We start from the raw sequence: 55461 nt of genomic DNA on the forward strand, positions 1-55461 counted from the left end.
ACCAATCACCCATGTCGGTCAAAGCCGCTGCTCACCATCGCGCGAAACAGCTGCTCACGATCGCCTGAAATCGCCGCTCACCATCAGCGAAATGCGCAGGCTAAGGTCGCAATGGCAAAGCCCGCCGCCGGTCGACAGGCGATCGATCAGGGTGAGGATGTCAGTGGCGACGTGCTTCGGGACCTTGCCGTCGTCGTGCCGCAACTCGCTCTCCATATACGCGCGCATGGAGGGGAGCTCCGGCGGAGGCGACGTCTTGTGAAGAGACATGGCCAGAGCCGCGATGATCGCGCCCGCCTGTTCGAACGTCACCGCGCCGGTCCGCGAGAGATGCCGCAGGGTCGGTCCGTCGAGGCGCTCCAGCACGATGCCGAAGCGCCCGTCCAGCGTCACCTCTCCCAACACCGCCGGCACGGGGACGCCGGCGGCGTGCACGGCGCGGATCATGCGTACCTCGTGTCGGCCGAGCAGATGAGAGACGCCGGCCTTAAACAGCTTCACGACCTGACCGGGCGCCCAGGCGTAGGCCTCGGAGAAGGCGCCTTCACCGATCTTTTCCCCCAGCGATCCCTGCATGTCCGTTCTCCGCCGCGCAGATGAAACACCGGCGGCGAGAAAAAAGGAACCCTTCCCGTCGCGGGGGCAGCCGGACATTATCATCGCGTTTCAACCTGCAGAGACCTTCGATCGCAGTCGCAGCCTCGGGGCCGTGATCGGCCGCTTGTGACGTATAGCGGTCAGACGAAGTCGGGGATAAAACAGCGTTCAGGAAACTGGATCCAAAACCCATGGCTTTTTGGACAGCGGGCGCGGTTGGGTTGTTGATCGCCTATCTCCTTGGCTCGGTCCCCACGGGCTATCTGGCGGGGAAGCTGCTCAGGGGCATCGACATCCGAAGGCATGGCTCCAAGTCCACCGGGGCAACGAATGTCTTGCGCACTCTCGGCAAAGGGCCTGCCTTGTTCGTGCCCGTCGGCGATGTGCTGAATGGCGTGGGTGCCATCATCGTCGCGCGTTCGTTCTGCCCTTTGCTGTACGCGGAAATATCCCCGCCGCCGACAGCGTCTGATCTGCAGGTCTGGGTGCCATGGGCTGTTTGTCTGGCTGGACTTGCTGTGCTGTTGGGACATAGCCGATCGATCTGGCTGAACTTCACGGGCGGCAAGTCGGCTGCCGCGGGGCTCGGTGTGTTGCTGGCGATGTCTTGGCCCGTCGGATTGGGGGCTGCAGCCGTCTTTGGCCTCGTGCTGGCTATGACCAGGATCGTTTCCTTGAGCTCGATGCTCGCGGCTTTGACGTCAATCGTTCTTGTCTGCGCGGTCGAGCACCCATTGCCGTATCGGTTGCTGGTGATCGGAGGCGGCCTCTACGTGATCATCCGCCATCGTGCCAACATCCAAAGGCTTTTGGCGGGAACGGAGCCGCGTCTGGTTCGAAATGGCCAGGGTACGAAAGCGGAAGTGCAGGTTTAGCAGACGACTTATTTGCCGCGCTTATTGAGGTGCAGCAACGCTCAGTTGTCGAACGGCGCTGAGCGATATCAATTCACAATAGCGAACCCAACGGAGGGAACATGGCCTTCAGATCAGCGAGCTTTGTCCTCAACGCTGGAACATGGGAGGCCAAGGTAGGAGACCGTCCGTTTCACGGTTATTACTCATCCATGCTGACCAGCGAAAATGGACAACTGAGGATTATCGAAGAAACGGTTGCAGTCGCAGCGCCCTGATCGTCTCGCGTGATCAGCCGAAGCGGGAGCGCATAGCGGAGGCGACAGTTCCAGAAGCACGCTCCTCGCGCTCTCGTGCCCCGGACGCAGCGCAGCGCTTCTTCAGCGGTGCGCTGCAGAGCCGGGGCCCAGTCGCTGGTTGTATTGTGTGGCTTTCTGGGTCCCGGTTCTGCGCAGCAACGCTTGCGCGTTGCAGCGCGCCCGGGACACGCGAGCGCCCAAGACGGGCCAGAAAAAGCCCATTCAAGCTCCGTGACGTCCGCGAACTTACGACAGGAGAGCTAAGTTCAACTGCGCCAGAAAGCCGGCGGACGGGATGGACTAACGCGTGCGTCCTGACCGCTTGAGATCGGCGACCTTAAACCTGTTGCCGGCGGCCAGACTGCTGCACAACCAGTGAGCCTTGTTTCGGTTGTCGCCCAGGAACGTCCTGGTTTCGACGCAGTCCAGGTAGGATTTGTGGGTGATGGTGTCTCGGCAGGTCGGCGAGAAAGGTCCGTAGTCTATGTTGCCGCCCGACACGCTGCATCCAACCCAGGGATCTTTGCCGCTTGGGAAGCTTGATGCACAGCCACCGTTGCAGCTGCTGGCGACTTTCTCCAGGCTGGCAATCCTCCCCATCACAGAACCCGGCGCATACGAAGGCGTTCGCGCGACTGACGTTTGAGCTGTTGAGGCAGTCCGACGCGGCGCAATTGTGTTTGCTCCTCGCTCCGACACGTGCGGCCTTGCCACCTGTTTCGGCGCGTCGGCCGTGACGGGAGGAATCGTGGCGGCGGAGCCGGTTGGGATTTGCGACGCTGCCGGCGCGCACAGCAAGACGGTCGACAAGACAGCGATGGTTGAAGGCACGACAAGGCTTGATGAGAATCTCATGACCATGTCCTTCCAAATCCGGACGGAAATTTCCGCCCGGCAAGTGCACGGTAACATACATTCGGGAGCGAGCAACCGAGGGTTGAAAAAAATCTGGCCATGACTCGCTGTGCCGAGCTCAGCCCTCGTGCCCAGCTCGCAGCGTAGCGTCACGTCCACGGGGCGCTGCTGCGTATCCGGACACGAGAGAGGGGCCAAAATAAAACGGGACCCGAAAGGGCCCCGCAAAAGTCTTCTACGTTCCGCGATCTTACTTGATCTTGGCTTCGCGGAATTCGACGTGCTTGCGCGCCACGGGGTCGTACTTCTTCTTGACCAGCTTGTCGGTCATGGTGCGCGAATTCTTCTTGGCGACGTAGTAGAAGCCAGTGTCGGCCGAGGACACGAGCTTGACCTTGATGGTGACCGCTTTGGCCATGTTCAGAACCTCAGGAATGAAGGGAATCTGGAGCCGGCCAAATGGCCCGCGTTGGCCGGCAACCTAGCCAGAAACCGCCTGATGTCAAGATTTTAGGGCTCGAAAAGCACCCAAATCAGGCCGATTACGCCTCGAAGAACCGGTTTTTGGGCCGAGGCAGGCCCAGATTCTCTCTCAAAGTGGGCCCTTCGTACTCTTTCCGGAAAATCCCGCGGCGCTGCAGCTCCGGGACCACCTTGTCGACGAAATCGTCGAGGCCGGCAGGCAGGAACGGGAACATGATGTTGAAGCCGTCGGAGCCGCACCCGACCAGCCATTCCTCCATCTGGTCGGCGATGGTTTTGGCCGTGCCGACGAAGGATAGCCCGCCATAGCCGCCGACGCGTTGGGCGAGCTGGCGCACCGTGAGCTTGTCGCGGGCCGCGAGGTCGACCATGCGCTGGCGACCGCTCTTGCTGGCATTGGTCTCCGGGATTTCCGGCAATTGCCCATCCGGATCGAAGCCGGAGGCATCCGTGCCGAGGATGACCGAGAGCGAGGCGATGGCGCTGTCGTAATGCACGCGGCTGTCGAGCAGCGCGCGTTTCTCCTTGGCCTCGTCGACGCTGTCGCCGACCACGACGAAGGCGCCGGGCAGGATCTTGAGGTGTTCAGGATCGCGGCCGACCTTCTCCATGCGGCCCTTGATATCGGCATAGAGTTTCTGGCTGTCGGCAAGGCTGCCGCCGCCGGTGAAGACGGCTTCCGCGGTCTCGGCGGCAAGCTGCCTGCCGTCCTCGGAGGCGCCGGCCTGCACGATCACCGGCCAGCCCTGGACCGGGCGGGCAATGTTGAGGGGACCGCGCACCTTCAGATATTTGCCGTGATGGTCGAGCACATGCATCTTGGCGGGATCGACGAACACGCCGCTTTCGACGTCGCGCACGAAGGCGTCGTCGGCAAAGGAATCCCACAGGCCCGTGACGACGTCGTAGAACTCGCGGGCGCGCTTGTAGCGCTCGGCGTGCTCCATGTGGTCGTCGAGGCCGAAATTCAGCGCCGCATCCGGGTTCGAGGTGGTGACGATGTTCCAGCCCGCCCGCCCGCCGCTGAGATGGTCGAGCGAGGCGAAGCGCCGTGCGACGTGATAGGGCTCGTCGAACGTGGTCGAGCCCGTCGCGATCAGGCCGATCCGCTCGGTGACGGCCGAGAGCGCCGACAACAGCGTGAAGGGTTCGAACGAGGTGACCGTGTGGCTGCGCTTGAGCGCATTGACCGGCATGTTCAGCACGGCGAGGTGATCGGCCATGAAGAAGGCGTCGAACTTGCCGGCCTCGAGCTTCTGGATCAGCGTCTTGATGTGGCCGAAGTTGAAATTGGCGTCCGGCCAGGCCCCGGGATAGCGCCAGGCGCCGGTGTGGATGCTGATCGGGCGCATGAACGCGCCAAGCTTGAGTTGCCGTTGTGCCATCGCCCGGTGTCCGTTCTTGGTGTCGTTCCGGAAGACATAGGCACGCCGCGGAACTCCGCCATCGGGGGAGGCAGGAAGATTATTTTGTTTTTCGCGACGCCCTCAGCACATTCGCGTCATTCCGGGCCGCGCCCGGAATGACGGGGGAGTCCCATCGAACCGATCCACGGCTCACTCCGACCAAGCCATGACTTTCGCTCCCGAGGAGACCTTCGATGGCAGGTGCAATGACCGTGGACGGGCGCATCGTCCGCATCGACCGGCCCATGCCCTGGGTCGGGCGGCTGCTGTCATTGCCGCTGCTGGCGGCGAGCTTCTATCTGCTGTGGAATGTCGCGCTCGGCCTGCGGCAGGATTTCTCCGGTTTTGGGCGGCTCGCCGATGATCTCATGCCGGTGCTGGTGTTCACTGGACTCGGGCTGCTCGTCGGCATCCCCGGAATCATCCTGCTCACCTTTCGCACCTTCGTCGTGCTGAACGAGACGCTGCGCCAGATCGTCATCACCAGGCAGTTCGGCCCGCTGAATTTTCGCAAGCATCGCGATCTCGCCGATTATCATTTCATCAGCATTACCGACGACGACGATCCGGAGCTGACGACATACGATGTCAATCTCAGCGGCAACAAAGGGACCGAGCCGATCACGCTGATGAGCTTCACCAAGCACGAGGAAGCCAGTCGCTTCACCAGCGAGCTCGGGCGAGTGCTGAACCTTCCCGCGCGCGACTATGTCGGCACCGAGCCCGACGCGGACAATGCGGACGTCACGAACTGATCAGCTCAAAATATCCTTCTGCATCTTGCCGCCGTAGAAATGGAAGAACGGCACCGGCGCATCGTGGCGGAGCGGGCCGGTGGCGAGGCGCGCGTCGAGCTCGTTGAGCACATTGCGTGTCATCGGATGCAGATCGGCGAGCGGCTTCGAGCCGAGCTCGACCCAGACCAGTTCGACAAGCTCTGCATCGGCATGGATCACGCCGTCGACGCGATGGGTGATCGCGGAGGCGTCCGCCGTGAAGAAGCGCGTGTCGAACCGCTTGACGCGGCCGGGCGGGGTGATCGCGCGCGCGATCAGGAACAGGCTGGAGGGATCCGGCAACAGGCCCGCATCCGCGAACGGCTTCCAGGCGCCTTCGAGTTTTGCCTTGCCCTCGGCCTTGCGTCCCAAGCAGAGACCGGTCTCCTCGCAGGCTTCGCGGATCGCGGCGATGGCCAGCGATTTTGCGCGCGAGGCCGGCGTCTTCGGGCTGCCCTTGGCGAGATTGGCTTCCAGCTCGGCGGTGATCGGCGCCGCGCATGGTACGCGATAATCGTCCTTGTCGACGCGGCCGCCGGGAAAAACGAACTTTCCGGGCATGAACACCACCTTGTCGTGGCGCTTGCCGACCAGAACTTTTGGAATGGCTCCGCTGCGGTCGACCAGGATCAGTGTCGCGGCATCCCTAGGGCGGAAATAGGGATGATGATCGGCTTCCTTGCCCTGGTGGATCTTTGCCTTGTCGGCTGCCTGCGACGTATCCGTCATGTCCTCACCCAAACCAATTCTTGTTTATTTTGCTTACACCGGCGGAATACCATCCGTCGGGTTCTCGTCAAACCCGTGCATGCGCAGAGCCCATTGCAATCCGACCACGGCTCCCTTCACCGGCTGCAGCAGTGCCAGCGAGGCGACGAAGGTGAAGGGCAGATAGGCCGCGAAGCTGATCCAGACCGGCGTCGTATAGTTGGTCTCGATCCACAGAATAGTCGGCACCACGATGTGCCCGACAATGACGATGACGAGATAGGCTGGCAAATCGTCGGCCCGATGCGGCGTGACATCGAGGCCGCAGACGGAGCAGTTATCCGCGGTCTTCAGGAAGGCGCGGAACAGCTTTCCCTCGCCGCAGCGCGGGCAGCGGCCGCGAAAGCCGCGCCTCATCGCAGCAAAGACGTCGCGCTTCTCGACGAGGCCGGTGTCGCGGGTCCAGATCTTCGGCGCCGTGCTCGTCGTCACCATGCCTTGCCCTTCTGGCCCTTGCCCTTGCTTTTTCCCTTGGCCGTTTTCCCCTTGCCGGGCTTCTTCGGCTTGTCCGGCTTGCGCTTCTTGTCGGGACTGCGCCCGGGGTGCGCCTTGAACGAGGGGCGGCGTTGCGGACCGGAGGACCTGCGGCCCCGCGGTGCGGTCTCGCCGGACGAGGACAGCAGCTCGAAGCGCAATGCGCCTGCGATCGGAGCCGCCTCGATCAGGCGGACGTCGACGACATCACCGAGCTGATGCATGGTGCCGCTGCGCGTGCCGACCAGGGCGTGGCGGCCCTCGTCATAGTTGAAATATTCCGTGCCGAGGGATCGGATCGGGATCAGGCCGTCGGCGCCGGTCTCGGCGAGCTTGACGAACAGGCCGGCGCGCGTGACGCCGGAGACGCGGCCCTGGAAGCTCGAACCGATGCGGTCGGCGAGGTGATGGGCGATCAGGCGGTCGACGGTCTCGCGCTCCGCTTTCATCGCGCGCCGCTCGGTCACTGAGATATGAGCTGCGACCTCGCTCAACGTTTCCGGCGTCTCGGTGTCGGGCAGCGCGCCTTCGCCGAGGCCGAGCGCGCGAACCAGCGCACGGTGCACGACAAGGTCGGCGTAGCGGCGGATCGGCGAGGTGAAATGCGCATAGCGGCGCAAATTCAGGCCGAAATGACCGTAATTCTCCGAAGAGTATTCGGCCTGTGCCTGGGCGCGCAGCACGACCTCGCTGACCAGCGGAAAGTGGTCGTGGCCTTCGAGCTGCGCCAGCACGCGGTTGAACAGAGCGGGGCGCAGCGCGCCGCCTTTCGCGAACGGAACGTCCAGCGTCGCCAGGAATTCCGCGAGCGCGTGGACCTTTTCCAGGGTCGGCTCGTCATGCACCCGGTAGATCAGCGGCAGCGACTTCTTCTCGAGCATCTCGGCTGCCGCGACATTGGCGAGGATCATGAACTCCTCGATCAGCTTGTGCGCGTCGAGCCTGTCGGGCACGACGACGCGGTCGACCGTGCCGTCGGGCTTGAGCAAGATCTTGCGCTCGGGCAGATCGAGATTGAGCGGATCGCGCTCGTCGCGCGCGCGCTTGACGCAGGCATAGGCGGCATAAAGCGGCCTCAGGATCGGATCGAGCAGGGGGCCGGTGGTGTCGTCCGGCCTTCCGTCGATCGCGGCCTGCGCCTGCGCATAGTTCAGCTTGGCTGCGGAGCGCATCAGGATGCGGTGGAAGCTGTGCGACCGTTTCCGCCCGTCCGGCGCGATGATCATCCGCACCGCGAGCGCGCCGCGCGGCTCGCCCGGCACCAGCGAGCAGAGATCGTTGGAGATGCGCTCGGGCAGCATCGGCACGACGCGGTCGGGGAAATAGACCGAGTTGCCGCGATCGAGCGCATCGCGGTCGAGCGCGGTGCCCGGTCGCACGTAGAAGCTCACATCGGCGATGGCGACATCGACGATGAAGCCGCCCTTGTTGTTGAGATCAGGATCCGGCTGCGCGTGTACCGCGTCGTCGTGATCCTTGGCATCCGGCGGATCGATGGTGACCAGCGGCACATCGCGCCAGTCCTCGCGCCCCTTCAAATTGGCCGGCTCCGCCGCTTCGGCTTCGCGCTCTGCCGCGGGACGGAATTGTAGCGGGATGTCGTGCGCGTAGATCGCGATCAGGCTGATCGCCTTCTCCGACTTGACCGAGCCGAGCTTCTCCTTGACGCGGCCTGACGCCAGCCCAAAGCCGCGCGAGCGGATGATGTCGACGCTGACGAGATCGCCGTCCTGCGCGCCGTGCGTCTCGGTCGGGGCGATATTCAGCTCGCGGTCGGCGGACTTCTTGTCGACGGGGATGATCCGTCCGCCGCCTTCGGGCAGGCTGCGGAAGACGCCGAGGATGCGGCTCTTGGTCTTGTCGAAGACCTTGATGATGTGGCCGCGATAGGCCGGGCCTTCGGTCTCGTCGGAGCGCTCGACCCGCAGCAGCGCGCGATCGCCAACGCCTGCTGCGGTGCCGGGCTTGGGCCGGCGCGGCATCGTGATGAGGATCTTTGGCGGTTCGCCGCTTTCGACTTCGTCCCATTCAGTGGGGGAGGCGACCAGCTCGCCGTCGGCGTCGCGGCCGGTAATGTCGGCGACCAGCGTCGGCGGGAGGCTGTCCGGCTCTGAAATCGTATGGCGCTTTTTCTTGACGAGCCCGTCGTCGGCGAGCTCGCGCAGCATGCGCTTGAGCTCGATGCGGTCGGCGTTCTTCAGGCCGAACTCGCGTGCAATTTCGCGGGTTCCGACCTTTCCGGGATTTGCCTTGATGAAGGCGACGATGGCTGCCCTGTCGGGAAAGCCACGGTCATTCTTGCGTTTCACTTAGCCTCTATTTGGTGCCGGCACTTTTCTTGGCCGGAGCTTTGGCGCCAGCTGCCTTGGTCGGTGACGTTTTGGCCGTCGACGACACGGCTGCGCGCGCCTTGCTGGTGGATTCGGATTTGGGTTTGGCCGCCTTCTTCGCGGCCGGCTTTTTGGTTTTTGGTGCGGCGTCATCGCCGTCGGCGGCCTTCGCCGCAGCCTTCTTGGCCTTGGCCGGCTTCGCCGCCTTCTTCGGCTTCTTGCCGCCGCCCTTGGCCGCACGCTCGTCGATCAGCGCGATTGCCTGCGGCAGCGTGATGGCGTCTTTCTCGATGTCGCTCGGGATCGTGGCATTGACGCCACCCGCGGTGACATAGGCGCCGTAGCGGCCGCCCTTTACCGTGACGGTGCCGAGGGTGGGATGATCGCCGATCGCCCTGCCGGGATCAGCGCCGAAGCGGCGGCTCGGGCCCTTGGCGATCTTCTCCGCGATCAGCGTCACCGCGCGGTTGATGCCGATGTCGAACACCTCATCGCCGGCCTCGAGGCTGGCATAAGTCTTCTCGTGCTTCACGAACGGCCCGAAGCGGCCGAGACCCGCGGTGATCGGCTCACCGGTTTCCGGATGCTTGCCGATCTCGCGCGGCAGCGACAGCAGCTTGAGCGCAAGCTCGAGCTCGACATCTCCAGGGGACATCCCCTTCGGAATGCCTGCGCGCTTCGGCTTCTCGCCCTCCGCATAATCCTTCTGCTCGCCGAGCTGGATGTAGGGGCCGAACCGCCCGGCCTTGACCCAGACATCGCGGCCCGTATCCGGGTCCTGGCCGAGCGAACGATCGGCCGTTGCCTCGCCGTCGGCGGCGAGCTGACGGGTGTAGCGGCATTCCGGATAGTTCGAGCAACCGACGAAGGCGCCGAACTTGCCGGCCTTGAGATTGAGCCGTCCGTTGCCGCAACTCGGGCATTGCCTGATGTCGCCGCCATCGGTGCGGGGCGGGTAGATGTGCTGTCCGAGCATGTCGTCGAGCACGTCGAGCACCTGGGCGACGCGCAGATCCTTGATCTCGTCGACCGCGCCGATGAAACCGGTCCAGAAATCCTTGAGCACCTGCTGCCAGGAGATCTCGTTGTTGGAGATGCGGTCGAGCTGCTCTTCCAGATTGGCGGTGAAGTCGTATTCGACGTAGCGGGCAAAGAAGCTTTCGAGGAACGCGACTACGACGCGGCCCTTGTCCTCGCCGTGCAGGCGCTTCTTCTCGAGCTTGACGTAGCCGCGGTCCTTCAGCACCTGAAGGATCGAGGCATAGGTCGAGGGCCGGCCGATGCCGAGCTCTTCCATGCGCTTGACCAGCGAGGCCTCGGAGAAGCGCGGCGGCGGCTCGGTGAAGTGCTGGGTGACGGCGAGCGACTGCCGCTTCAGCGCATCGTTGGGGCTCATCGCGGGCAGGCGGCGGGAGTCCTCGTCCTCCTCGTCGTCGCGGCCTTCCTGGTAAAGTGCGAGGAAGCCGTCGAACTTGACGACCTGGCCGGTGGCGCGCAGGTCCAGCGTGCGGCCGCCGACCTTCGCCGTGATGTCGACCGTGGTGCGTTCCAGCTCGGCCGATTCCATCTGGCTCGCGATGGTGCGCTTCCAGATCAGTTCATAGAGTCTCGCCTGATCGGACTCGAGCTTGCGGCTCATGCTGTCGGGACGGCGCGACATGTCGGTCGGCCGGATCGCTTCGTGGGCTTCCTGGGCGTTCTTGGCCTTGGCCTGGTACTGACGCGGCGCGTCCGGCACATAGGCGTTGCCGTAATCCTCGCCGATCACCTTGCGGGCCTGGGTGATCGCGGACGGGTCGATCTGCACGCCGTCGGTACGCATATAAGTAATGAGTCCGGTGGTCTCGCCGCCGATGTCGATGCCTTCATAGAGCCGCTGCGCGATGCGCATGGTGTGCGCCGGCGCAAAGCCGTATTTGCGGCTGGCTTCCTGCTGCAGCGTCGAGGTGGTGAAGGGGGCCTGCGGATTGCGGCGGGCCGGCTTGGCATCGACCGCGGTCACCGCGTAGGCGGCTGCTTCCAGCGCCTTCTTGAAGTCTTCGGCTTCCGCGCCGGTGCCGATGTCGAGGCGCTGGATCTTCTTGCCGTCGGCGCCGACGAGACGGGCCTCGAAGGCGTCGCCGCGCGGCGTCAGCAGGGTCGCGATCAGCGACCAGTATTCGCGCGCAACGAACTTTTCGATCTCGAGCTCGCGGTCGCAGACCAGACGCAGCGCCACCGACTGCACGCGGCCCGCCGAGCGGGCGCCCGGCAGCTTGCGCCACAGCACGGGGGAGAGGGTGAAGCCGACCAGATAGTCCAGCGCGCGGCGCGCCATATAGGCGTCGACCAGCGCACCGTCGATCTGGCGCGGATTCTTCATCGCGTCCGTCACCGCCTGCTTGGTGATGGCGTTGAACACCACGCGCTCGATCTTGTGGTCCTTGATCGCGCGCTTCTCTTTCAGGACCTCCAGCACGTGCCAGGAGATGGCCTCGCCCTCGCGATCAGGGTCGGTGGCGAGAATCAGGCGATCGGCGTTCTTGAGGGACTTGGCAATGTCGTTGAGCCGGCCGGCCGCCTTGGGGTCGACCTCCCAGATCATCTTGAAATTGGCGTCGGGATCGACGGAGCCGTTCTTTGCCGGCAAGTCGCGGACATGGCCAAACGAGGCCAGAACCTTGTAGGACGAGCCCAAATACTTGTTGATCGTCTTGGCTTTCGCCGGCGACTCCACAATGACGATATTCATGTAGTTCCAGTAACTTATGGGGAAATTTGGGGCCGAATTCGATGAGATTCGGGTCGGCCCTTTCGTCCCGAACATGGGTGGTGAGGCCGTCGCTGTCAAATCGAGGGCTGTTGAGAGCCCTCCCGATGGGAAAAGTTTCATATCGAGAAAGTTGCAAAATACCACCTTTGAGTTGCGGTCGATGTCGGCGTAATGTTGCCGCGGGGCATGGATTCGGGTGGGGGCTGGTGACTAAGCCAGGAAAGAAACGGGCGGGCGCCGCATCGCGCGCGGGGGGAGGCTTGCGTCACGAGGAACCGGGGGAGGGCGGCGTCGAGGAGGCGGTCGCCTTCATCGCCGAGCAGGTCGGGGCCCTGCGCAAGCTTGCCGAACGGCACAGGCTCGACGTGCTGCATTATCTCCTGGGAATGACCAAGCTCGAGGCGGACGAGCATCTGCGGCTGCGGAGCAAGCGCAGGCTGTCGTGAAGGGGGCGATGTACTGCTCCAACGACGGTGCGGTTAGCCGTTGCGGCTTGCCATTTTGGCCAATCGCAGGCCGAGATATGCGGCCGTGCCGAGGTCGCTCTCCGGCAACGAGCCGTCAATCAAGTGCGTCGCCAGGCCAAGCTGGCTGCCCAAACGATTGCGGCCGCTCGGATCCTCGCCACCGGGAATATCCAGTCCGCACCAGAGCATGCCGTGCTGCGCGGCCAGAATGGAAAAGTAGGACAGTGTGTGGAGTTGATCGCCGCTTGCGCAGGCGCCCGTGGTGAACCCGGCTGCGATCTTGTTGGCCCAGCGCTGCTGGCTCCATCGATCACTTGAAGCATCGGCAAACGCTTTGAATTGAGCGGCTGGTCCGCCCATATAGATCGGGCTGCCAAACGCAACTGCGTCGGCGCCATCGATCGTCTCCAGTAAGCTCTCATTCTGAAAGCGGCCTGACACGATGTCGCCGCCGGTGATGCGACACAGCGTGACCTGCGCTCTGCCATCTGCTCCGCGCGCAACCGCATGCGCCAGCTTCTCGGTGGTGCCCGAGATGGAAAAATAGGCGATGGCGAGCAGGGGCATGGTGGTGCCAGCTTGGTGGGACCTCGCCATCTTTGACGCTGTCGATGTCTTGTACAAGTCCCGCCATCCCGTCATTGCGAGCGCAGCGAAGCAATCCAGGGTCTCCCCGCGGTCAGATTCTGGATTGCTTCGCTTCGCTCGCAATGACGGTTGGGGTGGCGGTGCGTCCTTATCCCGCCGACCGCCGCCGCGGCGCCGGCCGCGGCTTCAGCGTCGTGTCCGCGGGGGCGAGCAGTCGCCCGTCCTCCGCGCGCAGTTCGAGCTTCTTCACCGGTCGGCCTTTCTCGCGATCGACCAGGATGGTCGCGATCTCCGACGGGCGATCGTCGAATTCCTCGCTCCATTGGCGCAGCGCTACCAACACCGGAAAGACGCCGCGGCCCTTCGGCGTCAGCACATATTCCTCGTAAGGGCTGCCGTCGGAGGCGGGGGCCGTGGTCAGGATGCCGTGATCGACCAGCGCGCGCAGCCGCGTCGACAAGATGTTCTTGGCCATGCCGAGCTTGCTCTGAAACTCACCGAAGCGGCGCAGCCCAAACAGCGCCTCGCGGATGATCAGCAGGGACCACCGGTCGCCGATCGCCTCCAGCGATCGCGCGATCGGGCAGGCGTCCCCCTCGAAGCTCGTCCGTTTCACCATGATCTGGTCCTTTCGCCGATCGCACGGTCCTGTCACCGTTCACGCGCTCTTGTGGTTGCATCTTAAAACCAGGTGGGTTAGATGGCAATCGTAGTTTTATGATGAAACCACTGGAGGCGAACGTGAGACTGAAGAACAAGACGGCCCTGATCACCGGCGGCAATAGCGGCATTGGACTGGCAACGGCAAAGCTGTTCGTGGCCGAGGGCGCCAAGGTGGTGATCACCGGGCGCAACAAGGAGACGCTCGAGGCGGCCGCGAAGGAGCTCGGGCCGAACGCGCTCGCGCTCGCCGCCGACGCCACCGACATTGCCGCGACCGAATCTGCGATCAAGAAGGGCGCCGAAAAGTTCGGCAAGTTCGACATCCTGTTCGCCAATGCCGGCATCGCCGGCGGTACGCCGCTGGGGTCGGCCACGCTGGAGGTCTTCGAGAAGGTCATCAGCACCAATCTGACCGGCGTGTTCTTCACCGTTCAGTCCGCGCTGCCTTATCTCAACGACAATGCTTCCATCGTCCTCAACGGCTCGGTGATCTCCGTGCTCGGCATTCCCGGCTATTCGGCCTATGGCGCCGCCAAGGCCGGCGTGCGGGCGATGGCGCGGATCATGGCCTCGGAGCTCTCGCCGCGCGGCATTCGCGTCAACGTGGTCGCGCCCGGTGCGATCCGCACGCCGATCTGGGGACCCGCGACCGCGACGCCCGAAGCCGAGAAGGCGTTCGAGAAGCGGATCGCGCTGACGACGCCGCTGGGGCGCATTGGTGAAACAGATCACGTCGCCAAGACTGTGCTGTTCCTCGCCTCCGACGATTCCGCGCATGTGCAGGGCCAGGAAATCTTCGTCGATGGCGGCGCGGTTGCCTCTCCGAGCGGCGCGCCGATCTATCGCGGCTGATCAATCTTGGTGCAAATCGGTCGGCGCAGCGGCGAGCGGTTGCGCCGGCCGGTTCCCACGTCTCGCGAGCTGTATTTTCTGAACCTTGCGGGAGGCATTGAACCTTCGCTTGCGCTGCCAAGACACTTTTGCGGGCAGGGGGTCACGAAGACTCATTTCAAGGGAGCCCGATATGCCAAAGGCAGCTCGTATTATTTCCCCGATTTCAGCACCGCGTATTTACACCGAAAACTCCGCCGTTCCTGCCAAGCGTTCCGACACCTCCGAGTTCGTCGGGGTCGCTCTTTTCTCCGGCATCGGCCTGTTCGTTTCCCTCGTCGCCGTCATCCTGGGCATTCAGGGCGCCTGGTTTTAGCTTCGCCGATCGCGCACCGGTCGATCAGCCGCCTTGCGGCGGCTGATGATGTGCGCGTTGTCAGGCCGCGCGGAGGGCGGTCGCCGCCTCGAGCGCGCTTGCGAGCGACTTCTCGCGATGCTCCGGCCCGACCTGGATTCCGTCGGCGCTGATGAATTCGGGATGATGAATCCCCATGAAACCGAACACGCCACGCAGATAGCTTTCGAGGTGCTCCAGCGACGCGGCGGGCGAGCCCGCGCCGTAATAGCCCCCGCGCGAAACCGCGAAGATTACGCGCTTGCCGCCGGCAAGGCCCTGCGGGCCGTTGGCCCCATAGCTGAACGTCTTCCCCGCCACCAGGACCCGGTCGATCCAGGCCTTGAGCTGGCTCGGAATGGTGAAATTGTACATGGGCGCGCCGATCACGACGATGTCGGCGGCAAGAAACTCGTCCAGCGCGGCCTTGCTGGCGGCGAGATCGGGGCCGAGCTCCGCCGGCGCAGGCGCGCCTTGCGCGGCCGCCAGATGCGAGCCGGAGAGATGGGCGAGCGGGCTCTGCGTCAGGTCGCGATAGACGATGTCGAGCGATGGCGTCGCCTGCCTGAGACGGTCGACGATGGCGGCGGAGACTTGCCGGGAAACGGAGTGGGGGCCGAGCACGCTGGAGTCGATGTGGAGGAGTTTCATTCGGGATCACCCTGGTATAAGTTTGTAACCAGAGCTACATGAGTGACTATCGAAATCCCCGCAAGAACGCACCTTTTTGAGCCATGGGCACATCCCTGAAACCTGCGCACATCGATTTGCCCGCCTCACCAAGGCCGGATCCCAACCATGCGGACTGCCGCGGCGTCGCCTCGATCCTCGCGCGCGTCGGCGACAAATGGAGCGTGTTCGTCATCATGATGCTAAGTGACGGGCCCAAGCGCTTTAACGAGCTCAAGCGCATGATCAATGGCATTTCGCAGCGGATGCTGACCTTGACGCTGCGCGGGCTCGAGCGTGACGGCCTGGTCACACGCACGATCTTCCCGACCATTCCGCCGCGGGTGGATTACGAGCTGACCGATCTCGGCCGGGGACTGCAGCAGCCGGTAAAGGCACTCGGCGAATGGGCGATCACGCATCAGCAGCAGATCGCCGCGGCGCGTACGCGCTTCGACGAGCGGACCACTCCTTAAAGCAGCGAGACCAAGCCACCGCCGTGGCGTTCGAGCCCGCCGGCGAGCTCGAGTTCCAAGAGCACGGTACGCACGATGGCCGGCGAGGCGCCGGACATCCGCACGAGATCGTCAATCGTGACAGGGGCAGGGCCGAGCAGGCCGGTGATCTGGTCGCGGTCGTGCCCTTGAGGATCGCTCTCGAACGGCTCGCTGTCGGGCTCGCGCGCGGTACGCATCAGCGGCCGCTCCATGATCGGTGCGACCGCGTTGACGACGTCGGCGGCTTCGGTGACGAGCGTCGCGCCCTGCTTGATCAGATCGTTGGTGCCGGCGGCGCGCGGGTCGAGCGGCGAGCCCGGCACGGCGAACACTTCGCGACCCTGTTCGGCGGCCATGCGCGCGGTGATCAGCGAGCCCGAGCGGTGCGCCGCCTCCACCACGACCACGCCGAGCGCGGCGCCCGAGATCAGCCGGTTGCGGCGGGGGAAGTCGCGGGCGCGCGGCTCGTGGCCGAGCGGCATCTCGGAGATCGTGCTACCCTTGCGGTCGAGGATCGAGGCCAGCAAATCGCCATGCTCCGGCGGATAGATGCAGTCATGGCCGCCGGCGAGCACGGCGATGGTGCCGCTCTCGACGCTGGCGCGGTGTGCGGCCTGGTCGACCCCGCGGGCAAGGCCGGAGATGACGACGAAGCCGGCTTCGCCGAGTTCGCGGGCGAGCTGACCGGCGAATTTCAAGCCTGCACCGGAGGCATTGCGCGAACCGACGATCGCAATCATCGGCCGCATCAGCGTTGCATGGTCGCCGCGCACGGCGAGCAGCGGCGGCGCATCGTCGAGTGTTGCCAGGCGTGCCGGATAACCGTCCTCGCCGGGCGCGAGCCAGGTGATGCCGAACTTGCGGCTCGCGGCGAGCTCGGCTTTCGCCTCGTCGGCGCTACAGATGCGCGCCGATCGCTGCGCACCGCCGCGGCGTGCCAGATCCGGCAGCCGCTCCAGCGCCGCGCGCGCCGTGCCGAAATGCTCGACCAGCGACCGGAACGTGCGCGGCCCGACATTGTCGGACCGGATCAGCCGCAGGCGGTCGATCCTGTCGGCTTCGGTCAGCTCTACACTTGGATTGATGGCGTCCACGGCGGCTCCTTGCAGGGACAGCATGGAACAACCTGAAGGCGTGGGCAACAGCGACGTGCGCTTGCGCGACCTTGCCCCGATGCTAAAAGCGATCCCAATAAGAAGGGTATTGCCATGATCTCACTCGCCGACCTTCAGCGCCGCATCGAAGCGGGCGAGCTTTCGCCCGAGGCCGCCATCGCGCAATCGCATGCAGCCATCGAGGCGCGGGAGAAGGAGGTCCACGCCTTCGTCCGTTACGACAGCTCGGCGAAGGCGCAAGGCGCCGGGCCGCTGCGCGGCATCGCGGTCGGGATCAAGGACATCATCGACACCGCCGATTTTCCGACCGAGATGGGATCATCGATCTATCGCGGCTGGCAGCCGCGCGCGGACGCGCCTGTGGTGATGATGCTGAAGCGGGCGGGCGCCACCATCATCGGCAAGACCACGACCACGGCATTCGCCTCGCGCGATCCGACCCCGACGCTCAATCCGCATAACCTCGGGCATACGCCGGGCGGCTCGTCCTCGGGCTCGGCCGCGGCCGTCGGTGCCGGCATGATCCCGCTGGCGCTGGGTACCCAGACCGGCGGCTCGGTGATCCGGCCCGCCGCCTATTGCGGCACCGCCGCGATTAAGCCGTCGTTCCGCATGCTGCCGACGGTCGGCGTCAAATGCTATTCGTGGGCGCTCGACACCGTCGGTCTGTTCGGCGCCCGCGCGGAAGATCTCGCGCGCGGACTGCTGGCAATAACCGGCCGCACCGAATTCGCCGGCATCGTCCCGGCGAAGGCGCCGCGCATCGGCGTTATCAGGCAGGAGTTTGCCGGCGCCGTGGAGCCGGCCGCCGAGGAGGGGCTGCAGGCCGCGATCAAGGCGGCGACGCGGGCTGGCGCCAGCGTGCAGACCATCGATCTGCCGCAGGCGGTGCAGGAGGCCTGGCGCATCCACCCGATCATCCAGGACTTCGAGGCGCATCGCGCGCTCGCCTGGGAATTTTCCGAACGCCACGATGAGATCGCGCCGATGCTGCGCGCCAGTCTCGATGCGACGGTCGGTCTCACACCCAAGGACTATGACGACGCGCGCCGGATCAGCCGCCGCGGACGCCGCGAGATCGGCGAATTGTTCGAGCGGTTCGACGTGCTGCTGACCTATTCGGCGCCGGGCACGCCGCCGGCCAAGGAGCTCGCGAGCACCGGCGACCCCCGCTACAACAGGCTCTGGACGCTGATGGGCAACCCTTGCGTCAACGTGCCCGTGCTGAAAGCCAATGTCCTCCCGATCGGCGTGCAGGTGATCGCGCGCTTCGGCAACGACGCCCATGCGCTGGCGACGGCGTGGTTCCTGGAGCAGGCGCTGGCGAAATCAGGCTAGCGCAGGTTCGAGAGCGACGATGCGCTGGCCGGATGCGGCCGGCGCTGCGCTGTGATCTGGACCTTGCTTGAGCCAGCGCCCGGCAGCCTCGCGGCCGTTCCGGTGCAGCGCGCGAATGAAGCCGCGGCCGAGATCGGTCGATGAGCGCTGCGCCAGGCCGTCGACGAAATCTTCCGCGGCGATCCTGGAGAGCCGCAACGACGATGCGGCCTGCGATTGCGCCCATTCGATCGCGGCGATCTCGGCATTGAGGGCGGCGTTGGCCGCGATCTGATCCAGCCTGCGGTCGATCGCGGCGAGCGTGATCGGCACGTAGCTGTCGCGCGCCGGCGTGACCTGGACGAGCAGGATTTCGGTGCTCGTCGTGTCCTGCACGAGCCGCAGCAGGGGGGGATTGCCGCCGAGGCCGCCGTCCCAATAAGCCTCGCCGTCGATCTCGACCGCGCAATGAACCAGCGGTGGACAGGTCGAGGCCAGCGCGATGTCGGCGGTGATCACGTCGTTGCGGAAGATCTGCTGCTGCCCGTCGCGGATCCGGGTCGCCGCGATCAGAAGCTTCGGGCACCGCGGGTCGCGCAAGGCGGAAAAATTGATGTCGCGCGACAGCGCCTGCCGCAGCGGATCGAGATCGAACGGATCGAACTGGCCGGAGCGCAGCGTCGGGCCGAACGCGACCGAGCTTCCCGCCGGCGAGAAGCCGCCGATCAGCATCAGCGATCGGAACGAGGCTTCGTGCATCAGCCGGATCCAGAACCGGTTCAGCCGCGCGCGGGCGCCTTCACGGCCGCCCTCGGCGAAACCGGAGGCGAGCAACAGCGCGTTGATGGCGCCGGCACTGGCGCCGCTGATGGTGTCGATCGCGATCGATGGCTCTTCCAGCAGCCGCTCCAGCACGCCCCAGGTGAAAGCAGCGAAGGTGCCGCCGCCCTGAAGCGCCAGCGACAATTTTCGCGGCGGCCATTGCCGCGGGGTCCGATCGTGCGTGACGGGCGCTGCAGTTAGGATTTCGGCTGGTTTCCCCGCTTCCACGATCGGATCGGGCTCGCGCGGTGGAGGTGGGACGGAAGCAGGCGCTGGAGCGACAAGCGGCGAGGGCGCACTAGACCAGATGTCCGTCGTCGAGAGTAGCCGGCTTGCCGCGGTGCAGGCAGCACCTCGCAAATCGCCATCGTCTTGCGCGCTGACAATCTTCTCGCTCATTCTGAGCAACCGCGTAGAGCCATGCCCACGTCAGGGCCAAGCCAGGAACCCATTCGTCCATACAGCCGTGATTCGGCTGCAAGTTGCGAACACCATTTGAGATATAATGCAGAAGGGGTGCCGCGGTATCCGTGGATTCCCGGCTTATGCCTTCTCGCCGATCCGGCTTTCCTTGCCCGATTGCAGCCGCTTGATGTTCTCGCGATGGGCGTAGAACAGCAGCAGCGTCAGCACCGCGGCCATCGCTGCTAGTGCGAGATGGCCGAACCACCACAGGAACAGCGGCGTGATAAAGGACGCCACCAGCGCAGAGAGCGAGGAATAACGGGTGGTGAAGGCGGTCGCGAGCCATAGCAGGCAGAACACCAGCGCGGCCGGCCAGAACAGCCCGAGCAGAATGCCGATATAGACGGCGACACCCTTGCCGCCTTTGAATTGAAGCCAGACCGGGAAGAGATGGCCGAGGAAGGCGCCGAGCCCGGCCAGCATCGCGGCGTTGGGACCGGCGATGTAGCCGGCGATCACCACCGCCACGGTGCCCTTGAGCGCGTCGAGCAGCAGGGTCGCCGCGGCCAGACTCTTCCGTCCGGTGCGCAGCACATTGGTGGCGCCGATACTGCCCGAGCCGATCGAGCGAATATCCTGCGTGCCGGCGAGCCTGGTCAGGATCAGTCCGAACGGAATCGAGCCGAGCAGGTAGCCGATGACGAAAGCGACCGGCAGAAACAGTTCAAGCGCCATGTCTGCAAATTCCCTGGCTGCAGCTCCGCACGTCAGACATGCTCGTACACTGTCCGTCCGCCGACAATGGTGCGCACCACGCGGCCTGTAAAGCGGGCCTCGTCGAACGGCGTGTTCTTGCAGGGCGATTTGAGGTCGGCGGGATCGACCACCCAGGGCACATCGGGGTCGATCACGATGACGTCGGCGGGGCTGCCCGTGCGCAGGGTTCCGCCAGGCAATCCCAAAATCTCGGCCGGCCGGGTCGACATCGCCCGGATCAGCGTCTTGAGGTCCAATTCGTCATTGTGCACGAGGCGCAGGCCCGCCGGGAGCATGGTCTCCAGCCCGATGGCGCCGGGGGCTGCTTCTGCGAAAGGCAGGCGCTTGACCTCGACGTCCTGCGGGTTGTGGTCGGACATGATGACGTCGACGAGGCCGGAGGCGACGGCGGCGACCAGCGCGCGGCGGTCGTCCTCGGTGCGCAGCGGCGGCGACAGCTTCAGGAACGAACGGTAAGGGCCGATGTCGTTCTCGTTCAGCGCAAGGTGGTTGATCGAGGCTGAGGCCGTCACGGCGAGGCCGGCGTCGCGGGCGCGCTTGAGCACGTCGAGCGACTCGATGCAGGTCAGCGACGCCGCGTGATAGCGGCCGCCGGTGAGCGCGACCAGGCGCATGTCGCGCTCCAGCATCACGGCTTCCGCCGCGTTCGGGATGCCCATCAGGCCGAGCCGCGAGGCGAACTCGCCCTCGTTCATCACGCCTTCGCCGACGAGATCGCGGTCCTCGGTGTAGTGCACGATCAGCGCGTCGAAATCGCGCGCGTAGGTCAGCGCGCGGCGCATCACCTGCGCATTGCTCACGCTCTTGTCGCAGTCGCTGAAGGCGATCGCGCCTGCTGCCTTGAGGAGGCCGAACTCGGTCATCTCCTCGCCGTGCATTCCCTTGGTCAGCGCCGCCATCGGCTGGATGTTGACGATCGCGGTGTCACGGGCGCGACGCATCACGAAGTCGACGGTCGCCGAGTTGTCGATCACCGGCAGGGTATCGGGCTGGCAGATGATGGTGGTGATGCCGCCGGTCGCAGCCGCCTGGCTCGCGGACGCAAAGGTCTCGCGATGGCTGAAGCCCGGCTCGCCGACGAAGGCGCGCATGTCGATCAGGCCGGGTGCGACGATCTTGCCGGCGCAGTTGACGACGTCGGTGCCCTCGGGGACGCCGGCAGCGCCAATGCCGCGGCGGGTCTCCCGGATGATGCCGTCGGCAATCAGGACATCGCCGGGGCCATCGAAATCCCTGCTGGGGTCGACGACGCGGGCATTGGCAAGCAGGATGGGTCGGCGGTCGGTCAACATGAGCATCACGCGTTCGGCAGGTTGCGGGCGAGCGCTTCCAGCACCGCCATGCGCACGGCCACGCCCATCTCCACCTGTTCGCGGATCAGGGACTGCGCGCCGTCCGCGACCGCGGTGTCGATTTCGACGCCGCGGTTCATGGGGCCGGGATGCATGACAAGGGCGTCTGGCTTGGCGTAGGCGAGCTTCTTCTGGTCCAGCCCGAAATAATGGAAATACTCGGAGGTCGACGGCACGAAGGAGCCGTTCATGCGCTCGCGCTGGAGCCGCAACATCATGACGATGTCGGCGCCGTTGAGCCCCTCGCGCATGTCGCGCGCGACCTCGACGCCCATCCGCTCGATGCCGGGCGGCAGCAGTGTGGAGGGGCCGACGACGCGGACGCGGGCGCCCATCGCGTTGAGCAGGATGATGTTGGAGCGGGCCACGCGCGAATGCAGCACGTCGCCGCAGATCGCGACCACGAGGCCCTCGAGCCGGCCCTTGTTGCGGCGAATGGTCAGCGCGTCGAGCAGGGCTTGTGTCGGATGCTCATGCGCGCCGTCGCCGGCATTGATCACGGAACCGTCGACCTTGCGGGCCAGCAGTTCCACCGCGCCGGAGGCGTGATGGCGCACCACCAGGATATCCGGATGCATGGCGTTGAGCGTCATGGCGGTGTCGACCAGCGTCTCGCCCTTTTTGATGGACGAGGAGGACACCGACATGTTCATGACGTCGGCGCCCAGCCGTTTGCCGGCGAGCTCGAACGAGGATTGGGTCCGGGTGGACGCCTCGAAGAAGAGGTTCACCTGCGTCCGTCCACGCAGGACGGTGCGCTTCTTGTCAACCTGGCGGTTGAGCTCGACATATTCTTCGGACAGGTCGAGGAGGCCGGTGATGTCGGCCGCGGAAAGGCCCTCGATGCCCAGCAAATGCCGGTGGCCGAGGACGAAGGTCGATTTCGATGTCATTAAAGCGAGAGCTATAGGCGGGGATGGCCGGGGGGGCAAGGGCCAAAGCCCGGGCGGGGAGTTATCCCCCGATCTGTCGGTCTTATCGCTGGCGTGAGCTGTCCCCGTCTTCTCCGTCATGCCCGGGCAGAAGCGCGAAGCGCGTCTTCGCGCTAGACGTCCCGGGCATCCACGTTCTTAAGGTGCTGTCGCAGAAAAGGCGTGGATGGCCGGGACAAGCCCGGCCATGACGAAGGGGAGATTTCCGCTGAAAACAACTCTAACAGCGCTCTTGGTCGCGGCTTTTGTTTCCGGGGCCCACGCCCAATCGCTTCCCGGCGGTTTCGTCTATCTGCACGACATCGAGCCCAGCATCATCCAGGACATCCGCTACGCCACCTCGAACAATTTCGTCGGCCGTCCGCTCGCCGGCTACGGGGCCGGCGAGTGCGTGGTGAAGCGGGAGGTTGGGCTGCGGCTGAAGGCGGTCCAGCAGGAACTGGCGGCGCAAAATCTCTCACTGAAAATGTTCGACTGCTACCGGCCGGCGCGGGCCTCGCTCGACATGGTCAGGTGGTCGCAGAACGGCCACGAGACGGCCGCCGAGCGGCGCTACAATCCCAAAATTCCCAAGACCGAGCTGTTCCGCCTCGGCTACATCGCAAGCCGCTCGCAGCATTCGACGGGCGCAGCGCTCGATCTCACGCTGGTCGATCTCAACGCCGACAATTCAGGCAAATACGACCCGTCAAAGACCTACGCGGACTGCACGGCACCGGTCGAGGCGCGATTGCCGGAGGGCAGCGTCGACATGGGCACCGGCTATGACTGCACCGACGTGAAAGGGCATACCGCCGCACCAACGATCAGTCCGGATCAGCGCGCCTGGCGCAAGCGGCTGGTGGCTGCGATGGCAAGGCAAGGCTTTGTGAACTATGCAAAGGAGTGGTGGCACTTTTCGCTGCCGGGAGCGGGCGGTGCGGCCTATGATTTCCCGATCCAGCCGCGGCGGAACTGATTCCGCGCCGAGGACACGAGATGACCCAGCCCAGCTTCGCGACCCACGAGGTCTTCAACCAGTCGCCGCCGTTCGAGGACGTCGATCTGTTCGCCGCGGACCAGCCGCTGGTCGCGGCGGTCAGGGCCAATGGCGCTGCGGCGGCGGAACCGGAGCTCTCGGAGTTCGGCAAGCATTGGGGCTCGGCTGCGATGGCCGATCGGGGGCGCGTCGCGAACGAGAACACGCCGAAGCTGCGCACCTTCGATGCCAAGGGCAATCGGCGCGACCAGGTCGAGTTTCATCCGGCCTATCACGAGCTGATGGCTCACAGCGCCCGTGCCGGCGTGCACAATTCGACTTGGACTGCGGATGGAAGACCCGCGGGCGATGCCGCAGAGGTCATCCGCGCGGCAAAATTCTACATGGCCTCGCAGGTCGAGACCGGCCATCTCTGCCCGATCACGATGACGCGCGCCTCCGTTGCGGCGCTGGCGATGCAGCCTGATCTGCGCGCCAAGGTCATGCCGGTGCTGTCGACGAAAAGCTACGATCCCAGCTTCGCGCCGTGGTGGGAGAAGCGCGGTATGACGCTCGGCATGGGCATGACCGAGAAGCAGGGCGGTACCGACGTGCGCGCCAACATGACGCGCGCGGTGCGCGAGGGAGGCGCCTATCGTATCACCGGCCACAAATGGTTCATGTCGGCGCCGATGTGCGATGCCTTCCTGGTGCTGGCGCAGGCGGACCAGGGACTGACCTGTTTCTTCATGCCGCGCTTCGCGCCGGATGGTTCGGTGAACGCGATCCAGTTCCAGCGGCTGAAGGACAAGCTCGGCAACCGCTCCAACGCGTCGTCCGAGGTTGAGTTCGTCGGTGCCTATGCGGAAGCCGTCGGCGATGAGGGCAAGGGCATCCGTACCATCATCCAGATGGTGCAAATGACGCGGCAGGATTGCGCGATCGCCTCGGTCGGCCTGATGCGCTCGGGGCTCGCCCACGCGCTGCATCACACCCGGCACCGCAGCGTGTTCCAGAAACATCTCGCCGATCAGCCGCTGATGCAGGCGGTACTCTCGGACATGGCGCTGCATGTGGAGGCGAGCACGGCTGTGGTGATGCGGCTCTGCCGCGCCTTCGATCGGACGCCGCTCGATCCGGCGGAGGCCGCCTACATGCGGCTGCTGACGCCTGCGATCAAATACTGGACCTGCAAGAGCGCGCCGCCGTTTCTCTACGAAGCCATGGAATGCCTCGGCGGCAACGGCTATGTCGAGGACGGCATTCTGGCGCGGCACTACCGGGAGTCGCCGGTCAATGCGATCTGGGAGGGCTCGGGCAACGTCATGTGTCTCGACGTGCTGCGCGCGCTCTCGCGCGAGCCGGAGGCAGCGATGTCGGTCCTGCAAGCGCTTGCTGCCGAGACCAAAGGTCTGCCAGGGGCAGGCGAGACGGCGGGATTCATCGGCAAGACCTTCGGCCGCCCGGACGGCGAGCGCGTAGCGCGCCTTGCGGTCGAGAAGCTGGCGCTGCTTGCGGCCGCCGCCGCGCTCAACGGCGTGTCACCGCGTCAAGCAGAACTGTTCGCCGCCACGCGCCTCGCCACGAACCACGCCAGCATGTACGGCGCGGTCGAGCTCGAGAGCGGCGACGTGCGCACGCTGCTGGAGCGGGCGCTGCCGTGAGCCTGCCAAACGAAAGCCTCCTGATGGACTCCCTCAATCCCGATCTGCCGCCGCTCACCGAGACGCCGGCGCCGCCGCGAGTCTGGAAGTTCTGGGGCACGGCGCTGTGGGGCATCGCCATCTTCGCAGCCATGTTCGTCGGGCAGATCGGGGCCATCGTCTATCTGGTCTGGGTCGCCCGTGACCCAATCGACCTCGCATCGATGCAGCACATCGGTCGCGAGCCGGCGTCGCTCGCGTTTTCGGTCACGATGGGCCTGCCGGCGACGCTGGCCGCCGTGTGGCTGGCCATCCGCATCAAGAAGGCCTCCTTCGTCGACTATCTCGCGTTCTATTGGCCGTCCTGGAAGCAACTCCTGTTCGGCGCCGTCGGGCTGATCCTGATCGTGGTCGCCTGGGAGACGATGTCGCGGAGTCTGGGCCGCGAGGCGACGCCGGGCTTCATGACCGACCTGTTGAAATCCGGTCGCGACAAGGGCGCGGCGCTGATGCTGCTGTTCGCCTTCAGCGTGGCAGCGCCGATGTCCGAAGAGGTCCTCGCCCGCGGCTTTCTGTTTCGCGGCTGGTCTGCGAGCTTCCTGCGCGTGCCCGGCGCCATCATCCTGTCGTCGCTGGTGTGGACGGTCGTGCATCTGCAATACGACCTGTACTTCCTCGCCGAGGTCTTCTCCATCGGCCTGTGGTTCGGCTACATGCGCTACCGCAGCAGCTCGCTCTGGCTCACGATCGTGCTGCACGCGCTGAACAATCTGACGGCGGTGGTGCTGACGATGTGGCTGGGGAGTTAGGCCACCAGCGCGATCGCGATCGGCATCGTGATCGCCGCCAAAATCGTCTGCAGCGTGATGATCTGCGCCAGCAGCGGGGCATCGCCGCCCATCTGGCGGGCCAGCACATAGGCGCTGGTGGAGGTCGGCACCGCGGCGCAGATCGCGACGATCGCGAGGCTGTCGCCGGATAGTCCGAACCAGACGGCGAGCACCAGCGCGACCGCGGGCATCAGCACCAGCTTGAACACCACGCCGATAGCCGCGCCCGCGCTGGGACGGAGCAGGCCTTCAAGATGCAGTCCGGCGCCGGTGACGAGCAGGCCGATGGCGAGCGAGGAGCGGCCGAGTGCGTCCGCCACCTCATGCCAGATCTTCGGCAACGGCAGGTGGATGACGTTGACGACGAGCCCGATCACGCAGGCCCAGATCAGGGGATTGCGGACAACCGTCATGACAACGGTGCGCGCGGATTGCTTCTTCGGCGCTGCGTAGTGCGCGAGCACCGCGACGCTGAGGACGTTGACCAGCGGAATGATTGCCACCATCGCGACGGAGGCGAGCGCCAGCCCGACCTCGCCGAACATATTGGCGGAGACGGACAGCGCCACATAGGTCTGCCAGCGGATCGCGCCCTGGAAGATCGAGGTGAAGGCGGGGCCGTCGATATCGAGCCGCGACAGGGCGGGGCGGAGCGCGAGGCAGAGCAGCGACATCGCGAGCGCTGACAGCAGCAGCGCGCCGCCGACGCCTGCGACCGGGACCTTGGACAGGTCGGCCTTCACCAGCGTCTGGATCAGCAGCATCGGAAACAGCACGAAATAGGTCAGCCGCTCAAGCCCGTTCCATTGCGTATCGAGCCGCATCAGGGTGCGCTTCAGCACCACGCCGAGCACGATCAGGATAAAGACGGGGAGGAGCGCCGCAATCACGACGGCCATGGATCAGTCAGGCCCCGGGGCTGCGCGCAGATTGGCGAGGCGGTCGAGCGCGCCTTGCAGGATGAAGATCGCGGCGTGCTCGTCGATCACTTCGGCGCGCTTGGCGCGGCTGACATCCATGCCGATCAGCTCGCGCTCGACCGCGGCGGTCGACAGGCGCTCGTCCCAGAGGCCGATGGGCAGCGCGGTCAGACCGGCGAGGTTGCGGGCAAACGCCCGGGTCGATTGCGCGCGCGGGCCCTCGCTGCCGTCCATGTTGATGGGCAGGCCCAGCACGAAGCCGACGGCCTTGCGTTCACTGGCGATCGCGAGCAGCCGGGCGGCATCCTGCTTGAACGCCTTGCGCTGGATCGTTTCGACGCCGGTAGCTAACCGGCGGTCTGGATTGGAGACGGCAACGCCAATTGTCTTGGTGCCGAGATCAAGGCCGACCAACCCGCCGCGTTCGGGCCAGTGGGTTGCAGCATCGACGAGAGGCAGGATAAGAGCCGGCATGGTGTTAGCGCATATCACGCGTCGCGCTACGGAGTGAACCCGGAACATGGATGCGCTGACATTATTCGGCTTGTTCGCCGTGACAGCGATGCTGGTCGCTTACGCCCTGGAAGACCGCAGCCACTGGTTCGTGCTGATGTTCGCAATGGCCTGCGTGCTCGGTTCGGCTTACGGCTTCCTGCAAGGGGCCTGGCCGTTTGGCGTGGTCGAGGCGATCTGGGCCGTCGTGGCGCTGCGGCGCTGGCATCTCAGGCCGGAGAGACAGGCCGGGCGAGGGCGTCTGCGGACGGCAGGGTCCTCGCCCGGGTATCGGATCAACGGATCGCGATCGGGTTGATCATTGCCTGCACGCCGCCGGTCCAGCGCGGCTGGCCCAGCACGAACAGGAATTCGTAGCCCTTGTCCCTGGCAAGCGCGGCCGTATCCATGTTCTCGAGAATGTAGGTCCCGTTCATCGCGAGCAGGATCTGGTGCACCTCGAACACGTTCTTGGACTCGAACGGCAGCACCTCGAGCGCCCAGGTGTCGGCGCCGATCGCGACGACGCCCTTGCTGGTCAGGTATTTTGCCCCTTCGACGCCCAGACCGGGCTCGCCGGCCGAATAACGCTTGTCGTCCTTGCCGATCAGGCTGAGCCAACCGGTGTGGAAGATGACGACGTCGCCCTGGCGGATCTCAACACCCTGCTTCTTGGCGACTTCGTCGATCTCCTTGACGTTGAAGGCGGTGCCTTCCTGCACGATATCGGCGTTGTAATAGGCGGCCATATCGAGCAGCACGCCGCGGGTGACGATCGGCGGCACCTTCTCGATGCCGAGCTTCTTCAACCCGGTGGGATCGGCGAAGTCGGCGAGCTTGTTGCCATTGTAGTAGACGTGCTCGACGCCGAGATGGCCAAGGCCGTCGAGCTGGCTGCCGATGCCGACCCAGGTGTCCAGGATGTCGTCGTTATAGGTCGCCTTGTTCGGCCCGAGACCGGCGATGCCTGCCTGTCCCGGCTGCACCACGGTGATCTTGAAGCTGCGCGGCGGATAGGCCGGCGTGCTGGACGTAACGGGGATGCCGAGTGCGTAGGTCTTTCCGGTCTTCACCAGAGATGCAGCCTTCAGCACGAGTTCAGGCGTCATGTAGTTGGCGGCACCGATCTCGTCGTTCGGTCCCCATTTCGACTTGGTCCAGTCTTGAGCGCTTGCTGTTTCGATCGTCGCAGACAACGCGGCGACACAGCACAACACGAGTGTATTGCGCATCGATAGTCCTCCCGATGTTTTTGCCGATGTTTGGCTTCGTTATGATTTCGCGCTGGCCAGTCGCTCATCCTAACGTAGAAAAGCCGTCGGCTTCAAAACTTTTCGCGGTGACATGCTGCGGCGGCTGAACGCAGCGCTCGCCGTGCGCAGCGTCGATTGAATCAAGTACGACAGATTTGTGACAGTGAATTTCGCGCGGTGGAACGCGCTGGCATCTCAGGCCGCGATGAATTCGTCGTCTTGTTTCAGGCAGGCGGCAAACCCGTTCAGTGCACTGGTTTGATGTCCGGCACGACGCTGGATGAAGAGCGTCTCGACCTGCGCGTGCGAATGGCTCAGCGCGTGGATCGAGACGCTGCCGTTGATCGCACTGCGTTCGACCACGGCGCGCGGCAGCAGTGTCACGCCCATGTCGGCGGCGACACAGCCGATCATGCCGTCGAGCGTGCCGAGTTCGAAGCGTGCGGCTGACGGCCAGCCGAGCTCGACAAAGATCTGTTCCAGCCGCTGCCGGTAGGTGCAGCCGGTGCGGAACGTCAGTGCGGTCGGGCCCGACTCCGGCGTGCCGGCGCGCAGCTCGGCGAGCGTGGCCCAGCGCCGCGCACTGACCAGCACCAGCTCTTCGCGGAACGCGCTTGTCGCGGTGAGATCGGCATGCACGATCGGACCTGCGACGAAGGCGCCGTCGAGGGTGCCTTCGAGCACGCAGGCGACGAGGTCGGCGGTGGGTGCGGTGCGCAGGCTCAGCCGGACGGCGGGAAAGCGGCGATGAAAATCGGCCAACAGCGGCGGCAGCCGCACCGCTGCGGTCGTTTCCATCGAGCCGATCGCGAGCGGTCCCTTGGGCTCGCCGTCGTCGCAGGCGGCGAGCACGGCTTCGCGCGCTAATGCGGACATCCGTTGCGCGTAGGGCAAAAGGCGCTTGCCCGCACCGGTCAAGGTCATGCCGCGGCTATGCCGTTCGAACAGCGGCGTGCCGATCTCGGCTTCCAGTGCCTTCACGCGCTGGGTGACGTTCGACTGCACCGTGTTGAGCTCTTCCGCCGCGCGGGTGATGCCCCCGGTCCGGGCGACGGCAGCGAAGGTCTGGAGGTCGCTGAGTTCCATAATATCGTTTCTCTTTTGAGATGGCAGCGTTCGTAAGAAATCAATTTTGGAGAATGGTATTCTAGACTAATATTCGTGTCGAGAGCGGAGGAGCCATGCCGATCACCACGCCGCTGACCCAGCTCCTGGGGATCAAGCATCCGATCCTGCTGGCTCCAATGGACACGATCGCCGGCAGCCGGCTGACACGGGCTGTCAGCGAGGCCGGCGGCTTCGGGATCCTGGGTGGTGGCTACGGCGATCAGGAACGGCTCGAGGCCGAGACCAGGCAACTAAGCGGCTTTGCTTCGTTCGGTATCGGCTTCATCACGTGGAGCCTGGCAAGACAGCCAAGACTTCTCGACATCGCACTCGACGCCAATCCGCAAGCGATCATGCTGTCATTCGGCGATCCTGCACAATTTGCAGCGCGCATCAGGGCGTGCGGGGCGCGCTTGATCTGCCAGGTGCAGAGCGAGGACATGGCGAAGCAGGCACTGGATGCCGGTGCGGACATCCTGATCGCGCAGGGTACCGAAGCCGGCGGTCACGGCGCATCGCGCACAACCGTCGATATCGTACCTGCGATCGTCGATCTCACGGCCGGGCGCGTGCCGGTGGTTGCCGCCGGCGGAATTGCCGATGGTCGCGGGCTCGCCGCGATGATGATGCTGGGCGCCTCCGGCGTGCTGATCGGCACGCGCTTCTATGCGAGCGTGGAGGCCAATGGCGCGGAGGAAGCCAAGCAGCGCATTCGCGACGCTGATCCCAATGACACGGTGCGCGGCGTCATCGTCGACTGGTCACGCAGCCTGTTCTGGCCGGCCCCGTTCACCGCGCGAACGCTGGTCAACGATCATATCAGGCGCTGGACCGGCCGCGAGGTCGAGCTGATGCAGCGCGCCGCCGAGGTGACCGTCGAATATGCCGCGGCAAGGGCCGCTGGCAATTTCGAGGTCGCCGCGGTCTTTGCCGGCGAGGCCGTCGGCCTGATCAATGATATTCCGTCCGCCGCCGAAATCGTCGAACGGATCGCGACCGAGGCCGAGCAACTGCTAACCGGCCGGCGTAATTCCAGCGTGTCCGCCTAAACTGCGAGAGAACAACCATGTGGCCGAACCGTCGATTGATCGATCTCTTCAAGACCGAATTCCCGATCGTGCTGGCGCCGATGGCCGGCGTGATGGACGCGGAGCTGGTGATCGCCGTTGCGCAAGGCGGAGGCCTGGGCTCGCTGCCGAGCGCGATGCTGTCGCCGGAGAAAGCGCGCGAGCAGGTCAACATCATCCGGCAGCGCGTCTCCACGCCGGTCAACATGAACTTCTTCTGCCACACACCGGTCGAGCTCACGGCCGAGGCGGAGACGCGCTGGAAGCAGCGCCTCGCGGGCTACTACCGCGAGCATGGCCTCGATCCCGCCGCACCCATCAATGCCGCGAACCGCGCGCCGTTCGACGCCGGCTTCTGCGAGGTCGTGGAGGAGCTGAAGCCCGAGATCGTCAGCTTCCACTTCGGCCTGCCGGAGGCCGCGCTGCTCAAGCGGGTCAAGGCGGCCGGCTGTCTGGTCATCTCTTCGGCGACGACGGTGAGGGAAGCGGTCTGGCTCGAGCAGCACGGCGCTGACGCGGTGATCGCACAAGGCGCGGAGGCTGGCGGACATCGCGGCATGTTCCTGACCGACAAGATCTCGGAGCAGCCCGGCACCTTTGCGCTGGTGCCGCAGGTGGTCGACGCGGTGAAGGTCCCAGTGATTGCGGCCGGCGGCGTTGCGGATGGCCGCGGCATTGCAGCCGCCTTCGCGCTCGGCGCGGCCGGCGTGCAGATCGGAAGTGCCTACCTGCGCTGCCCGGAATCCAAGGTCAGTGCGGCGGCCCGTGCGGCGCTCGCCGAGGGACAGGATGATTCCACCGTCATTACCAATGTCATGACCGGGCGGCCGGCGCGCGGCGTTCAGAACCGCCTGATGCGCGAGGCCGGCCCGATTTCGCCGGACGCGCCGCCATTTCCCCACGCCGCAACGGCGCTGGGACCGCTCAAGGCTGCGGCCGAGAAGCAGGGCAGGGTGGATTTCACCAATCTCTGGGCCGGGCAGGCGATCGGCCTGGGCCGCGAGGTCCCGGCAGCTGAACTGACCCGCGATCTCGCCAAATCGGCGCTTGCCCGGATGAAGGCGTTGGCCGGATAGGTCCCTAAAGCGCGATGAGCTTCGGGCGAAGCCTGATCGTGCTTTTGGTTCTTGTTTGCGCATGATCTTTTCGGAAAACCGCTTCATACTTTTCCGGATCATGCGCTGGCGCCGGTTGCGGCGCAAAAGCGGCCTCTGCTATACGGCACATAGGTTTTGCCGTGAGAGGCCTTATATAATGTCCGTCGACGCCGCTACCGTCCGCCGCATCGCGCATCTGGCGCGCATTGCGGTTTCCGAGGGCGAGGTTCCGCATCTGCAGGGCGAGCTCAACGCCATGCTCGCCTTTGTCGAGCAGCTCTCGGAGGTCAATGTCGAGGGCGTGGAGCCCATGACCTCGGTCACCCCGATGCAGATGAAAAAGCGGCAGGATTTGGTCAATGACGGCGAGATCGCCGACGATATCGTTGCCAACGCGCCCGCGATCGAAGGCCACTTCTTTTTGGTGCCGAAGGTCGTCGAGTAACTTTTAGGACGTGGTCCGATGTGCATGCTTTGCGACGACGAGAAGGCCTATCAGGCTTACATGAACTATCTCGACAAGATGGAGCGGCAGGGCAAGGCTGCCGACCCCAACGTCGCCGTCAATGCCGTGCTCGACGAGATCGAGGCGGCTGCGAAAGCGGCCGCCAAGAAAGACGACCCGGCCAACGACAAATCCCTGTCTCCGTTCTTCTGCAGCCCGATCAATAAATGACCGATTTGACATCGCTGACGCTCGCGGAGGCCCGCAAGGGCCTCGCGGCAAAGACTTTCACGTCCCTCGAGCTGACCGACGCGCATCTGAACGCGATCGAAGCCGCGCGCGTGCTCAATGCTTTCGTCATGGAGACGCCCGACCGCGCGCGCGACATGGCGAAGGCCGTCGACGAGAAGATCGCCAAGGGTGACGCGGGGCCGCTCGCCGGCATTCCGCTCGGGATCAAGGACCTGTTCGCGACCAAGGGCGTGCGCACCACGGCGTGCTCGAAAATCCTCGGCAACTTCGTGCCGACTTACGAGTCCACGATCACCTCGCAGCTGTGGCGCGATGGCGCGGTGATGCTGGGCAAGCTCAACAATGATGAGTTCGCGATGGGCTCGTCGAACGAGACCTCGTGCTTCGGCCCGGTCGGCAATCCCTGGCGGCGTGATGGCTCCAACACGACGCTGGTGCCGGGCGGCTCGTCTGGCGGCTCGGCCTCCGCCGTGGCGGCTCTGCTCTGCATGGGCGCGACCGCGACCGACACCGGCGGCTCGATCCGCCAGCCGGCGGCGTTCACCGCGACCGTCGGCATCAAGCCAACCTATGGCCGCTGCTCGCGCTGGGGCATCGTCGCCTTTGCCTCCTCGCTGGACCAGGCTGGTCCGATCGCGCGCAGCACGCGCGATGCCGCGATGCTGCTGCGCTCGATGGCTGGCCACGATCCCAAGGACACGACCTCGGTCGATATGGCCGTGCCGGACTACGAGGCCGCGATCGGCAAGTCCGTGAAGGGCATGAAGATCGGCATTCCCAAGGAATACCGTCTCGACGGCATGCCGGCCGAGATCGAAAAGCTTTGGGAAGCGGGCGCGGCCTGGCTGAAAGCGGCCGGGGCCGAGCTCGTTGAAGTGTCACTGCCGCACACCAAATACGCGTTGCCGGCCTATTACATCGTGGCGCCGGCGGAGGCGTCCTCCAACCTCGCGCGCTATGACGGCGTGCGCTTCGGCCTGCGCGAGCAGGGCCGGAACGTCAACGAACTCTACGAGAACACCCGTGCAGAAGGTTTTGGCGCTGAGGTGAAGCGCCGCGTCATGATCGGCACCTACGTGCTCTCGGCCGGCTATTACGACGCCTATTATTTGCGCGCCCAGAAGGTGCGCACGCTGATCAAGAAGGACTTTGAGGATTGCTTCGCCAAGGGCGTCGACGCGATCCTGACGCCGGCGACGCCGTCGGCAGCCTTCGGCATCGGCGAGAAAGGCGGCGCGGACCCCGTCGAGATGTACCTCAACGACATCTTCACGGTGACCGTGAACATGGCGGGCCTGCCGGGCATCGCTGTGCCCGCCGGCAAGGATGCGCAGGGCCTGCCGCTCGGCCTGCAGCTGATCGGCCGTCCCTTCGACGAGGAGACGCTGTTCTCGCTCGGCGAGGTGATCGAGCAGGCCGCCGGCCGCTTCACGCCGGCGAAATGGTGGTGAAGATGGCGGCGTATATCGCCAGCCTCGACGGCGCCGCGCCGCCGCCGGACCTCAGCGCTCCACTTGCCGCACTATGGTGGGCCGCCAAGGGCGACTGGGACGAGGCGCACAAGATCGTCCAGGACGAGAGCGGCCGCGCGGCCGCTTGGGTGCACGCCTATCTGCACCGGGTCGAGGGCGACCTCGGCAACGCCGGCTATTGGTACCGCCAGGCCGGCCAGCCCGTGGCAACGGATTCATTACAGGCAGAGTGGGAGCGGATCGCTGCCACGCTGCTCGGGAGCAAGCCATGAACGCACCTGCCGCACCCCACAAACTTCTCAAGGGCTCAACCGGTGACTGGGAGATGGTCATCGGCCTGGAGGTCCACGCTCAGGTGACGTCGAACGCGAAGCTGTTCTCCGGCGCCCCCACCGCATTCGGCGGCGAGCCGAACTCGCATGTGTCGCTGGTTGACGCGGCGATGCCAGGCATGCTGCCTGTGATCAACGAGGAATGCGTCAGACAGGCTGTCCGGACCGGCCTCGGGTTGAACGCGCAGATTAATCTGCGCTCGGTGTTCGACCGCAAGAACTATTTCTATCCAGACTCGCCGCAGGGCTACCAGATCAGCCAGTACAAGTCGCCGATCGTCGGCGAAGGCGAGGTCGTGGTCGAACTGGACGGCGGCAAGACCGCCACCATCGGCATCGAGCGGCTGCATCTGGAACAGGACGCCGGCAAATTGCTGCACGATCAGTCGCCGACCATGTCCTATGTCGATCTCAACCGCTGCGGCGTAGCGCTGATGGAGATCGTGTCGAAACCCGACATCCGCGATGCCGAGCAGGCCAAGGCCTATGTGACCAAGCTGCGCTCGATCCTGCGCTATCTCGGCACCTGCGACGGCGACATGGAGAAGGGATCCTTGCGCGCCGACGTCAACGTCTCCGTGCGCAAGCCCGGCGCGCCGCTGGGCACCCGCTGCGAGATCAAGAACATGAACTCGATCAATTTCATCGGCCAGGCGATCGAGTACGAGGCCCGGCGCCAGATCGAAATCCTCGAGGACGGCGGCGCGATCGACCAGGAGACCCGGCTCTACGACCCCAACAAGGGCGAGACGCGGTCGATGCGGTCCAAGGAAGAGGCGCACGACTATCGCTACTTCCCCGATCCCGACCTGCTGCCGCTGGAGTTTTCGCAAAGCTTCGTCGACGAGTTGAAGGCTGAGCTGCCCGAGCTGCCGGACCAGAAGAAGACGCGCTTCGTCGCGGATCTCGGCCTGTCGGCCTACGACGCCAGCGTGCTGGTCGCCGAGCGCGAGAGTGCCGTGTTCTACGAGACCGTGTTGGAGAAACTCGCCAACCGCGCGCGCGACGGCAAGGTCGCCGCGAACTGGGTGATCAACGAGCTGTTCGGTCGTCTCAACAAGGAAGGCCGGGATATTACGGACTCTCCGGTCGATGCCGCACAGCTCTCAGGGATCATCGACCTGATCGGCGAGGGTACGATCTCCGGCAAGATCGCCAAGGATCTGTTCGAGATCGTCTGGCAGGAGGGCGGCGATCCCCGCGCACTGGTCGAAAGCCGCGGCATGAAGCAGGTCACGGATCTTTCGGCGATCGAAAAGGTTGTGGACGACATCATCGCGGCCAATCCCGACAAGGCGGCGCAGGTCAAGGACAAGCCGCAGTCGCTCGGCTGGTTCGTCGGCCAGGTGATGAAGGCATCCGGCGGCAAGGCCAACCCGCAGAGCGTCAACGAGCTGCTCAAGTCCAAGCTCGGCATCTGACCTCGCGCGTTCGAACGAGGTGACGGACAGGCTTCGTCACCTCGCTTTCGGTTCGCGATGCGACGCTCGCGCACATCCTCTGCGACGAACTTCATCCCGATCGAACGCGACACGCCGACCGAATCGCCGTCACGCGATTCGCGCAAAACGGCGACTTGCACGCGCTCTGACGAGCGCTCGCGCCGTTAATCATGAAAATATTTTCGTTGCCAAAAGTCGCGACTCAGAGTCCGCGAAGCGCCTTCGCGAGGCGCTCGGGCGATCGGCAGGATGCATCATTGCAACGATCGTGCGCGATGCACGCGTGCAAGAAAATACTTGCTGCATAGTGTTTTTCTACAATCGCATCTGTTGCAAACGTCGATGCAGCAGGCACTCTCTGCGATCGCAAGCACACCTCATGCAGTCCGTTTGCATCGCGTTCGCCGGCGCAGGCGCGTTTCGCCGTCAACACTTCTTTAAGCGAGACGCTGTTTTTTTCGTTGTGTTGGTGTATTCGGGATGAGTGTGCACTCGATCCCCGACTGCATGCAGCGATTAAGCCATCTCACACATCGGAGGGCAACATGGCCAAGAAAGCTAAGAAGGCAAAGAAGGCGAAGAAGGCGAAGAGCGCAGTGAAGAAGACTGCGAAGAAGACCCGCAAGGTCGCCAAGAAGAAGTAACTTCGCTTTTTGAAGTTGCCGGCTCCTAGAGAGCCGGCACGTCATCAGCGCCTCTCGAAAGGTTCTGGTCGACGATAGAGGGTGTCGGCGAGACATCAGGTCAACGGTCGGATTGTTCTCTTCGCGGGTTCGCTCGCTAAGCCCGGTCCGGCAGAAGAAACAAGTTTTCTTCGTTCGGTGCGGCTCTCCGTAAGGGGCTCCGCAATTTCACAGGCGGCCTTCGGCCAACGTGGAATCTGGTCCTGACGTGTTCGCCGACGCCCTCGTTCTCATGAGGCCGGGGTATTGCCGGCATTCCCATATCCCGACATTGTTGATCTGACCGCGATGTGGCCGTTCTGCCCTTGAGCAGTCAGGGTTGTCGCATATGACGTCAGCGGCGCCTGAGCGAGCACCTCGTCCTTCGAGAGGACCGCTTAGCCGTCCCCTCCGGATGAGGCTCGGCTGCATCCATCTGCGTTGATGCTGCCGCATCCTCATCCCTCATCCTGAGGGCCCGCCGCAGGCGGGCGTCTCGAAGGATGGCCGCAGTCGAGCTTCCAGCCATATACTTCTTCATATGCGCGCCCTACTTGAGCAGGGAGGCTGCAGCGCAATTGCAGGCAGTTCGCGCACCTCTTCTCCATTTGCGGTGTCATCGCCCGGCTCCGACCGGGCGATCCAGTACCCCGCAGCTTCTCGTGGGACCATTGCTGTTTCTGGAATACGGTGACGACAGCAGGCGGGGACACCACAGGACGCGCGTCACCGTGCGCAATGGTTATCGTTCTCCCAAAATCCCAAGGTAAACCGAATCTGACGAATTGCAGAAGTCCCTGCAAAATAGGGATTTCTTGCATTTGTCGTGCGCGCCTGGCGCGGGCGCGTTTACGTCTGCTTCATCGCGATACTTAAACTGCCATTCAAATTTGCCCGCCATCATTACCTCCAACAAGCCGGCAAACGGCACGGGCAAAAAGCCTCGGGGATGAGTTGAACAGTTGATCGGACGGGAGCCGCGCTCGGGGTACGAGACGGCATAAGAAAAAAGGGGATGCGTTATGTTTCAGGGTACTTTCGATCTGGAGACCGCGACGCCGATCGATGCAGGCGCGCTGTCGGACGTGCTGTTCGAGCGCGGCCTCTATTGGGCGAGCGGACGCGCCGGCCTCGTCGATCTCGTCGCCGCGCACAAATGGTTCAACCTCGCCGCGCTCAAGGGCCGCAAGGACGCCGTGACGCTGCGCCAGGAAGTCGCCGGGCAGATGTCGGATGCCGATATCTCAGCCGCCCAGCGCGAGGCGAGGGCCTGGGTCTCCGCCCACTGAGCGGTGAATCACGTCCCGGCGGTCGTTTTCGCAGGCGAACCTGATTTTCGCTAATCGGTTCCCTCGTGGTCCGCCATCCGGATTCGGAGCGGCGTGAGCGATCCCGACGAGATGACTGGGCGCAGATCAGAGGCGGCGGATTTAGATCGCGCCCTTGCACTATGATCTGGGATACTTCGACCCGGAGCAGATAACCCTGCAACCTCTCGACAACCCGTTCGGCACGAGGCTGTCACCCATGTCTTAGGTACGTTCCGTTACCCATGTCTTCGGGCCGGACAGCTGCGGAGTGGCGGAGAGGGAGGGATTCGAACCCTCGATACAGCTTGAGACCGTATGACGCTTTAGCAAAGCGTTGCCTTCAGCCACTCGGCCACCTCTCCGGTGCGAGCCTTATGCATCTAATTACTTGGGCTGGTCAATTTGGAAGCGTGTGTTTTTGCTCGAATATTCCCAGCGAATTCCGAAACCAGGCGGTTTGCTCTCGGGCCGAGAACGTAACGCCGCGATAACGGACGCCAAGTTGGAGGTTCTGGCGCTTGTATTAAGAGTGGTTCTGGCGCGGACAAAGGCTCCCTTCATCCATATAAACGATTGATTTTGCTTTCAAATTGGATCGGATGGCCCGCGTGTGGGACGACTGCCTTCGTCGCCGACCGCCTCTATCAAGTGAATCATTTGCAAGCGATTGATTTGATTGTCTCTTCCGCGATTCGCCACAAACTATGAGCGGTGATTGCCCTCAGATCGGCCGACGGGGTCCCGTGTCAGGGCTGCGGGAAGGGCGCTCTCACTATTAGTCGGGATAACTCGCTCGCCGGCCGAGGATCTGCCCCGTCGCGCCAGGCGTCGCCGTAACCAGGGAGGGCCTTAACTGGCGATTTCTCTTTCCGTGGAAACGGCCTTGGAAATCAAAGCAGGGACGATCTGGCACGCTGTTTCATTCTTCAACTGTCAGGACTCCGCCGCTACGGATCTCATCTTACAATAGTCAGGACGTAGAGCATCCAGCTGGGTAGCTCACTGCGAGATATCGATAGGCAATATCCCGACCGCTTCGAGACGTACGCGTTTTCAATCGGTCCTGACGACAACAGCGATCTCCGCAAGCCGCTCGAAAAGTCATTCATAGCTTTGTCGATTGCGAGACAAGCTCGACGGTGAAGTCCTGCAAGCGATCGACGATGCGCAGATCGATATTTTGTCGATCTTGCAGCCGCTTGATGGTCAGGCCAGCCAGTTCCCGAAGGGCTGGCGCACGGCGAGTCCCTGGTTGATTCCACGATTCGGGCGCCCCAGACCCACAGCGAGGCGTCTCCACGGATGTGAGGGGCTGGTGCCGGAACTTTTGATGGCAGATGAAATCTGTCGAAAAAGATCAGTAGATTCAAAGTGTTACAAAGTCGCCCTGATCACATCTGCGTGTTATTTGTGCAACACCCGCTGGAAAACACGCTCGATCGGCCGGTTCTGAAGCGTTCTGTTGTTGTGTGTGCAAGGGGGTTCGGTAATTGTGACTGAGCGACGGAGGGGGGCATCCCGAGGTCGTCCCGTCTTAGGTGGTTCGCTTAAGTCCCTCGCGTTCAGCGGGTGTGTCCGAAGGCGCGAAGCGACTAAGCGGTGAATTTAAGGGACAAGGGAACCAACCTTAGGGTGTCTTCACCCAGCGGATCCGGAACCTTCCCTATGGCAAACTTGGAGGTTTAACATGAAGTTGGTTAAGAGCCTTTTGCTCGGTTCCGCGGCGGGTCTGCTCGCTGTTGGCGGAGCGCAGGCAGCCGATCTCCCCGTGAAGGCCAAAGCGGTCGAATACGTGAAGATCTGCTCCCTGTACGGTGCGGGTTTCTACTACATCCCCGGCACCGACACCTGCATCAAGCTGGGTGGTTATCTGCGCGCTGAAGTCGCGCTGAACACCAACTCGGACTTCAGCGGTCAGCTCACGTCGAACAACGGCGCGCGCAACCGTCTGACGAACTACTACACCATGCGCGCTCGTGAAGATCTCAACATCGACACGCGCACCGCGACCGAGTACGGCGTCGTCCGTACCTTCTTCGACGGCGTGTTCTCCTGGACCACCGGCAACTACGCCGGCACCGGCAGCGCGACCGGTACCACTGCCTACAGCAGCACGCTGGCGCTCAACACCTCCGGCGCCGCCCCGGCGCTCGTTGGTTCGGCCGTCAACGGCACCGACGGCGCGACCTCCGGCGGTTCGCTCGGCGTGTACTACGCCTTCATCCAGTTCGCTGGCTTCACCATGGGTAAGGCCGTGTCGCAGTTCGACGCGCCCTGGACCAACTATCCCGGCAACAACTTCGACAGCCTCGTCGGCGGTTCCGGCACGGTCACTGGTGTCAACCAGTTCACCTACACCGCTGACTTCGGTCAGGGCGTGACGGCGTCGTTCTCGGCTGAAGATGCGACGGCCTATTACCAGGCTGGCAACCTGAACATGACTGGCGCGACTGCGGCTGGCATGATCGGCGGTTCGTATGGCTCCAACGCCATCGGCGGTTCGCGTTCGCCGAACCTCGTCGGTATGGTCCGTGTCGACCAGGCTTGGGGTCTGTTCCAGGCGTCGGTCGCTGCGCATGACAACCACGTTGCCTACTACGGCGCCACCGAGCCGACTGGCCATCCCGACGACAAGTGGGGTTGGGCTGCTCAGCTCGCTTTGTCGATCAAGAACATCCCGACTGGCGCGGGTGACGTGATCAACATCCAGGGCGTCTACACCGACGGCGCATCCCGCTACAACTTCCAGAACCTGGCGGGCGGCAGCTACTCGATGTTCGGCAGCTCCGGCGTTGCCTACCAGAGCGTCGGCTTCGCCATCGCTCCGGACACCGTGTTCGTGACCGGCAGCGGTCAGGAAACCGTCAAGACCTGGGGCTTCCGGGGTGCCTACACCCATAACTGGGATCCATACTGGAACACCGCGATCTACGGTGCTTACGCTCAGGCGCAGTACGGCACTCTTGCCAAGACCACCCTCTGCGGCGCTGGCGGTGCTGGCGGCGTGTTCGGCGGCCTGGCGGGCGTGACGGGTTGTAATCCTGACTTCGCCATCGGCCAGGTCGGTGTCATCACCCGCTGGACCCCGGTCAAGAACCTGACGTTCTCGGCCGACCTCTCCTGGACCCATCTGGACCAGAAGTACGCTGGTACGGTTGCTTACGCTGGTGCCGGCACGACGGCCAAGCCGGCCGCCGTGTACGAGCTGAAGGATCAGGACACGCTCGTTCTGCTCCTCCGCGCTCAGCGCAACTGGTAAGTTCGGTCTAACGACCTGACAGAGAGCCCCGGCGGGAAACCGCCGGGGCTTTTTTTGCACCAGGCGGACCACGGATCTCCGACATGTTCTGAAGAACGAGTGGAGTGTGGAATGATGAGTAGCTTTGGGTGATCAAGAGCTGGGTTCGGATCGCGCGATCAAGACCACTTCAGCCGCCGCGGCAAGAGGCGGAGGCGCCGGCAGGTCCTTGAGATTCATGGCCACCACGGCGTCCAACGTGGTCTGCCCGTCTAGACCGCAACCAGCGCGAGTCGAGCGGCATAGAGCGGGTTAGGCCGCGTCGACGACGCCGGAGTTTAGGCGTGGTGCGACAGCCGTAGAAGCGCCGGCCGATAGGGGGCTTGCGGATCGTCGTCCTCATTCGAGGGAATTGTGCAGGAGCCGAATTCCTGTCTGATCCGCTCGATCTCGGCGATGCGCTCGTGCAGCCGCTGCAGATGCTCCGGGGATTTCGCCCGCCAGAATCGAAATGTATCGGCGGTGAGCGGGAGGAACGCGGTGCCGAACAGCGTCGGCTCCGGAACGACGGTTCGCCCGAGCAGCAGGAACCGCCTGGCACCGGAGACGACGAGGGTCGCGTAGCCGCGGTTTCCGATCCTCTTGATGCCATTCAGCGACCATTCGGCGAGCTTGCTGAAATAGGGCTCCTCCCGCCAGCGATCGGGGCAATGGTCATCGACGGTAACGTTGACCGCGTCCTGGCTGAAATGCACGATGATGCCCGATTTCGCCGGAAACCAGTCGTCATCCAGATGGCCCTGCAGCCAGGCGCAGACGAAGGACCGGCACATCTGCGGACGGCGCTCGTAGATGGTGCATCCAGTGCCCGTCTTCCAATGCCTGCACAGCTGGTTCACCGGCTTGTCGACGGCCGCCACTTCGAGGATATCGCAGCAGGCATTGCATGAGCCGCATTGCCGGGCTGGCTGGGCTGTCCTCGTCGGGCTGGTTCCGCGAAAACCCTGCCCGTCGCGGACCAGCAGCTTCTGCTTTTCCAGCGCATTCAACGCACGTTCGATTTTGAGACGAGATAGTCCCGTGGCGTCGATCACACCCTTCATCGTCGTCGCGCCTGCCTCTACTGCACGGGCGACGCTCAACATTGCCTGATCCATGTTTGTAGTTCTTTTCTTCTCTTATTGAGGCGCGCCCGATCCGCCCTGCACGATCTTCTCGTTCAGCTTCTCACCGTACGGTCTGGAGCACTCCGGCCCATGTTGATGGCCCCGCCTCAAACGCCGGGAGCTGACCGCGTTACCCCCTCGCGCGGATACCTTGTTATCGGATCGCCGCAAGCGAGTCTCATAGGCACGCCGCTATTCCACGCTGCCGGCGCCACGGCGCAAATCAGCCTCGATCTGCAACCGGGTGCCGCCGCCGAAGCGGGCGCGGTAGACCTGAAGGTTCTCCATGATCCGCTGCACATAGTTGCGCGTCTCCGAGAACGGGATCAGCTCGACCCAGTCGACCGCGTCGACCTTGGGGTCACGCGGATCGCCGTAGCGGTCGATCCACTTCTTCACACTGCCGCGGCCGGCATTGTAAGCGGCGAAGGTCATGATGTAGGAGCCGCGATAGTCTTCGAGCAGTCCACCGAGCTCGGCCGAGCCGAGCGTGGCGTTGTAGGCCGAATCGTTCTTCAGACGCCCCAGATCGTAAGTCCCGCCGTGCCGCTTGCAGACATAGCGCGCAGCGTCCGGCGTCACCTGCATCAGCCCATAGGCCTGCGCCGGCGAGACGACCGAGGGATTGAAGGCGCTCTCCTGCCGCGCGATGGCGTAGATGATGCTGCGCTCGACCTCGGGTCCGATCGGCGTGAATTGCGGAATGCCGTTGACGGGATAGGCATAGAAATCGAACGGCAGCCCGCGATTGAGCGCGGCCTTGCCGAGCAGCAGCATGCCGCGCGCGTCGCTGTGGCGCTGGGTGAGCTCGCCGAGGCCGGCTAGCGCTTCGGGATCGCCGTTCTCGCCCATGTCGGCGAGCAACGGTATCACCATCTCGCGCTCGTCGAGCTCGTAGAGCAGCTGCGCGGCGCGCACGATCTCCAGCCGTTCGGCACCGCGGCTGCGCGGCTGAGCGTTGAGCTCGATCTGCGGCAGGCCGAGCTTGGCGCGTGCGAGCTGGCCGTAATAGCTGGTGGATTGCTCGGCGGCCCGCGCGTAGGCGTTGCGCGCCTCCTGCTGGCGGCCTGCAGCTTCGGCGGCGCGGCCCTGCCAATAGCCGGCGCGCGCCAGCGTGGTCGGATTGACGCTGCCGATCCCGATGCGGGCAAAGTGCTGGGTGGCGGCCGCGGGATCGTTGAGGAAGCGCAGCGCGATCCAGCCGGCGGTGAACTCTTGCTCGGTCTTGTAGATATCGCGCGAGGGCAGGGCCGCATCGCGCGCGATCAGATAGGCGCTGCGGAATTCCTCGGTGTCGATCATCTTGCGCGCCAGGAGGCGCCGTTCGATCCACCATTCGTCGAGATTGTAGAGCCGGCCCGGATCCTTCGGTGCCGACAGCATGAGCTGGGCGGCTTCCGCAAATTTCTCCTCGCGGCGCAGCAGCTGGATCTTGCTGAAGATGAAGCCCGGATCGCCGTGCAGCTCGCGCGGCACGGCTTCGAGCAGCGCACGAGCGTTCGGCGCTTTCTTGAGGGAGGCGATGCGGGCTTTGGCGAGTGCGACATAGCCGGCCCCGAGGCGCTTTGCAGCCCGCAATGCGGCCTCGTTCTCGCTGCCGTAGAGCAGCGTATCCATCCGCGCCTTCTGATCGCCGGGCGTCAGCAGCGCGCCGAACTGGTCGAGTGCGTTGTTTTCGGTCTCTTCCGACATCGGGTCGCTGCGCCAGGCATCGCGCACCAGACGTTCGGCGTTGGCACGGTCGCCGCGCGCCAGCATCGCCTTGGCGAGCGTGAAGCGGCCCTTGGCGGACACGGGGGATTCGTTCTCGAACCACGACCACGCGACCTGGTCGTCGCGCCTGTCGTCCCACATCGCGGCCTCCAGGCGCCGGCGCAGGAAGGTCTGCGAGGGCCAGCTCGGATTGGCGGACAGGAAGGCGCGGTAGCGCTCCACAGTCGCGCCATTGTCCTCGCTGCGAAGGATGATCCATTCCGCGAGTTTTCGCGCGACCGGATCCGAGATCGTGGCCGCGGCACTGGTGGCGTCGCCCGCCTTGCGCTTGCGCACGAGCTCGATCACGGTCTCCAGCGTGTCCTTGTCGGCTTGCGGCGTCGAGGAGGTCGCAGCAACCGCAGCCGGTGTGACCGGCTTGCGCGGGGCGGCATGCTGGCGGGTCGCCGGAGCCAGGACAGGAGCCGCGACGGGCTTGGCGGAGGCCGGGGCGGTCGGTCTGACGATGGCCGTTGCTGCCGGTGCGGGTGCGGTCTTCGGGACCGAGCCGCCAGCGGCCGGCTGAGGTTTCGGCGCGACAGCCGCAGGCTTCAGCTTGTCCTTTGCAGGTTCCTTGCCTGCGTTCTTGCCAGCATCCTTGCCAGCGTCCTTGGCAGGCTTCTTCGCGGCATCCTTGGCGGGTGGACTGGTCGCGCCCTTGCTTGCGCCCTTGGCGGCGTCCTTCGAAATGTCCTTGCCGGTTCCCTTGGACGCCCCCTTCGTGGTGTCCTTGGCGGCTGGCTTTGCGATTTCCTTCGCGGTTTCCTTGGCGGTCTCCGCGGTTGTCTCATTGGATTTGGCCCAGGCGGCGCAGCCGGCCGACAGCCCTGCCATCAGGCACACGACCAGACCGGTGGATCGCCATGCGGCGCGCGGAAAGGAGATCACGGCGTTTCGTCGCCCCGAATCAGTCAATTGGCTCAAGACCTAGCTGTACAAGATCTGGCTATATTTGATTGAATATGCGGACAAATACCAACAGCCGCTTACCTTTGCCGGGTTTGCACCACCACCGCGGCAAAATCGCGGCCTAAACCCGTGCGTCACACGGAAGCGGGTCTTTTACCGGCGGGATAGACCCGATATGAATGCGGCTTGCTCGAGATCGCCGCGTACGGAGGAAGTCCATGGCAGCCAAGACGAAATTCCGGGGATCGTTCACCGCCTTGGTCACGCCGTTCAAGAACGGCTCGCTGGACGAGGCGGCGTTCCGCTCCCTGGTCAGCTGGCAGATTTCGGAGGGCACCAACGGCCTGGTCCCGGTCGGCACCACCGGCGAGAGCCCGACGCTGAGCCATGACGAGCACAAGAAGGTCGTCGAATGGTGCATCGAGGAAGCGAAAGGCCGCGTGCCTGTCGTCGCCGGCGCCGGCTCCAACTCGACCAAGGAGGCGATCGAGCTCGCCCAGCACGCTGAAAAGGCGGGCGCCAACGCGGTTCTGGTCGTGACGCCCTACTACAACAAGCCGACCCAGGAAGGCATGTACCAGCACTTCAAGGCGATCAACGACGCGATCGGGATTCCGATCATCATCTACAACATCCCGCCGCGTTCCGTGATCGACATGTCGGTCGACACCATGGCGCGGCTGTGGGAGCTGAAGAACATCGCCGGCGTCAAGGACGCCACCGCCAGCATGGTTCGCGTCTCGCAGCAGCGCGCGGCAATGGGCGAGGACTTCAACCAGCTCTCGGGCGAGGATGCGACCATCCTCGGTTACATGGCCCATGGCGGCCATGGCTGCATCTCGGTGACCTCGAACGTCGCGCCGCGGCTGTGCTCGGAGTTCCAGGCCGCCTGGGCGAAGGGCGATCATGCCACCGCACTGAAGCTGCACGACAAGCTGATGCCGCTGCACAACAACCTCTTCATCGAGAGCAATCCGGCGCCGATCAAGTACGCGCTGTCGCTGCTCGGCAAGCTGGACGAGACGCTGCGGCTGCCGATGGTGCCGGTCACCGAGCCGACCCGCGTTGCCGTGCGCAGCGCAATGGTTCATGCCGGCCTCATCAACTGACGCGCTGGCCGATCGGGGAGCTTTCATGGCGATCGAGGAAAGAGGCACGCGGATGCTCACGGAGTTCCGCGAATTCGCCATGAAGGGCAACGTCGTCGACCTCGCGGTCGGCGTCATCATCGGTGCGGCCTTCGGCGCCATCGTGACGTCGCTGGTCGGCGACGTGATCATGCCCATCATCGGCGCAGTTACCGGCGGCCTCGACTTCTCGAACTACTTCACGCCGCTTTCGAGCAAGGTCACCGCCGCAAATCTGGCGGACGCGAAAAAGCAGGGCGCCGTCTTGGCTTGGGGCAACTTCCTCACGCTGACGATCAACTTCATCATCATTGCCTTCGTGCTGTTCCTGGTGATCCGTGCCATGAACAAGTTGAAGCGCAAGGACGAGGCGGAGCCGGCCGCTCCGCCGAAGCCGTCGGCCGAGGTCGAGCTGCTGACCGAGATCCGCGATCTCCTCAAGAAGTCTTGACGCGCGCGCTTCATCCAAACTGTTAGCGTCCTCGCGCATCTCGATCAGGTTTGTCCCCCATGGCCGACAAGAACGAACGTCCGATCAAGGTCATGGCGGAAAATCGCAAGGCCCGCTTCAACTATGCGATCGAGGATACGATCGAGGTCGGCATTGCCCTGACCGGCACCGAGGTCAAGTCGATCCGCAACGGCAAGAGCACGATCGCGGAATCCTACGCCGATTCCAAGGACGGCGAGATCTGGCTGATCAACGCCACCATTCCGGAATATCTTCAGGGCAACCGCTTCAATCACGAGCCCAAGCGGCCGCGAAAACTGCTGCTGCATCGCAAGCAGATCAACAAGCTGATGGGGGCGGTCGACCGCGAAGGCATGACGCTGATCCCGCTCAAGCTTTACTTCAACGAGCGTGGTCGCGCGAAATTGCAGCTCGCGGTTGCAAAAGGCAAGAAGCTGCACGACAAGCGCGAGTCCGAGAAGAAGCGCGACTGGAGCCGGGAGAAGGGCCGCCTGATGCGGGCGAGGGGATAGCGGGATGACTCAGAGAAACCTGCTCGAGGTTGATTGGACCCGGATTCCCGCCCCCGCGGATGACGGCGGCGCCGCGCACCTGAAAGGCATGACGCTGCCGCCGGTCAGCCTGCTCGCCACTGACGACACGTCAGTCGCGCTGTCGGCGCTGCGTGGCCGGACCGTGGTGTTCGCCTATCCGCGCACCGGCGAGCCCGGCAAGATCGCGCTGGTCGACGATTGGGACATGATCCCGGGCGCGCGCGGCTGCACGCCGCAGACTTGCGCGTTTCGCGATCTGTTCGCCGAGCTGAAGGCCGCCGGCGCCGCGCAGGTGTTCGGCCTCTCGACCCAGAGCAACGCGTACCAGACCGAGATGGCCTCGCGGCTGCATCTGCCGTTCCCGGTGCTCTCGGACGAGAAGCTGGCGCTCACGCGCGCCCTGAATTTGCCGACCATGGAGGTTGCGGGCCTGACGCTGATCAAGCGCCTTGCGCTGATCGTCGACGACGCCAGGATCACGCATGTGTTCTATCCGGTGTTTCCGCCCGACCGGAACGCCGGCGATGTGCTGGACTGGCTGAAGGCCAATCCGGCCAAAGGCTTGTCTAGGGATTAGTCGAGGTCGGCCTTCACCTTCGCGAACACGGAGCGGAACATGTCCGGCGTCAGCACGCGGGTGTTCGTGTTGTAGCGGGAGCAGTGATAGCTGTCGTAGAGCCTGAATGCGCCGGCCTGATGCACGGCGCCGTGGCCGAAGGGGGCTTGCGATCCCTTCAGGTTCAGCGGCTTGAGCACGGTGTCGTGCGCAATGCGCCCGAGGGCGACGATCGCGCGCAGGTTCGGCATCGTTGCGAGATTCGCGGCGAGAAACTGCCGGCAGGTGTTGATCTCGACCGGCAGCGGCTTGTTCTGCGGCGGCACGCAATGCACCGCATTGGCGATCCGGCAGTCGACCAGCTTCAGGCCGTCGTCGGGACGCGCCCGATATTGGCCCTTGGCGAATCCGTATTCGAGCAGCGTGGTGTAGAGCAGGTCGCCGGCATAATCGCCGGTGAAGGGACGGCCGGTGCGGTTGGCGCCCTGCATCCCCGGCGCAAGGCCGACGATCAGCAGGCGCGCCTTGATGTCGCCGAAAGGCGCAACCGGTGCATTGTGCCACAATGGCTCGCGCGCGCGGTTCGCCTCGCGAAAGGCGACCAGGCGCGGACAGAGCGGACAGTCACGGTCGGGGACGAGGCTGAGAGGCTGGCGGCTTGACCGGGCCGCCTCACTCCTCGAAGTCGTCATCGCCCCTCGCCGGCGCCATCGTGGTTGCGCGCTGGAGGAACTGCGGAGCGTGGTGGCGCGCCTCGCGGTCGCCGCGGTCACGCGGGGCGGGGCGTTCGGACGGGTCGCGACCGAGCTTGGACTGCAGCTCGACGAGGTCGGTGAAGACGTCGGCCTGCCGGCGCAGCTCGTCGGCGATCATCGGCGGCTGGCTGGCGATCGTGGAAATCACGGTGACCCGCACGCCGCGGCGCTGAACGGCCTCGACCAGAGAGCGGAAGTCGCCGTCGCCCGAGAACAGCACCATCTGGTCGATGTGCTCGGCGAGCTCCATGGCGTTCACGGCGAGCTCGATGTCCATGTTGCCCTTGACCTTGCGGCGGCCGGAGGCGTCGATGAACTCCTTGGTCGCCTTGGTGACGACGGTGTAGCCGTTGTAGTCGAGCCAGTCGATCAGCGGCCGGATCGAGGAGTACTCCTGATCCTCGATGATCGCGGTGTAGTAGAACGCCCTAAGTAGCGTCCCGCGGCTCTGAAACTCCTTCAGCAGGCGCTTGTAATCGATGTCGAAGCCCAGAGTTTTTGCCGTCGCGTAGAGATTGGCTCCATCGATGAAGAGCGCGATCTTGTCGGTAGAGGAAGGTGACATTCAGTTTGCTCGCGTAGAGTTCGTGATTGATCGTTTATTGTTGGCGCGGCGACAGCAAGCCGCGCGCTTCTAAAGTCCCGCCGAAACCCGTCGAAACCGCAAATCCGGAGAAGTCGGGGCAATCAAGGTATAGTTATGGCCAACTTGCACATACCCGGCGCCGCCCTCGCCGGCGGCCCGGGTAACCACCCATCCCAGCGCCAATGTGGGGGTAGCAGAGCCGTTTGGCGAGGCCAAATCACAAATTGGCCTTGCGAAACCCTCCCGGTCCCTATAACTACCGGCATTCATCCACATATTTCGTCCCACCCACAACGGAGCGACAGTCGATGGCTCGCGTCACCGTAGAAGATTGTATCGACAAGGTCGACAACCGGTTTGACCTGGTCCTGCTGGCCGCCCACCGCGCCCGCATGATTTCGTCTGGTTCACAACTAACGGTTGACCGTGATAACGACAAGAACCCTGTTGTGTCTTTGCGCGAAATTGCTGAGACCACCATTTCGCCGGAGGACCTCCGCGAGGAGCTGGTGCACTCGCTGCAGAAGTTCGTCGAGGTCGACGAGCCCGAGCCTGACACTGTGCCGCTGATCGGTTCCGCCGGTGCAAGCGTGGATGCAGACGATACCGAAGTCGCCGTTGAGCGCATGACGGAAGAAGAGCTCCTGAAGGGTCTCGAAGGCCTCGCGCCGCCCGAGGAGCAACCCGAGGAAGACGAGTAAATCGTCCCGTCGCGCTCATCGACTTCTTTGTGATCTGATCAAAGGCCCGAACCGTTGTTCGGGCCTTTGCTTTTGTTGGCGTTTTCGTGGTTACCATAGCGTCGTCGGTTCGCGCCTGTCCCTGTCACTGAATTGATCGGACACGCGCGCGATCGGAGCTAAGATGTATACACGGGCTCTGTCGTGGTCCGTTTGAAGGCAGGACGGCATGGTATATCGACGCCGCACACCAACGCAGATGCAGGCCGCAACCGAATCGGTTGCCGTGGCCCCGACTGCGCCGGTGGCGCGCCCGGCGAAGCCTCGCGCACGCATGATGCGTCAATATGACCTCGTCGAGCGCGTCAGGTCCTACAATCCCAACACCGACGAAGATCTGCTGAACCGCGCCTATGTCTACGCCATGAAGGCGCACGGCTCGCAGACCCGCGCCTCGGGCGACCCGTACTTCTCCCATCCGCTCGAAGTGGCGGCGATTCTCACCGACCTGAAACTCGACGACGCCACCATCGTGGCTGCGCTGCTCCACGACACGATCGAGGACACCGAAGCGACGCGGGCCGAGATCGACCAGATCTTCGGGCCCGAGATCGGCGCGCTGGTCGAAGGGCTGACCAAGCTGAAGCGGCTGGAGCTGGTGTCGCGGGAAGCCAAACAGGCCGAAAACCTGCGCAAATTGTTGCTGGCCATTGCCGACGACGTCCGCGTGCTCCTGGTGAAGCTCGCCGATCGCCTGCATAACATGCGCACGCTGGACTTCGTGCCGACGGAATCGCGACGGCGCATTGCCGAGGAGACGCTCGATATCTATGCGCCGCTGGCCGGGCGCATGGGCATGCAGGAAATGCGCGAGGAGCTGGAGGACCTGTCGTTCCGGACCCTCGACCCGGAAGCCTATTCGGTGGTGATGCAGCGGCTCGATGCGCTGGCCGAGCGCAACCGCAATCTGATCGGCGAAATCGAGGACCAGCTCTCCAACAATCTGCGCCACCGGGGCTTGGGCGCGCGGGTCTATGGCCGCCGCAAGAAGCCATTCTCGATCTGGACCAAGATGGAGCGCAAGTCGGTCGGCTTCGAGCAATTGTCCGACATCTTCGGCTTCCGCGTCGTCGTCAACGACATCGAGGCCTGCTACCGCGCGCTCGGCATCGTCCACACGAACTGGCCGGTGGTGCCCGGGCGGTTCAAGGACTACATCTCGACGCCGAAGCAGAACGACTATCGCTCGATCCACACCACCGTGATCGGCCCCGGCAACCAGCGCGTCGAGTTGCAAATCCGCACCGAGGCGATGGACCAGATCGCCGAGCGCGGCATCGCCGCGCACGTGTTCTACAAGGAAGGCGTGGGCTCGCCGACCGAATTCCTCAAGCGCGAGTCCAATGCGTTCGCCTGGTTGCGCCACACCATCGGCATCCTCTCGGAGAGCGCCAACCCCGAGGAATTCCTCGAGCACACCAAGCTCGAGCTGTTCCACGACCAGGTGTTCTGCTTCACCCCAAAGGGCAAGCTGATCGCGCTGCCGCGCCATGCCAACGTGATCGACTTCGCCTATGCCGTGCATACCGACGTCGGCAACAGCGCGGTGGGCTGCAAGATCAACGGCCAGTTTGCGCCGCTGTCCTCGGAGCTCCAGAATGGCGACGAGGTCGAGGTGCTGACCTCCGAAGCGCAAGCGGCGCCGCCGTCCGCCTGGGAAACGCTCGCGGTCACCGGCAAGGCGCGCGCCGCAATCCGCCGCGCCACCAGGACTGCGGTGCGCGATCAATATGTCGGTCTCGGCCGGCGCATCGTCGAGCGCCTGTTCGAGCGCGCCAAGATCGAATATGCCGACGACAAGCTCAAGGGCGCGCTGCCGCGGCTGGCACGAACCTCGATCGAGGACGTCATGGCGGCTGTGGGACGCGGCGAGATCAAGGCCTCCCACGTCGCGCGTGCGATGTATCCCGACTACAAGGAGGAGCGCATCGCGCGCTACGGCGTCAAGAAGGGGCTTGCCGGCAAGCTCAAGGAGAAGTCGTTCGAACCGCCGCGCACCCCGGTCGCGATTCCGATCCGCGGCATCAATTCCGACCTGCCGGTGAAGTTTGCGCCGAATGGCGGCGCAGTGCCCGGCGACCGCATCGTCGGCATCGTCACGCCGGGCGAGGGCATCACCATCTACCCAATCCAGGCGCCGGCCCTGAAGGATTTCGAAGAAGAGCCGGAGCGCTGGCTCGACGTGCGCTGGGACATCGAGGACTCCGCGCCGCAGCGCTTCCCGGCCCGCATCAAGGTCGAGAATGTCAACGAACCCGGCGCGCTGGCGCAGATCGCGACCGTGATCGCCGAGCACGACGGCAACATCGACAACATCAGCATGCAGCGCCGCTCACCGGACTTCACGGAGACGACGATCGATCTCGAAGTCTACGATCTCAAGCATTTGAGCGCGATCCTGGCCCAGCTGCGCGCGAAGGCGGTCGTCGCCCGCGCCGAACGTGTTAATGGATAGACGCCTTCCGTCATGGTCCATTCCTATGATTCCGTGAGTCCTGAAATGCCTGCACCTCCGCTCCGCCTCGGCGTCAATGTCGACCATGTCGCGACCCTGCGTAACGCGCGCAGCGGCCGCAATCCCGATCCGGTGCGCGCGGCGCTGCTGGCGATCGAGGCCGGCGCCGACGGCATCACCGCTCATTTGCGCGAGGATCGCCGGCACATCCGCGACGAGGACATGGCGCGGCTGAAAGCCGAGATCTCCAAGCCGCTTAATTTCGAGATGGCGGCGACCGAGGACATGATGCGTATTTCGCTCGCCACCAGGCCGCATGCGGTGTGCCTCGTGCCGGAGCGGCGCCAGGAGGTGACGACCGAAGGCGGGCTCGACGTCGTCGGCCAGCACAATGCGCTGGCGCCTTATATCGCGCGGCTGAACGATGCCGGCATCCGGGTGTCGCTGTTCATCGCGGCCGATCCCGCCCAGATCGAGACGGCGGCGCGGCTGCGCGCACCCGTGATCGAGATCCACACCGGCGCCTGGTGCGACGCCGTCGTCGAGGGTCACGCCGACAAGGCCGAGGCCGAATGGCGGCGGATCGTGGCAGGGGCGAAGCTGGCGAAAGAAGCAGGGCTGGAGGTTCACGCCGGACACGGGCTGGACTACGCGACAGCGGAGACGATCGCCGGCTTGCCGGACATCATGGAACTCAACATCGGCTACTACATGATCGGCGAAGCCCTGTTCGTCGGTCTCGCCGAGACGGTTCGCAGCATGCGCGCGGCGATGGACCGCGGCCGGAGCCGGGCATGATCATCGGCATCGGCTCCGATCTGATCGACATCACCCGGGTCGGCAAGGTGATCGACCGCCATGGCGAGCGCTTCCTCGACCGCATCTTCACCGCGGCCGAGCGGGCCAAGGCGGAGCGGCGCGCCAAGAACGAGAAGATGGTGGTGGCAACCTACGCCAAGCGCTTCGCCGCCAAGGAGGCCTGCTCCAAGGCACTCGGCACCGGCATCAGGCGCGGCGTGTGGTGGCGCGACATGGGGGTGGTCAACCTGCCGGGAGGGCGGCCAACCATGCAATTGACGGGCGGGGCGCTGGCCCGGCTCCAGGCCCTGACGCCCGAAGGGTTCGCGGCGCAGATCGACCTGTCGATCACCGATGACTGGCCGCTGGCACAGGCCTTCGTCATCATTTCGGCCGTGCCGCTGGCCAAACCCTGACGGTGCTCCGATAATTTTATAATTCGCATTCAAAATCAAGCGCTTATGCAGTTTTGACGCGATCCTTGATTGCGTGGTCTCCGACAACCGTCTAAAAGTCCGCGGACGCAAATCAGGCTGGGCGAATTCGGCTTTACGCCGGAATTGGCCCTCATTATCAGAATCAGGACAATCTCCTTGGGCCGCGAGCGATGGGCTGTTCGCGGGAGGAGGGCGCGCTGTGACCGCCCGCCGGAATTGAGAGAGCAATGAGCGTGACTTCAGGAACGAAAACTGAGAGCGGCATCGGCGAAACGATCCGGGTCGTGATCCACGCTCTCCTGATCGCTCTGGTGATCCGCACCTTCCTGTTTCAGCCGTTCAACATCCCATCCGGCTCGATGAAGGCGACACTGCTGGTCGGCGACTATCTGTTCGTCTCGAAATATTCCTACGGCTACAGCCATTACTCGATCCCGTTCTCGCCGCCGCTGTTCTCGGGGCGGATCTGGGGCTCGGACCCGAACCGCGGCGACATCGTCGTATTCCGCCTGCCGAAGGACGATTCCACCGACTACATCAAGCGCGTGATCGGCCTGCCCGGCGACCGCATCCAGATGCGGGACGGGCTGCTCTACATCAACGACACGCCGGTCGAGCGGCAGCGCATGAGCGAATTTGTCGGCGAGGACCCCTGCGGCGCCGAAGGCAGCGGCGTCTCCCGGGTGAAGCGCTGGAAGGAAACGCTCCCGAATGGCGTGTCCTACGAGACGCTGGACTGCGCCGACAACGGCTACGTCGACAACACCAACGTCTACACCGTGCCGACCGGCCACTTCTTCATGATGGGCGACAACCGCGACAACTCCACCGACAGTCGCTTCCTCGGCCAGGTCGGCTACGTGCCGCAGGAGAATTTGATCGGGCGCGCCCAGATGATCTTCTTCTCGATCGCCGAAGGCGAGCATGCCTGGATGTTCTGGCGCTGGCCCTGGGCGGTGCGCTGGAATCGCTTCTTCAAAATCGTCCGATGAAAGACGAAGCCAAGGACATCGCGATCCTACCGACCGAGGCGCAAGCGGGCCCCGACGGCGAAGCTGCGACCAAGACTCTTGATACCAAGACCCTTGAGGTCAAGACGCCTGAGATCAAGACGCCCGCAAAGAAGAAGCGGGTGCGGAGCAGCAAGGTCAGGGGCTCGGATGCGAATGCGGGGCTCGAGGCACGCATCGGCTACAGCTTTGCCGATCCGAACCTCTTGATGCAAGGCATCACGCATGTCTCCGCGCTGAAGTCCGGGCGCAAGCGCGGCGACAGCTATCAGCGGCTGGAATTCCTCGGCGACCATGTGCTCGGGCTCGTCGTCTCCGACATGCTCTATCACGCCTTCCCGAACGCCGACGAAGGCGAGCTGTCCAAGCGACTTGCCGAACTGGTGCGCAAGGAGAGTTGCGCCGATGTCGCCAAGTCGCTCGGTCTGCTCGACGACATCAAGCTCGGCTCGGTCGGCTCCAGCGCCGACGCGCGCCTGCGCAAGAGCGTGCTCGGCGACATCTGCGAGGCCGTGATCGGCGCCGTCTTCCTAGACGGCGGCTACGCGGCAGCGGCCGATTTCGTCAAGCGCAACTGGACCGAGCGCATGCACAAGCCGCGACGTCCCTTGCGCGATCCCAAGACCGTTCTCCAGGAATGGGCACAGGGCAAGGGATTGCCGACGCCGGTTTATCGCGAGGTCGAGCGCACCGGCCCGCATCACGATCCGCAATTCCGCGTCGCGGTCGACCTGCCGGGGCTGGCACCGGCGGAAGGCATCGGCGGCAGCAAGCGCGCGGCAGAGAAAGTGGCAGCTTCAGTGATGATCGAACGTGAAGGCGTTGGCGGCGGCAATGACGGTTGAAGCAAGCGGCGAGGCGCCCACTGCCACGCGCTGCGGCTTCGTCGCGCTGATCGGCGCGCCGAATGTCGGCAAATCCACGCTGGTCAATGCGCTGGTCGGGGCCAAGGTCACGATCGTCTCGCGTAAGGTGCAGACCACGCGCGCGCTGATCCGCGGCATCGTGATCGAGAACAACGCGCAGATCATCCTGGTCGATACGCCCGGAATCTTCCTGCCCAAGCGCCGGCTCGACCGCGCCATGGTCTCGACCGCCTGGAGCGGCGCGCATGACGCCGACCTCGTCTGCGTGCTGCTGGATGCCAAGGCCGGCATCGACGAGGAAGCGGAGGCAATCCTCACCAAGGTCGCCAGCGTCAAGCACGAGAAGATTTTGGTCA

Annotated in this window: 53 protein-coding genes, 1 tRNA gene and 1 pseudogene (1 of these 55 only partly in view); 31 read left to right on the plus strand and 24 right to left on the minus strand. The window is 64.3% G+C overall.

Annotated features, from left to right (window positions below; genetic code table 11):
• Window positions 1-54: 54 nt before the first annotated feature.
• Window positions 55-576 carry a phosphotransferase gene (locus tag IVB42_RS02295; RefSeq protein WP_247469662.1) on the minus strand — a complete coding sequence of 174 codons (522 nt, stop codon included), beginning with the start codon at window positions 574-576 and terminating at the stop codon, window positions 55-57.
• 212 nt (window positions 577-788) lie between these two features.
• Here IVB42_RS02295 and plsY (IVB42_RS02300) point away from each other — a divergent pair, with 212 nt between their 5' ends.
• Complete coding sequence (plsY, locus tag IVB42_RS02300; protein ID WP_247396199.1) at window positions 789-1472, plus strand: glycerol-3-phosphate 1-O-acyltransferase PlsY; 684 nt, start codon at window positions 789-791, stop codon at window positions 1470-1472.
• 1383 nt (window positions 1473-2855) lie between these two features.
• Here the strand turns inward: plsY (IVB42_RS02300) and rpmG are convergent.
• Together rpmG and IVB42_RS02310 are read right to left on the minus strand one after the other, a co-directional pair.
• Window positions 2856-3023: a 50S ribosomal protein L33 gene (rpmG, locus tag IVB42_RS02305; protein ID WP_007603295.1), complete on the minus strand. Its 168-nt coding sequence runs from the start codon at window positions 3021-3023 to the stop codon at window positions 2856-2858.
• Window positions 3024-3147: 124 nt separating this feature from the next.
• On the minus strand, window positions 3148-4473 hold the full coding sequence (locus tag IVB42_RS02310; RefSeq protein WP_247338478.1) for an LLM class flavin-dependent oxidoreductase: 1326 nt from the start codon (window positions 4471-4473) through the stop codon (window positions 3148-3150).
• A gap of 215 nt (window positions 4474-4688) precedes the next feature.
• On the opposite strand from IVB42_RS02310, the gene IVB42_RS02315 reads away from it, so the two are divergent.
• Complete coding sequence (locus IVB42_RS02315) at window positions 4689-5249, plus strand: hypothetical protein (RefSeq protein WP_247396196.1); 561 nt, start codon at window positions 4689-4691, stop codon at window positions 5247-5249.
• Here IVB42_RS02315 and IVB42_RS02320 read toward each other — a convergent pair whose 3' ends face one another.
• Genes IVB42_RS02320 through topA form a run of 4 tightly spaced genes read right to left on the minus strand, consistent with a single transcriptional unit; the run spans window position 5250 to window position 11573 of the window.
• Complete coding sequence (locus IVB42_RS02320) at window positions 5250-5999, minus strand: NUDIX domain-containing protein (protein WP_247396195.1); 750 nt, start codon at window positions 5997-5999, stop codon at window positions 5250-5252.
• 33 nt (window positions 6000-6032) lie between these two features.
• On the minus strand, window positions 6033-6473 hold the full coding sequence (locus tag IVB42_RS02325) for a DUF983 domain-containing protein (RefSeq protein WP_018458336.1): 441 nt from the start codon (window positions 6471-6473) through the stop codon (window positions 6033-6035).
• Window positions 6467-8821: a ribonuclease R gene (gene rnr / locus IVB42_RS02330; protein WP_018458335.1), complete on the minus strand. Its 2355-nt coding sequence runs from the start codon at window positions 8819-8821 to the stop codon at window positions 6467-6469. Before rnr ends, IVB42_RS02325 begins: the two co-directional genes overlap by 7 nt.
• A 7-nt stretch (window positions 8822-8828) precedes the next feature.
• On the minus strand, window positions 8829-11573 hold the full coding sequence (gene topA / locus IVB42_RS02335; protein WP_247396192.1) for a type I DNA topoisomerase: 2745 nt from the start codon (window positions 11571-11573) through the stop codon (window positions 8829-8831).
• 281 nt (window positions 11574-11854) lie between these two features.
• On the opposite strand from topA, the gene IVB42_RS02340 reads away from it, so the two are divergent.
• Window positions 11855-12040, plus strand: coding sequence for a hypothetical protein (locus IVB42_RS02340; protein WP_018458332.1), 186 nt, complete (start codon window positions 11855-11857; stop codon window positions 12038-12040).
• Window positions 12041-12073: 33 nt separating this feature from the next.
• Here the strand turns inward: IVB42_RS02340 and IVB42_RS02345 are convergent, their stop codons facing one another.
• Entirely contained in the window at window positions 12074-12628 is a 555-nt protein-coding gene (locus tag IVB42_RS02345; protein WP_247384517.1) for a flavodoxin family protein, read from the minus strand.
• Window positions 12629-12797: 169 nt separating this feature from the next.
• A complete protein-coding gene (locus IVB42_RS02350) occupies window positions 12798-13268 on the minus strand; it encodes a helix-turn-helix domain-containing protein (protein ID WP_247369735.1) in 471 nt (156 codons plus the stop codon).
• 122 nt (window positions 13269-13390) lie between these two features.
• On the opposite strand from IVB42_RS02350, the gene IVB42_RS02355 reads away from it, so the two are divergent.
• Entirely contained in the window at window positions 13391-14164 is a 774-nt protein-coding gene (locus IVB42_RS02355) for an SDR family oxidoreductase (protein ID WP_166517487.1), read from the plus strand.
• A gap of 172 nt (window positions 14165-14336) precedes the next feature.
• Complete coding sequence (locus IVB42_RS02360) at window positions 14337-14519, plus strand: hypothetical protein (RefSeq protein WP_018458328.1); 183 nt, start codon at window positions 14337-14339, stop codon at window positions 14517-14519.
• Between the two features lie 60 nt (window positions 14520-14579).
• On the opposite strand, the gene IVB42_RS02365 is transcribed toward IVB42_RS02360, so the two are convergent.
• Window positions 14580-15188, minus strand: a complete 609-nt coding sequence (locus IVB42_RS02365) for an FMN-dependent NADH-azoreductase (protein WP_018458327.1) — start codon at window positions 15186-15188, stop codon at window positions 14580-14582.
• A gap of 83 nt (window positions 15189-15271) precedes the next feature.
• On the opposite strand from IVB42_RS02365, the gene IVB42_RS02370 reads away from it, so the two are divergent.
• Window positions 15272-15682 carry a helix-turn-helix domain-containing protein gene (locus IVB42_RS02370; RefSeq protein WP_018458326.1) on the plus strand — a complete coding sequence of 137 codons (411 nt, stop codon included), beginning with the start codon at window positions 15272-15274 and terminating at the stop codon, window positions 15680-15682.
• Here IVB42_RS02370 and dprA read toward each other — a convergent pair.
• Window positions 15679-16821 (minus strand): DNA-processing protein DprA, encoded by a 1143-nt coding sequence (dprA, locus tag IVB42_RS02375; RefSeq protein WP_247396187.1) that lies wholly within the window; start codon window positions 16819-16821, stop codon window positions 15679-15681. The genes IVB42_RS02370 and dprA overlap by 4 nt on opposite strands.
• A gap of 90 nt (window positions 16822-16911) precedes the next feature.
• Here dprA and IVB42_RS02380 point away from each other — a divergent pair, with 90 nt between their 5' ends.
• Window positions 16912-18156 (plus strand): amidase, encoded by a 1245-nt coding sequence (locus IVB42_RS02380; protein ID WP_247396183.1) that lies wholly within the window; start codon window positions 16912-16914, stop codon window positions 18154-18156.
• Here the strand turns inward: IVB42_RS02380 and IVB42_RS02385 are convergent.
• From IVB42_RS02385 to IVB42_RS02400, 4 genes are all read right to left on the minus strand, one after another.
• The gene (locus IVB42_RS02385) at window positions 18148-19356 is read right to left on the minus strand and encodes a patatin-like phospholipase family protein (RefSeq protein WP_247396181.1); all 1209 of its coding nucleotides are present in this window, start codon (window positions 19354-19356) and stop codon (window positions 18148-18150) included. The genes IVB42_RS02380 and IVB42_RS02385 overlap by 9 nt on opposite strands.
• Window positions 19357-19500: 144 nt before the next feature.
• On the minus strand, window positions 19501-20097 hold the full coding sequence (gene plsY / locus IVB42_RS02390; protein ID WP_247396179.1) for a glycerol-3-phosphate 1-O-acyltransferase PlsY: 597 nt from the start codon (window positions 20095-20097) through the stop codon (window positions 19501-19503).
• A 32-nt stretch (window positions 20098-20129) separates the two neighbouring features.
• Window positions 20130-21437, minus strand: a complete 1308-nt coding sequence (locus IVB42_RS02395) for a dihydroorotase (protein WP_018458321.1) — start codon at window positions 21435-21437, stop codon at window positions 20130-20132.
• On the minus strand, window positions 21437-22384 hold the full coding sequence (locus tag IVB42_RS02400; protein ID WP_007603315.1) for an aspartate carbamoyltransferase catalytic subunit: 948 nt from the start codon (window positions 22382-22384) through the stop codon (window positions 21437-21439). The genes IVB42_RS02395 and IVB42_RS02400 overlap by 1 nt, the downstream gene beginning before the upstream one ends.
• A 226-nt stretch (window positions 22385-22610) precedes the next feature.
• Between IVB42_RS02400 and IVB42_RS02405 the strand changes: the two genes are divergently transcribed.
• From IVB42_RS02405 to IVB42_RS02415, 3 genes are read left to right on the plus strand one after another with little or no spacing between them, the layout of a single operon-like run.
• Window positions 22611-23381, plus strand: coding sequence for a M15 family metallopeptidase (locus IVB42_RS02405; protein WP_247369736.1), 771 nt, complete (start codon window positions 22611-22613; stop codon window positions 23379-23381).
• A gap of 20 nt (window positions 23382-23401) precedes the next feature.
• On the plus strand, window positions 23402-25045 hold the full coding sequence (locus IVB42_RS02410) for an acyl-CoA dehydrogenase family protein (protein ID WP_247396177.1): 1644 nt from the start codon (window positions 23402-23404) through the stop codon (window positions 25043-25045).
• 23 nt (window positions 25046-25068) lie between these two features.
• Window positions 25069-25833: a type II CAAX endopeptidase family protein gene (locus tag IVB42_RS02415; RefSeq protein ID WP_018458318.1), complete on the plus strand. Its 765-nt coding sequence runs from the start codon at window positions 25069-25071 to the stop codon at window positions 25831-25833.
• On the opposite strand, the gene IVB42_RS02420 is transcribed toward IVB42_RS02415, so the two are convergent.
• Window positions 25830-26753 (minus strand): AEC family transporter, encoded by a 924-nt coding sequence (locus IVB42_RS02420; protein WP_247369740.1) that lies wholly within the window; start codon window positions 26751-26753, stop codon window positions 25830-25832. The genes IVB42_RS02415 and IVB42_RS02420 overlap by 4 nt on opposite strands.
• 3 nt (window positions 26754-26756) lie before the next feature.
• Window positions 26757-27248: a Holliday junction resolvase RuvX gene (gene ruvX / locus IVB42_RS02425; protein WP_007603328.1), complete on the minus strand. Its 492-nt coding sequence runs from the start codon at window positions 27246-27248 to the stop codon at window positions 26757-26759.
• Window positions 27249-27294: 46 nt separating this feature from the next.
• Between ruvX and IVB42_RS02430 the strand changes: the two are divergent.
• Window positions 27295-27504, plus strand: a pseudogene (locus IVB42_RS02430) (hypothetical protein); the annotation flags it as partial.
• A 58-nt stretch (window positions 27505-27562) separates the two neighbouring features.
• Here IVB42_RS02430 and IVB42_RS02435 read toward each other — a convergent pair.
• Window positions 27563-28498: a cyclase family protein gene (locus IVB42_RS02435; protein WP_247396175.1), complete on the minus strand. Its 936-nt coding sequence runs from the start codon at window positions 28496-28498 to the stop codon at window positions 27563-27565.
• Between the two features lie 216 nt (window positions 28499-28714).
• The gene (locus IVB42_RS02440; protein WP_247396174.1) at window positions 28715-29605 is read right to left on the minus strand and encodes a LysR family transcriptional regulator; all 891 of its coding nucleotides are present in this window, start codon (window positions 29603-29605) and stop codon (window positions 28715-28717) included.
• Window positions 29606-29700: 95 nt separating this feature from the next.
• Between IVB42_RS02440 and IVB42_RS02445 the strand changes: the two genes are divergently transcribed.
• The 8 genes from IVB42_RS02445 (at window position 29701) to IVB42_RS02480 (ending at window position 37684) form a co-directional block, all read left to right on the plus strand.
• Window positions 29701-30675 carry a nitronate monooxygenase gene (locus IVB42_RS02445; RefSeq protein ID WP_247396172.1) on the plus strand — a complete coding sequence of 325 codons (975 nt, stop codon included), beginning with the start codon at window positions 29701-29703 and terminating at the stop codon, window positions 30673-30675.
• 17 nt (window positions 30676-30692) lie between these two features.
• On the plus strand, window positions 30693-31769 hold the full coding sequence (locus IVB42_RS02450) for a nitronate monooxygenase family protein (protein ID WP_247396170.1): 1077 nt from the start codon (window positions 30693-30695) through the stop codon (window positions 31767-31769).
• Between the two features lie 178 nt (window positions 31770-31947).
• Entirely contained in the window at window positions 31948-32235 is a 288-nt protein-coding gene (gene gatC / locus IVB42_RS02455) for an Asp-tRNA(Asn)/Glu-tRNA(Gln) amidotransferase subunit GatC (RefSeq protein ID WP_085383243.1), read from the plus strand.
• Window positions 32236-32253: 18 nt separating this feature from the next.
• Window positions 32254-32466, plus strand: coding sequence for a hypothetical protein (locus tag IVB42_RS02460; protein ID WP_007611210.1), 213 nt, complete (start codon window positions 32254-32256; stop codon window positions 32464-32466).
• Window positions 32463-33938, plus strand: a complete 1476-nt coding sequence (gatA, locus tag IVB42_RS02465) for an Asp-tRNA(Asn)/Glu-tRNA(Gln) amidotransferase subunit GatA (protein ID WP_247396169.1) — start codon at window positions 32463-32465, stop codon at window positions 33936-33938. Before IVB42_RS02460 ends, gatA begins: the two co-directional genes overlap by 4 nt.
• The gene (locus IVB42_RS02470; protein WP_085383246.1) at window positions 33929-34231 is read left to right on the plus strand and encodes a hypothetical protein; all 303 of its coding nucleotides are present in this window, start codon (window positions 33929-33931) and stop codon (window positions 34229-34231) included. The genes gatA and IVB42_RS02470 overlap by 10 nt, the downstream gene beginning before the upstream one ends.
• Window positions 34228-35712 carry an Asp-tRNA(Asn)/Glu-tRNA(Gln) amidotransferase subunit GatB gene (gene gatB, locus IVB42_RS02475; RefSeq protein ID WP_204511383.1) on the plus strand — a complete coding sequence of 495 codons (1485 nt, stop codon included), beginning with the start codon at window positions 34228-34230 and terminating at the stop codon, window positions 35710-35712. The genes IVB42_RS02470 and gatB overlap by 4 nt, the downstream gene beginning before the upstream one ends.
• A 1705-nt stretch (window positions 35713-37417) precedes the next feature.
• A complete protein-coding gene (locus IVB42_RS02480) occupies window positions 37418-37684 on the plus strand; it encodes a hypothetical protein (protein ID WP_085351418.1) in 267 nt (88 codons plus the stop codon).
• A gap of 290 nt (window positions 37685-37974) precedes the next feature.
• On the opposite strand, the gene IVB42_RS02485 is transcribed toward IVB42_RS02480, so the two are convergent.
• A tRNA-Ser gene (locus IVB42_RS02485) sits at window positions 37975-38067 on the minus strand.
• 1325 nt (window positions 38068-39392) lie between these two features.
• On the opposite strand from IVB42_RS02485, the gene IVB42_RS02490 reads away from it, so the two are divergent.
• Complete coding sequence (locus IVB42_RS02490) at window positions 39393-40964, plus strand: porin (protein ID WP_085357377.1); 1572 nt, start codon at window positions 39393-39395, stop codon at window positions 40962-40964.
• A 317-nt stretch (window positions 40965-41281) separates the two neighbouring features.
• Here IVB42_RS02490 and IVB42_RS02495 read toward each other — a convergent pair whose 3' ends face one another.
• Both IVB42_RS02495 and IVB42_RS02500 read right to left on the minus strand, forming a co-directional pair.
• Entirely contained in the window at window positions 41282-42100 is an 819-nt protein-coding gene (locus IVB42_RS02495) for a YkgJ family cysteine cluster protein (protein ID WP_247396167.1), read from the minus strand.
• Window positions 42101-42301: 201 nt separating this feature from the next.
• Complete coding sequence (locus IVB42_RS02500) at window positions 42302-44695, minus strand: transglycosylase SLT domain-containing protein (protein ID WP_247370026.1); 2394 nt, start codon at window positions 44693-44695, stop codon at window positions 42302-42304.
• 293 nt (window positions 44696-44988) lie between these two features.
• Here IVB42_RS02500 and dapA point away from each other — a divergent pair, with 293 nt between their 5' ends.
• From dapA to IVB42_RS02520, 4 genes are read left to right on the plus strand one after another with little or no spacing between them, the layout of a single operon-like run.
• On the plus strand, window positions 44989-45879 hold the full coding sequence (dapA, locus tag IVB42_RS02505; protein WP_247396165.1) for a 4-hydroxy-tetrahydrodipicolinate synthase: 891 nt from the start codon (window positions 44989-44991) through the stop codon (window positions 45877-45879).
• Window positions 45880-45904: 25 nt separating this feature from the next.
• Window positions 45905-46348, plus strand: a complete 444-nt coding sequence (gene mscL, locus IVB42_RS02510; protein ID WP_085351428.1) for a large conductance mechanosensitive channel protein MscL — start codon at window positions 45905-45907, stop codon at window positions 46346-46348.
• Window positions 46349-46407: 59 nt separating this feature from the next.
• The gene (gene smpB, locus IVB42_RS02515) at window positions 46408-46881 is read left to right on the plus strand and encodes an SsrA-binding protein SmpB (protein WP_007603387.1); all 474 of its coding nucleotides are present in this window, start codon (window positions 46408-46410) and stop codon (window positions 46879-46881) included.
• 4 nt (window positions 46882-46885) lie between these two features.
• Complete coding sequence (locus tag IVB42_RS02520; RefSeq protein ID WP_085351429.1) at window positions 46886-47479, plus strand: peroxiredoxin; 594 nt, start codon at window positions 46886-46888, stop codon at window positions 47477-47479.
• On the opposite strand, the gene IVB42_RS02525 is transcribed toward IVB42_RS02520, so the two are convergent.
• Both IVB42_RS02525 and IVB42_RS02530 read right to left on the minus strand, forming a co-directional pair.
• Window positions 47476-48150 (minus strand): uracil-DNA glycosylase, encoded by a 675-nt coding sequence (locus IVB42_RS02525; RefSeq protein ID WP_026233573.1) that lies wholly within the window; start codon window positions 48148-48150, stop codon window positions 47476-47478. The two genes, IVB42_RS02520 and IVB42_RS02525, sit on opposite strands and share 4 nt — an antisense overlap.
• Entirely contained in the window at window positions 48131-48778 is a 648-nt protein-coding gene (locus tag IVB42_RS02530; protein ID WP_007603390.1) for an NYN domain-containing protein, read from the minus strand. The genes IVB42_RS02525 and IVB42_RS02530 overlap by 20 nt, the downstream gene beginning before the upstream one ends.
• A gap of 329 nt (window positions 48779-49107) precedes the next feature.
• Here IVB42_RS02530 and rpoZ point away from each other — a divergent pair, with 329 nt between their 5' ends.
• From rpoZ to era, 7 genes are all read left to right on the plus strand, one after another.
• A complete protein-coding gene (rpoZ, locus tag IVB42_RS02535; RefSeq protein ID WP_007603391.1) occupies window positions 49108-49500 on the plus strand; it encodes a DNA-directed RNA polymerase subunit omega in 393 nt (130 codons plus the stop codon).
• A 208-nt stretch (window positions 49501-49708) separates the two neighbouring features.
• Window positions 49709-51994 (plus strand): bifunctional (p)ppGpp synthetase/guanosine-3',5'-bis(diphosphate) 3'-pyrophosphohydrolase, encoded by a 2286-nt coding sequence (locus IVB42_RS02540; protein ID WP_026233572.1) that lies wholly within the window; start codon window positions 49709-49711, stop codon window positions 51992-51994.
• Between the two features lie 45 nt (window positions 51995-52039).
• Window positions 52040-52792 (plus strand): pyridoxine 5'-phosphate synthase, encoded by a 753-nt coding sequence (locus IVB42_RS02545; RefSeq protein ID WP_026233571.1) that lies wholly within the window; start codon window positions 52040-52042, stop codon window positions 52790-52792.
• Entirely contained in the window at window positions 52789-53208 is a 420-nt protein-coding gene (gene acpS, locus IVB42_RS02550; protein ID WP_007611179.1) for a holo-ACP synthase, read from the plus strand. Before IVB42_RS02545 ends, acpS begins: the two co-directional genes overlap by 4 nt.
• A 248-nt stretch (window positions 53209-53456) precedes the next feature.
• Window positions 53457-54221 (plus strand): signal peptidase I, encoded by a 765-nt coding sequence (gene lepB, locus IVB42_RS02555; protein WP_018458408.1) that lies wholly within the window; start codon window positions 53457-53459, stop codon window positions 54219-54221.
• Entirely contained in the window at window positions 54218-55084 is an 867-nt protein-coding gene (gene rnc, locus IVB42_RS02560; RefSeq protein ID WP_085357520.1) for a ribonuclease III, read from the plus strand. The genes lepB and rnc overlap by 4 nt, the downstream gene beginning before the upstream one ends.
• On the plus strand, window positions 55074-55461 hold the 5' end (the start) of the coding sequence (gene era / locus IVB42_RS02565; RefSeq protein ID WP_018458406.1) for a GTPase Era. Its footprint extends 539 nt past the window's final position; 388 of the gene's 927 nt are visible here — the first part of the coding sequence; it begins with the start codon at window positions 55074-55076; its stop codon lies off the right edge, out of view. Before rnc ends, era begins: the two co-directional genes overlap by 11 nt.

This window comes from Bradyrhizobium sp. 45 (assembly GCF_023073155.1).
GTDB lineage: Bacteria > Pseudomonadota > Alphaproteobacteria > Rhizobiales > Xanthobacteraceae > Bradyrhizobium > Bradyrhizobium canariense_D.

Excerpts from the sequence above, each read along its gene's own strand:
- IVB42_RS02295 (WP_247469662.1), bottom strand. The coding sequence starts at position 576 with ATGCAGGGATCGCTGGGGGAAAAGATCGGTGAAGGCGCCTTCTCCGAG.
- plsY (WP_247396199.1), top strand. The coding sequence starts at position 789 with ATGGCTTTTTGGACAGCGGGCGCGGTTGGGTTGTTGATCGCCTATCTC.
- rpmG (WP_007603295.1), bottom strand. The coding sequence starts at position 3,023 with ATGGCCAAAGCGGTCACCATCAAGGTCAAGCTCGTGTCCTCGGCCGAC.
- IVB42_RS02310 (WP_247338478.1), bottom strand. The coding sequence starts at position 4,473 with ATGGCACAACGGCAACTCAAGCTTGGCGCGTTCATGCGCCCGATCAGC.
- IVB42_RS02315 (WP_247396196.1), top strand. The coding sequence starts at position 4,689 with ATGGCAGGTGCAATGACCGTGGACGGGCGCATCGTCCGCATCGACCGG.
- IVB42_RS02320 (WP_247396195.1), bottom strand. The coding sequence starts at position 5,999 with ATGACGGATACGTCGCAGGCAGCCGACAAGGCAAAGATCCACCAGGGC.
- IVB42_RS02325 (WP_018458336.1), bottom strand. The coding sequence starts at position 6,473 with ATGGTGACGACGAGCACGGCGCCGAAGATCTGGACCCGCGACACCGGC.
- topA (WP_247396192.1), bottom strand. The coding sequence starts at position 11,573 with ATGAATATCGTCATTGTGGAGTCGCCGGCGAAAGCCAAGACGATCAAC.
- IVB42_RS02345 (WP_247384517.1), bottom strand. The coding sequence starts at position 12,628 with ATGCCCCTGCTCGCCATCGCCTATTTTTCCATCTCGGGCACCACCGAG.
- IVB42_RS02350 (WP_247369735.1), bottom strand. The coding sequence starts at position 13,268 with ATGGTGAAACGGACGAGCTTCGAGGGGGACGCCTGCCCGATCGCGCGA.
- IVB42_RS02360 (WP_018458328.1), top strand. The coding sequence starts at position 14,337 with ATGCCAAAGGCAGCTCGTATTATTTCCCCGATTTCAGCACCGCGTATT.
- IVB42_RS02365 (WP_018458327.1), bottom strand. The coding sequence starts at position 15,188 with ATGAAACTCCTCCACATCGACTCCAGCGTGCTCGGCCCCCACTCCGTT.
- IVB42_RS02370 (WP_018458326.1), top strand. The coding sequence starts at position 15,272 with ATGGGCACATCCCTGAAACCTGCGCACATCGATTTGCCCGCCTCACCA.
- dprA (WP_247396187.1), bottom strand. The coding sequence starts at position 16,821 with ATGCTGTCCCTGCAAGGAGCCGCCGTGGACGCCATCAATCCAAGTGTA.
- IVB42_RS02380 (WP_247396183.1), top strand. The coding sequence starts at position 16,912 with ATGATCTCACTCGCCGACCTTCAGCGCCGCATCGAAGCGGGCGAGCTT.
- IVB42_RS02385 (WP_247396181.1), bottom strand. The coding sequence starts at position 19,356 with ATGAGCGAGAAGATTGTCAGCGCGCAAGACGATGGCGATTTGCGAGGT.
- plsY (WP_247396179.1), bottom strand. The coding sequence starts at position 20,097 with ATGGCGCTTGAACTGTTTCTGCCGGTCGCTTTCGTCATCGGCTACCTG.
- IVB42_RS02395 (WP_018458321.1), bottom strand. The coding sequence starts at position 21,437 with ATGCTCATGTTGACCGACCGCCGACCCATCCTGCTTGCCAATGCCCGC.
- IVB42_RS02400 (WP_007603315.1), bottom strand. The coding sequence starts at position 22,384 with ATGACATCGAAATCGACCTTCGTCCTCGGCCACCGGCATTTGCTGGGC.
- IVB42_RS02405 (WP_247369736.1), top strand. The coding sequence starts at position 22,611 with ATGACGAAGGGGAGATTTCCGCTGAAAACAACTCTAACAGCGCTCTTG.
- IVB42_RS02410 (WP_247396177.1), top strand. The coding sequence starts at position 23,402 with ATGACCCAGCCCAGCTTCGCGACCCACGAGGTCTTCAACCAGTCGCCG.
- IVB42_RS02415 (WP_018458318.1), top strand. The coding sequence starts at position 25,069 with ATGGACTCCCTCAATCCCGATCTGCCGCCGCTCACCGAGACGCCGGCG.
- IVB42_RS02420 (WP_247369740.1), bottom strand. The coding sequence starts at position 26,753 with ATGGCCGTCGTGATTGCGGCGCTCCTCCCCGTCTTTATCCTGATCGTG.
- ruvX (WP_007603328.1), bottom strand. The coding sequence starts at position 27,248 with ATGCCGGCTCTTATCCTGCCTCTCGTCGATGCTGCAACCCACTGGCCC.
- IVB42_RS02435 (WP_247396175.1), bottom strand. The coding sequence starts at position 28,498 with ATGCGCAATACACTCGTGTTGTGCTGTGTCGCCGCGTTGTCTGCGACG.
- IVB42_RS02440 (WP_247396174.1), bottom strand. The coding sequence starts at position 29,605 with ATGGAACTCAGCGACCTCCAGACCTTCGCTGCCGTCGCCCGGACCGGG.
- IVB42_RS02445 (WP_247396172.1), top strand. The coding sequence starts at position 29,701 with ATGCCGATCACCACGCCGCTGACCCAGCTCCTGGGGATCAAGCATCCG.
- IVB42_RS02450 (WP_247396170.1), top strand. The coding sequence starts at position 30,693 with ATGTGGCCGAACCGTCGATTGATCGATCTCTTCAAGACCGAATTCCCG.
- gatC (WP_085383243.1), top strand. The coding sequence starts at position 31,948 with ATGTCCGTCGACGCCGCTACCGTCCGCCGCATCGCGCATCTGGCGCGC.
- IVB42_RS02460 (WP_007611210.1), top strand. The coding sequence starts at position 32,254 with ATGTGCATGCTTTGCGACGACGAGAAGGCCTATCAGGCTTACATGAAC.
- gatA (WP_247396169.1), top strand. The coding sequence starts at position 32,463 with ATGACCGATTTGACATCGCTGACGCTCGCGGAGGCCCGCAAGGGCCTC.
- IVB42_RS02470 (WP_085383246.1), top strand. The coding sequence starts at position 33,929 with ATGGTGGTGAAGATGGCGGCGTATATCGCCAGCCTCGACGGCGCCGCG.
- gatB (WP_204511383.1), top strand. The coding sequence starts at position 34,228 with ATGAACGCACCTGCCGCACCCCACAAACTTCTCAAGGGCTCAACCGGT.
- IVB42_RS02480 (WP_085351418.1), top strand. The coding sequence starts at position 37,418 with ATGTTTCAGGGTACTTTCGATCTGGAGACCGCGACGCCGATCGATGCA.
- IVB42_RS02490 (WP_085357377.1), top strand. The coding sequence starts at position 39,393 with ATGAAGTTGGTTAAGAGCCTTTTGCTCGGTTCCGCGGCGGGTCTGCTC.
- IVB42_RS02495 (WP_247396167.1), bottom strand. The coding sequence starts at position 42,100 with ATGGATCAGGCAATGTTGAGCGTCGCCCGTGCAGTAGAGGCAGGCGCG.
- IVB42_RS02500 (WP_247370026.1), bottom strand. The coding sequence starts at position 44,695 with ATGGCAGGGCTGTCGGCCGGCTGCGCCGCCTGGGCCAAATCCAATGAG.
- dapA (WP_247396165.1), top strand. The coding sequence starts at position 44,989 with ATGGCAGCCAAGACGAAATTCCGGGGATCGTTCACCGCCTTGGTCACG.
- mscL (WP_085351428.1), top strand. The coding sequence starts at position 45,905 with ATGGCGATCGAGGAAAGAGGCACGCGGATGCTCACGGAGTTCCGCGAA.
- smpB (WP_007603387.1), top strand. The coding sequence starts at position 46,408 with ATGGCCGACAAGAACGAACGTCCGATCAAGGTCATGGCGGAAAATCGC.
- IVB42_RS02520 (WP_085351429.1), top strand. The coding sequence starts at position 46,886 with ATGACTCAGAGAAACCTGCTCGAGGTTGATTGGACCCGGATTCCCGCC.
- IVB42_RS02525 (WP_026233573.1), bottom strand. The coding sequence starts at position 48,150 with ATGACGACTTCGAGGAGTGAGGCGGCCCGGTCAAGCCGCCAGCCTCTC.
- IVB42_RS02530 (WP_007603390.1), bottom strand. The coding sequence starts at position 48,778 with ATGTCACCTTCCTCTACCGACAAGATCGCGCTCTTCATCGATGGAGCC.
- rpoZ (WP_007603391.1), top strand. The coding sequence starts at position 49,108 with ATGGCTCGCGTCACCGTAGAAGATTGTATCGACAAGGTCGACAACCGG.
- IVB42_RS02540 (WP_026233572.1), top strand. The coding sequence starts at position 49,709 with ATGGTATATCGACGCCGCACACCAACGCAGATGCAGGCCGCAACCGAA.
- IVB42_RS02545 (WP_026233571.1), top strand. The coding sequence starts at position 52,040 with ATGCCTGCACCTCCGCTCCGCCTCGGCGTCAATGTCGACCATGTCGCG.
- acpS (WP_007611179.1), top strand. The coding sequence starts at position 52,789 with ATGATCATCGGCATCGGCTCCGATCTGATCGACATCACCCGGGTCGGC.
- lepB (WP_018458408.1), top strand. The coding sequence starts at position 53,457 with ATGAGCGTGACTTCAGGAACGAAAACTGAGAGCGGCATCGGCGAAACG.
- rnc (WP_085357520.1), top strand. The coding sequence starts at position 54,218 with ATGAAAGACGAAGCCAAGGACATCGCGATCCTACCGACCGAGGCGCAA.